Source organism: Helicobacter jaachi, assembly GCF_000763135.2.
Classification (GTDB): domain Bacteria; phylum Campylobacterota; class Campylobacteria; order Campylobacterales; family Helicobacteraceae; genus Helicobacter_C; species Helicobacter_C jaachi.
This window is the reverse complement of the sequence record NZ_JRPR02000001.1, coordinates 634,388-692,058: the sequence shown is the minus strand read 5'-3', so window position 1 is coordinate 692,058 and position 57,671 is coordinate 634,388. Positions and strand designations below refer to the sequence as shown.

Below are 57,671 nucleotides of genomic sequence, written 5' to 3'. Positions count from 1 at the left end.
GCCCAAATATAAAGGATTGCGGCATAGTGAATATAATCCTGTGTGATTAAGCACGCTTGCCTTTTGCTCCTTTGTATTACGCCCAGAAGTATCGCGCGGTGCAAAGCCTGCTACACAGATTCTCACCCCCCCCCCCCCCCCATTAGCCCTACAATGATAGCTGCGATGATTAAAGGAGTATTGTAGCCTGTTTTATCATCATAAAGAAAAGTCTGCGATGTGAGGACAACTAGCACAAAAACAGGCACCATGCACAAAGGCAAATAACTACGATAGCGAAATAAAAAATCACCCTGCTTTTTAAATTCTTCTTGAAGTGCCATATATCTCCCTCACTATGCTTAAATTTATAGAATCTGCTATTGACAATTGATGCATTCAGCACTTCTATCCATGATTTGCTCCTCTACCTCTGGGCTTTGAGAGCGCAAATAATAAGTGCTTTTTAGCCCTAATTTCCATGCGAGCGTGTAGATTTCATGCAGCATTTTACCGCTTGCTTTATCGATGCGCACAAAAATATTTGTGCTTTGCCCCTGGTCTATCCACTTTTGCCGAACGGCTGCTGCTTTAATAATAAGCGTCTGGTCAATATCATATGCTGATACATAGTAATTCCAAGTATCTAGGCTCAAATGCGGCACAACTACCGGAATAAGCCCGCTTAGATTCTCTTCATACCACTTTTTGCGATATATAGGCTCAATAGTTTGTGTCGTGCCAACCAAAATGCTGATAGAGCTTGTAGGAGCAATTGCCATAAGGTAGCCATTACGCATACCATGTGTTTTAACCCTTGCCCGTAAAGACTCCCAATCGCACTGCTGCGAGAATAATCCTCCCCTATCGACAAGCTTAAGCGCCTCTTTATTCGCCACATCAATGGGAAAAATGCCTTTGCTCCAGCTGCTTCCTTCAAATTGAGGATATTTACCCTTCTCCTCCGCAAGATGTGAGCTTGAGGAAATGGCATGAAAGCTAATAAGTTCTAACACTTCATCGATTTTTGCCAAATGTGCTTCACTCCCCCACTCTATGCCCGCACGCGCAAGCATCTCCGCTTCACCCATGACACCAAGCCCGATAGCACGATTTTGCGCATTTGTAACCTTTACCTTACGATTAGGATAGAAATTTAAATCAATCACATTGTCAAGCATTCTAATAGCAATAGGTAGCACGCGCTCGATATCCTCTTTAGTGTGGATTTTGCTCAAATTCACACTTGCAAGATTGCACACCGCAGTATCGCCGCCTTGAGCCACGCGCGTTGTGATAAAGACCTTTTTGCCATTTATAGAATCTATGCTTGTAATTTTATTTGCTTTTTTAGTAACGCCACTATCAAGCTTCACTAGCTCTTTTTCCTCATAAATAGTCTTTGAGCCATCGACAAACTCCACTTCCACCACATAGTGATTTGGGTTTGTATTTTGAAAAATCTCTGTGCAGAGGTTAGAGCTTCTAATAATGCCTGCATGCTTGTTTGGGTTTGCCCTATTGGCACTATCCTTAAAGCATAAAAAAGGCAAGCCAGATTCAAAGTAATTAGTCAAAATCTTTTTCCACAAATCTTTTGCCAAAACGCGCGATTTTAATACAGAATCTGAACGCTCATACTCGATGTATTTTGCCTCAAAAGCCTCTCCGTAAAGTTCAGTCAATTCAGGGCATTGATAGGGGTCAAAAAGCGTCCAAAACTCATTTGCCTCCACACGCTTCATAAACAAATCACAAATCCACACCGCTGGAAATAAATCATGCGCGCGCCTGCGCTCCTCGCCACTATTTTTACGCAAGTCAATAAAATCTTGGATATCATTATGCCATATCTCCAAATAAGTAGCAATCGCCCCTTTACGCGTGCCTAGCTGGTCTACTGCAATAGCCACATCATTAGCAATTTTTAAAAATGGCACAACGCCGCCCGCAGCATTTTTATGCCCATCAATGTAGCTTCCAAGCCCTCGAACACGGCTAAAATCCCAGCCTATACCGCCTCCATACTTGCTAAGTAGCGCCATTTCCTTATACGCATCAAAAATACCCTCTATATTATCAGGCGTGCTGCCCACAAAGCAAGAACTTAGTTGATGTCGCGTAGTGCGTGCATTTGCAAGCGTAGGCGTAGCGCAAATCACCTCAAATAAAGAAATCATATTATAAAATTTAATCGCCCAAGCATTGCAATCGCTTTCATTCTGCGCTAAAAACATCGCAATAGCCATAAACATATGCTGCGGTAGCTCTATAGGACGATTATCAGAATCTTTAAGCAAATAGCGGTCATAGAGCGTTTTAATCCCCAAATAATTAAACTGCAAATCGCGTTCAGGCTTGATGTGAGAATCTAAAAGAGCTAAATCATACTTTTCTTTAACACCACAAACTAGCTTACCCTCTTTCTCGCCGCGCACAAAGTATTCTTCAAGACTCTTATATCCCGTCCAACCTGTCACTTTATGATATAAATCATATAAAAACAAACGCGCTGCCACAAAGCTCCAATTAGGCGTATTTACATCAATCTTATTTGCGGCAGTTTTAATGAGGGTTTGCTGGATTTCCTCTGTGGTAATCCTATCCTTAAATAAAATCTTTGCATCTACTTCTAATTCACTTTGACTTACACCATCTAAGCCCTCTACCGCAGCAGATGTGTGCTTTTGTATCTTTGAAATATCAAGGGGCTCAAGGCGTCCATCTCTTTTGGTAACTGTGATAACATCTAACATAGCGCCCCCTTATTTGTATTCCACTAATTCATCAATACCTATCCTAAAACGTGGCTGCTGCGCTTTTGCACGATAGCCAAAGCACACAATAAGGCTCACTTGCTCTTTAAAAGTATCAAGCCCATAGAGTTGCTCTACCTTTCTTTTATCAAAGCCCTCAATAAAGCAAGTATCAATCTTAAGATAACTCGCATAGCCCACCATATATGTCGCCATAATATAAGCCTGCAGTGCGCTCCAATAAGCAATCTTATCATCTACAAACCCACGCGCCTTAAGATATCCACCATAGCGATTACAAAATACCTCATAAGTTGCCAAATCCATTTTTCGCCTGCGCGTGTTGTTTTTCACATATTCACTTGGAGGTATCAAATCACTTTGCAAACTCTTAAACACTACCACTTCGCTCGCAGTTGTGATTTGTGGCTGCTCCCAACACAAAGGATATAGCTCCTGCTTTGCCTTATCGCTGCGCACGACTATAAGCCTTGTAGGCTCCATTCCAAAAGAACTAGGGGCAAGCCTCCCTACTTCCAGTATTTCATCAAAAATCTCTCGCGGGATTTTCTTGCTTTTATCAAAAAGTTTGCAAGCGTGCCGAAAATAAATTGATTCTAGGAATGGATTCATATATTCTCCTTAAATTAATCTTAAGCCATTAGCTTAATAAAAAGGTGCGCCCACCCCTTTATAAACCAACCTAGATTCTATAAAATCTCACTCTCCTTAAACTCCTCAAATTTGCTATTTATCAATGACAACGAGTTAAATCCTACTTCCCCTTCGCCCTTTTCCTCATATTTGGCTCTAGAATCTTTTTGCGGATTCTAATGTTTAGTGGCGTGATTTCAAGGATTTCATCATCTTCTATCCACTCTAACGCGCGCTCTAGCGTCATCTCACGCGGCGGCACAAGCTTTATGGCATCATCACTGCCGCTTGCTCGCATATTCGTTAAATGCTTTGACTTAATAGGATTGACATCAAGGTCATTATCGCGGCTATGCTCGCCGATTATCATTCCCACATACACTTTAGTTTGCGGCGCGATAAATAGCACGCCTCTCTCTTGAATATTAAACAGCGAAAACCCAGTCGCCTCGCCACTCTCCATACTCACAAGCGCGCCATTTTTACGCGTCTCCACACTCCCGCTATATGCCCTAAACTCCAAAAAGCTATGATTCATCACGCCTTCGCCCTTCGTATCGGTCAAAAACTCGCTACGATAGCCAATTAGCCCCCTTGCAGGGATTTCAAACTCAAGTCGCGTATAGCCATCGCCCATAGGATTCATCGCTTTCATCTCAGCCTTTTTGCGTCCTAGCTTTTCGATTATCGTGCCACTAAAATCTTGCGGCGTATCAATCACTAAATGTTCAAACGGCTCGCATTTCACGCCATCTATCTCTTTTATTATCACTTCCGGACGCGAAATGCTAAACTCATACCCCTCACGTCGCAGATTCTCCGCTAAAATCGTAATCTGCAGCTCGCCGCGCCCACTTACCTTAAACTTGCCCTCGCCTAGCTCCTCGCACTTCATAGCGATATTTGTTTGCATTTCCTTTAATAGCCTATCTTTTAGCTTATTTGCCGTGACATGCTTGCCCTCTAGCCCAGCTAATGGGCTATCATTCACGGCGAAATTCACACTCATCGTTGGCTCCTCTAAGTGCATTGGGTCAAGCGGCATAGGATTATTAATATCCACGATAGAATCTCCCACATCAACGGCATTAAACCCCGCTATCGCCACGATGTCGCCAGCCTGTGCAGATTCTATCTCAGTGCGCGCAAGTCCCAAAAAGCCAATAAGCTTAGTGATTTTCCCGCTCTCTTTCTCGCCGTCACTCTTAGCCAAAAGCACATTCTCGCCCTTTTTCACGCGCCCATTAAACACACGCGCAATGCCGATTTTCCCCACATAGTTGTCATAATCAAGCGTGAAAACCTGCATTTGCAAGGGCTTATCACTACTGCCGCTAGGCTCTGGCACATGCGTAATTATGGCTTGAAAAAGTGGCTCTAAATTCTTTCGCTCATCTTCTAGCTCAGCAATAGCGTAGCCATCGCGCGCTGCGGCATATATCACAGGGAAGTCAAGCTGTGCGTCACTTGCCCCCATCGCTACGAATAAATCAAATACTTCATCGACCACTTTATCAGGCGTGGCAGCGGGTTTATCGATTTTATTTACCACTACAATTGGCTTTAGCCCTAGATTTAACGCCTTTTTTACGACAAATTTAGTTTGAGGCATCACGCCCTCTTGCGCATCGACTAGCAGCAGCACGCCATCTACCATTTTTAGCACGCGCTCGACCTCACCGCCAAAGTCAGCGTGCCCGGGCGTATCGATGATGTTGATTTTCGTGCCTTTGTAGTTTATGGCGGTATTTTTGCTTAAAATCGTGATGCCGCGCTCACGCTCTAGGTCGTTGCTATCCATTACGCGCTCACTTACCTGCTCTCGCTCGCTAAATGTGCCAGACTGCGTTAGCAGCCCATCTACAAGCGTAGTCTTACCATGGTCGACATGCGCAATCACTGCGATATTTCGTATGCTTTGCATTTGTGGATTCTCTGCTTTCGTTTTAGAAGTTTAAAACTTGGCATTGTAGTTAAAAAAAGTGAATTCTGCCTTAATTAAAAGCTAGCTAGATTCTATAAAAACTACAGAATCTAGCCCATATACGCTACTTCACCCTTTTGGCATAAATTGAATGCGCTAAGTTGCTTAGCATAAATTCCTCATTAAGCTCGATTTGCTCTAGCTTTAAGGGCTTATTATCTCTGCTTACCTGCACAAAGCCGCGATATGAAAGCAAAGCAGGATTAAGCGCGCCTAGATTCTCAACTAAATGCGCACAAAGCGCCTCATACTGCTTAAGCTTATACCCATAAAGCTGCACAAGCGATGTTTTTGCATAATCACACTGCGTATCCCTCTCTTGCAAAATACTGCCAAACGCGCTACGCATAAGCTGCCCTAAAGCCTCAATCTGCTCCTTTTTGCCCATATACTGCCGCTCAAAATTATATAAATTAAAATACTCTTTTACCTGTGCTAAAGCCTCGACTTTACGCACTATATGCTGCTGTAGCGTTTCATTAAAGCTATTTATCATCTCATCAATAACGCGCAGCCACTCAAATTTATCCGGCAGCAGTAATTCCATTGCCGCAGATGGCGTGGGAGCGCGCTTATCGGCTACAAAATCGCTAATAAATGTATCCACCTCATGCCCAACAGCCGAAATAATAGGCGTGCGCGCATGATAGATAGCATCTGCTACGCACTCTTCATTAAACGCCCACATATCCTCTATGCTGCCACCACCGCGCCCTAAAATAATCACATCAAAACCCTCTGGCGAGCCAAAAAAGCTATCTGCCAAAGCCACATTTTTTGTAATAGAATCCTTTGCATACTCGCCCTGCACGATAGTATTAAAAAGCGTGATATGCACTAGCTCCCAACGCTTTTTAGCAATTTTTAGCATATCCTCTTTTGCCGCGCCTGTGGCAGAAGTGATGAGCGCTATACGCTTAGGAAAGCGTGGCAATGGCTTTTTAGCACTAGATTCAAAATATCCTTTAGCCTGCAGCTTATTTTTTAGCGCCTCATAGGCTTGAGCTAGCTCGCCAATACCCGCTAGCGTAATGCTTTTGCACAAAATTTGATATTCTCCCTTAGGCGCATACACGCTTATTGAGCCAATGACCACCACACTTTGCCCAACCTCCAATTGCATTTTTAAAGCGCGCGCATTTCCTTTAAACATCACCGCACGCACGCTTGATTGCTCATCTTTAAGGCTAAGATAAACATGCCCACTAGTATGCACTTTAAGGCTGCTAATCTCGCCCTGCACGCATAAATCAATAAAAGTCTGCTCCATAATGCCCTTAATCTGTGCATTTAGCTCACTTACACTTATTGCTTTCATACTCACTCCATAGAATCTGCTAATTTTATAGAATCTGCTGCTATATTTGGGCTAGATTCTATCACACATATTTTAAAAACTTTTTTGCTACATTTTTGCTACAATGGCGCGCTTAAAAATAAATAAACTTTTTTAAACTCACCAAAAATATAAAGGCAAAATATGATTAATCGTGAAATTTTCCTCTGCTCTATTTGCAATGTAAGCTCTGGCGATTGCCCTGAAGACTGCAAATACTGCACGCAGAGTGCGCATTATGGCGCCCAAATTCAAAGATATAAATTTAAAAGTATTGATAAAATTCTAAAAGAAGCTAGGACTTTACGCGAATATGGCGCGCTGGGCTTTTGCTTAGTCACTGCTGGGCGAAGTTTAGAATCTGATAAGTGCGAATACATCGCCAAAGCCGCGCAGGCAATTAAAGAGGCGAATTTAAATTTACATATTATCGCGTGTTGCGGGAGTGCGGATTTAGATTCTCTAAAATATCTTAAAAAAAATGGCGTAGATAGCTACAATCATAATTTAGAGACATCAAAAGCATTTTTTTCACACATTTGCACGACACACACTTGGATAGAGCGATTTGAAACTTGTGAAAATACGCTAAAAGCAGAGCTTGGGCTATGCTCTGGAGGGATTTTTGGCTTAGGAGAGAGCTGGGGAGATAGGATTGAGCTTTTAAAACATTTGCAGATTCTATCCCCACATAGCTCGCCTATAAATTTCTACATCGCTAATGAAGCCCTCCCCCTGCCTATGCAAACGCTCTCACAAGAAGAAGCCTTAGAATGCGTGCAGCTGGCTAGAGAGTTTCTCCCAAACACGCGGCTAATGATTGCAGGCGGGCGCGAAGCAGTCTTTGGCAATTATCAAAAGCCGCTTTTTGAAGCGGGCATTAATGCTGTGGTGCTAGGCGATTATCTAACAACTGATGGCAAAGCGCCCAAAGATGATGTAGCCATGATAGAATCTTATGGCTACATCGCTGCTACAAATTGCCATTAAAGGATTAATATGCAAGAACAAGAGAGATTTATCCGCACAGCTTGGCTCAAAGGGCGCGAGGTGTGCCTCCTCATATCAGGGAAGCTTAAAAGCGTGTGGGACTTTGTAGCCGATAGAGAGCTAAGCTTTTATGCTGCGTCTTTAAGCTTTTATACGATTTTTGCTATCGTGCCACTTTTGCTCATTATTTTTTCTATTTTTGTTAATCTCCCCACTTTTCAATCACAAATTGAGCAATTCCGCGATTTAATCCTTACAAATATCATGCCCACGCACACAGATGTGATTTCTCAATACCTTGACACTTTTATGAAAAATAGCTCTTCACTAGGAATGATGGGGCTAGGATACACGCTTGTAGCCTCTATTTTATTCTTTCGTAACTACGAATACATCGCGGCTAAAATGTTTAACTCTACACCGCGCAAGTTTTTTGACTCGCTTGTGATGTATTGGACGATGATTACGCTTTTCCCTGTGGCGCTGGCATTTTCTATCTATTTTAGCGGCGAAGTGCAAAAAACGCTCAAAGGCACAGCAGATTTAAGCATCTTATTTGATTTATTGCCTTATTTGCTCACTTGGGCGATGTTTTTCTTACTTTTTAAGCTTTCAGCCAACAAACCCCTAAAGCTCCTCTCTCTTGTCGTTGCAAGCCTGCTCACCGCTGGCGTGTGGCTGCTCACAAAATGGGGTTTTGTGTATTATGTGTTTTACAACCAAACTTATAAGAGCGTCTATGGACCTATCTCTATTTTTTTATTTATGATGCTATGGATTTATGTATCGTGGTTTGTGCTGCTGTATGGAATGCGCTTTTGCGAGGGCTTTGCTACGAATTTTGGCAAAACGCTAGAAGAAAAATATGGCATTAGCACCACAGAAGTATAAAGCCTTTGTAATAGCGTGCAGCGCGTAGATTCTCATCTTACTAAAACGCCACCTCAATGCTCTGCTTTTGGCGAAAATAGCGCGCGCGCGTATAGCCCACACTTCTAGCCAACTCACACAACTCTTTATATTTAAAGCCAATATGCGCCACATCATGCGCGTCTGAACCAAAAGTGATAGGAATGCCCAACTCATAAGCCTTGCGTAAAATATCTATACTTGGATATGCCTCATTTACAGGCTTGCGCCACCCAGCGGGATTAAGCTCGATAGCCAAGTGATTATCAGCAATAGATTCTAAAGCGCGCTTTAAATGCGTTGATTGCATATCCATAAGCTTTGCGCCAAAAATTTTTAATAAATCCAAATGCCCTACAATTTGAAAATGCCCACTTTGAGCCATTTGCGCAATGGCGTGCAGATATTCACTCCAACACTGCTCCATATCGCGCGCCTTGTATTCGCCGATAAACGCAGGATTATCAAACCCCCAATTATCCAAAAAATGCACCGAGCCGATAAGATAATCAAAAGGATAATTAAGCACTGCAGATTCTATAAGATATGTTTTATCAAGGATATAATCCACCTCCAGCGCGCACAAAATCTCTATTTGCCCGCTAAATTGCGCCTGTAAATCCTGCACATCTTGGCAATACATAGGCATTTGCGCCAAACTCATACGATATTGCTCATCAAATGCCATAGGCGCATGGCAGGAAAACCCAAATACATCAATGCCACAGCACAACGCCTGCTCAATGTAGGCGCGCATAGTGCCTGTGGCGTGGTTACAGAGCGTGGTGTGATTATGTAGGTCAATATGCATATGCACCCCTTTGCTCGATTTTATAGAATCTAACCTTTAAAAACTAAGTTGATAGATGCTTAAAGCAGCTATAACTTTATACTTTAGGCGTTTGAGGGCAATTTACTTGCCAGCAAACAAGACCGCGCGGCTTTTGTGCTAGCAAAAGCAACAGCGCGGAATTTATAGAATCTAACCTTTAAATCTTACTTTTAATAAACTGCTCCATTTCGCTCACAATAGCTTCAATGCTGCGCTCGCCATTAATTTTATGCAAGACATTAAGCGAAGTATAAAAAGATTCTATCTCTTTTAGCGGCGTAAGATACACGCTCATACGATTATTAAACACCTCGACATTATCATCAGCCCCCCTTGCGCGCCCTAGCACACGCTCTCGCGCCACTGCCTCGCTCACCTCCACTTCTATTACGCTCACTAAGCGCACTTGAGTTTGGCTCTTTAGCTTTTCATCTAAAGCCTGCATTTGCTCCACACTGCGCGGATAGCCATCGATTATAATAATATCTTTTGGCGCATTGGCAATGGCATTGACAATCGTGCCAACCACAATATCAAGCGGCACGAGGTTGCCTTTACTAATAAAGCCATTAATGATTTTCCCCTGCTCGCTCCCGCTTGCCACCTCTGCGCGCAGTAAATCGCCTGTAGAGTAATGCACGATAGAATCTGCATTTGCCTTTGCAATAAGCTGCGCATCTGTAGTCTTACCAGAGCCGGGCGCACCGATAATAAGAAATAGTTTTTTCATCTTTGCCTCCTTGTGAAAATGGGTTTTTATAGAATCTAAAAGCACCGCACCAGATTCTATCTCCAATACAAAATTATATAATATTTTACAAAATGTTATCAAAACCTTTTAAGCATATTTAAAAGCGTATATTAAAGTAATAATTGCCTATAAAAGTTACACAAATAAGGATATTTTAATTTTTTAAGTAAGCTAAATGTTATCTTTTAGCAAAAATAAAGCAAAAACTTAAGATAATCCAAGCTTAACTTTAACTTTAAGGAGCTTTTATGATGCTAAAACACAAAGTGATGGCACTAGGTGGGGGATTGCTTTTACTTTCCTCTTTGGCAAATGCTGCGACAATTGAGGAGAGGCTCAAAGCCTTAGAATCTGATGTGAATGAAATTAATGACCGCGTCGATGCTAACGAAGTTGCCGCGACATTAAATAAAGTAAAGTTCGGTATGGAGTTTAACACTTCTGTGAATAACATCACGCACAGAGAGAAAACAGGTGGCGCAAATCTTAAGGAAAACTACAACAACCGCTGGATGATGGGGCTTTACCTCAATATGAATGCTGATATTAATAAATACACTAAATTCACAGGGCGATTGTCTATGACAAAGGCATTTGGGGATTTAGAATCTGGCTATCCACTTGTTGGAACTCTTGGCACGCTTGATGCTGGTCGTGGTGTAGCTGGTGGAAGTGCCGTATATGTAGAGCGCGCATATGTAGATATTTATATGGGTAAATGGGCAGCTTTGACTATTGGGCGACTTCCCGGCACAGATGGTCCGGGCTCAAATCTCCGCAATAGTTCTGCTCGTATGAGCACCTACCCTGCACTAGCGGTAAATGCACTAGGTGATGGCGCGGTATTTACACTTAAGCCCTACACTGATGCGGCTTTACGTGTAGGATATTCTAAAGTATATCAACCGCTCACTTTAAATAGCACAAGCGCTGGCGGAAATATCTGGGGTAATAAAGAGGCTTCAGACGCTAATTTGGTATTTGGTGCATTTGAAACGCCTTTCTTGCCTAAAAGCTTTGGGACAAATCTTTTTATGCTAACCTACATTAACCTCATGAACTACGCTACACCTCGTGTTCAAACTGCTACAGCCACCTTTCCAGCAAAAAATGTGGGCGATATGCAATATGTAAATGTGCATATAGAAAATGATAGATTGCTCGGTAGTGGCTTACATTGGTTTGCCTCATACAGCTACTACAAAGGCAGCAATGGAGAGCCTATCATGTTACCTTTTGCCAACGAGAATGGCTATGCTGTGCATGCGGGATTACGCTATGACTTAGGTTCTTATTTTAAGATAGGTTATGAATTCTTTAAGGGTAGCAAATATTGGTATGCGTTTTCGCGTGTAAGTCTTAATGACCCATTCAACTTCCGCAGCACTCGTGGGACAGTAAATGATGTGTATGCGATTTGGCAGCTAGACTTAAATCAGTTTTTCCGCCTAAGCTATACTCTCCAGCAACTAGATTATAACACTCCAACTGCACCTATTGCAACACCAAGTGTTGATGAAACTAACCAAAATATCGCTCTAGCCTATATTTTGAGATTCTAAAAAGGAGCATATAAATGAAAAAACTTATCCTTACAGCCCTCATCATAGGGCTTCCTAGCCTTATGCTAGCAGATTGCGCATCTTTAATGAAAAAGTATGACGCTCCAGACCCTGCTTCTAAAACAATGGCACAAATTAATCGCTGGCTTAAAAAAGTCGATAATGCCGCTGATGCTAAAGAGCTTGAAGGCTGCATGATTGCACAAGCTGCGGATAATCCAAACAAAGCACAAGTTGCAGGTAAATAAATCTCTGCCCATATTTAAATATGGGCAAATCCTTGCAAATCTTTATCTTTAAGGAGATAGAATGTCAGATTTTGGCTCGATTATACAACGATTTAGAAATCTTAAGCTTTCCACGCGGCTTAATGTAAGCTTTAACATACTTTCCGCGCTTATTATTATTACTGCATTGCTATTTTTTGTATTTAAATATTCATTTTCTAGCTTTGTTTCCACAGAGGAAAGCTCTATCCAAGTGGTGCAAAGTAATTCTAAGAATCTAGAATCTCTCTCAAACAAAGCCACAGAGCAGATTAATATTATGCAAAGCCATGTTAAAGATACAGAAGAGTCAATGAAAGATATTGAAGGCTTAATCGAGCAGTTTGAATTCATCGGCGCGCTTAATGCTAAACTCATTAAGCTAGTCATTAATCCAGAGGATAATGCAAATAAAAATCTTATTATCCAAATGACAAAAAGTTGGAATGAAAGCTTTATCCGCAATGATAGCGATTTGCAAGGATTTTATCCCAAAATTGCCCAAGTGCTAAATAGCGGCGATAGCAAGACCATTGCTTTACGCTTACAGGGGTATTTTGAGGAGATTTATGGTATTTTAATCGATAGAATCTCTGAAACTTCAAATGTGACAAATAAAAAGCTAGCCACCTCTACGAGCAATCTTGAGGGTATTGCCACAGGTATGAATGAAAGCTCTCATTCCCTTGTTAGCATGCTAAAAAATCTTGACTCACTTGCTGATATTCGCAATAGAGCCATTTGGCAGTCAAATCTCATTATGGGAATCCTCGTTCTTATTATGGCAATTACCATTGGCACGATGTTTGTTGTCTTTAGTATCCTGCGCAATTTCACGCGAGATTCTCAAAGTGTGGTTACTTATTTGCAAGAAGTCTCAAAAGGTGGAGAGAAGCTCACCGCCGGTGGCACGCTCAAACTTGAGCGCGGCAAAGATGATGAGCTACTTATCATTAGCGTGTTTATTAACTCTTTCATCGATAAGATGAAGCAGACTATTGAGATTGCTGGCGAAACGAGTGCTGAGATTGTCAAACTCAATGAATACATTGTGAATCTAAAAGATAATGTGTCCCATATCGGTGATAAAACTCAAGAAAACGCTCAGCATGGCAATAATATTGTCGCGGGCTTAGATAAAAATATAGAATCTGCTAGCACAGCCCAAGAGACAATCAATCAAAGCAAAGACTATCTTGACAGCACTAGCGGGCATATCACGCAACTTCTGCACGATATAGACCAAAGTATTGCTAGCCAAAATGAGCTAAACACGCGCCTAAATGATTTGAGCCAAAGTGTAATGTCTATCCAAAACGCGCTAGAGCTTATCTATAATGTTTCAGAGCAAACTAACCTACTAGCGCTCAACGCCGCTATTGAAGCCGCACGCGCGGGTGAGCATGGGCGAGGCTTTGCTGTGGTGGCAGATGAAGTGAGAAAGCTTGCGGAAAATACGCAAACTAGCTTAGGTGAGATTGAGACGACCATTAAAGGCGTAACAGAAAATCTCCATAGCATATCCCAAACCATTCAAAGTAACTCCGCTGTATTTGCCACATTGGCACAAAATGGGCAAACTTCAAAAGAAAGTTTAGGCAATATCCAAAATAATATTAATGAAGTGGTGGTTAATATTAACGCCCAAAGCAAAGATAGCATTACACTTGCTAGGCAAACAAAGGCGATTATAGATTCTATGAATATTATAAATTCGCTGCTTGGAGAATCTACGCAAGTCATTAGCACTGTGCTAGAGCGCTCACTCAAACTTAAAGAAAATGATGCCATTTTAAGCAAAGTTATACGCGGATTCTAAAATGCACCAACGCCTTTTTGCCAAATGGCGATGTGTGCTATTGCTTGCATTTTGCCCATTGCTAGCCTTTGGAGATTTGACACAAGAGCCAACGCTTACAAATCTTGCTCCTTTGGAAAATATGACAAAATCACCCTACATATATGAGCCCACGAGTAGGCTAGGATACTTAGCCTTAGGCTCTTCGCTTGTGCTTGGTGGCACGCTTGTAGGCGCTGGCGTGCTGTATCTTATGCCAGAGAGCGTAACAAATTGGAATAAAGAAGAGATAGTAAATCTTGATAGTCAATGGCGCGCTAAAACTGCGCGAGGACCGGTTGTCGATGGCGATGATTGGTTTTTAAATTGGATTACGCACCCCTACTGGGGCGCTGTATATTATATGCAACCGCGCATAGCCGGATATAGCTGGAGCGAATCTGTGCTGTATAGCATTTTTGCTTCTGCGCTTTTTTGGGAATATGGCGTGGAGGCATTTGCCGAAGTGCCTTCTTGGCAAGATTTAGTTATCACGCCTGCGATTGGCTCGATATTTGGGGAATTATTCTATCAAGCCACCTTGCATATTAATGCTAATCATAACACCCTGCTTGGCTCACGCTTTTTAGGGAAAACAGCCTTGCTACTTATGGACCCTGTGGGCTTTATCCTGCAGGATTTTGGACTAGCTAAAAGTGTAGGGATAACAAATAAAAATCAAATGCAAAGCCTTATCCTCCCCACAAGCTCGCAAAACGGCGCAGGCGTGCGACTTATGTTAAGCTATAGATTTTAGATTTCACTGCTAGAGTGCAATTTGAAGGTGTAGATTCTATAATGCAAAGTAATTTTGGTGGCATTTATAAAATTATATGGGAGCAAAAAGCGCATAATGTGGGCATTTATGGCACTAAGGATTATATCACGCGCATTGTGTGGAATGCAAAACCCACACATCTGCCACATACAAAAACGCCATTAAGCGATGAATGCGCCAAACAGCTGCAGGCTTATTTTCAAAAGCAGCTAAAAAATTTTGATGTGCCATATCTTGCGCAAGGGAGCGCCTTTAATGAAAGCGTGTGGGAGCATTTGGCGCGCATTCCTTATGGGCAAACAAGGACATATAAAGACATTGCCCATAGTATTCATAATCCCCGCTCTGCGCGTGCTGTAGGCAACGCCAACCGCTGCAATCCGCTTGTGATACTTATCCCCTGCCACCGCGTAGTGCGCTGCGGCGGAGTGCTTGGCGGATATGCCTATGGAATGGATATGAAGCTAAGGCTTTTAGCACTGGAGGGCGCGAGTATTTAGAAATTAAGGTCTTTACAAAACTAACCTCAAAAAAACAATAGCGCGGAATTTATAGAATCTAGATTCTATAAATTCCGCGCTATTGAGCTAAAGCTCCGCGCGGTCTTACAAATGTAAGCAAAGCTCACATTTGCGCCTAAAGTATAAAGTTATAGCTTAGCTAAAGCTAATCTATCAACTTGTTTTTTGAGGTTGGATTCTATAAATACTCCAAAATACGCGCAAAAATGCTAAAATAGCACACAAATTTAGCCACAAAGAGAGCAAAATGAATGAAAAATATTTAGATTCTATAAGCCTTAATACTAGCAAAGCCTTGCCGCTGCCTGTTTTATCTATCGTCGTGCCTTGCTATAATGAAAGCGAGATAATCACCTATACGCACGAAAAACTAAGCCAAAAGCTAGATTCTATGATGCAGCAGGGCGAAATAGATGCTAGAAGCTTTATATGCTACATCGATGATGGCAGCAGGGACAGCACTTGGGAGATGATAAAGGGCTTTGCGCAAGATTCTATGCACATTCAGGGTAATACCCCCCCCCCCCGCACACTAAAACTACGCAAACTCCGCATCAAATTCACACCAAAGCCCTTAAACTCTCACGCAATGTAGGACATCAAAATGCGCTGCTAGCTGGATTAAAATATGTAAGCGATAAGTGTGATTGCGCTATTAGCATTGATGCAGATTTGCAAGATGATATAAATGCCTTTGATGCGTTTATTGCGCACTTTAAGCAAGGCTGTGAAGTCGTGTATGGCGTACGTAAAAGCCGCGCAAAAGATAGTGTATTTAAGCGCAAAAGTGCGATTTTCTTTTATGATGTAATGCAGTTTCTGGGCGTGAAAATTGTGCATAATCACGCTGATTTTAGGCTGCTTTCACGCCGTGTGCTGCGCTCTTTGCTGGAGTTTAAGGAGGCAAATTTATTCTTGCGCGGCATTATTCCGCTGCTTGGTTTTAAAAGCGCACAAGTAGAGTATGATAGGCTGGAGCGGCTGGCTGGAGATTCTAAATATCCGCTTAGGAAAATGCTAAGTTTTGCGTGGGGTGGGATTACAAGCTTTTCTATTGCGCCGCTTAGGCTTGTGAGCGTGATTGGCTTTGTATTTTTCGTGCTTTCACTGCTGCTTGGGGTGTATGTGCTATGTGTGCGACTTTTTAGCGATGTGGTGGAGCAAGGCTGGGCTTCTACGCTTATCCCGCTTAGCTTTTTTAGCGGCGTGCAAATGTTAAGTTTGGGTGTGATTGGCGAATATATTGGCAAGATTTATGAGGAGTCTAAAAAGCGCCCGAAGTATTTTGTTGAGGAGGTTTGCTAGATTCTATCATTTCCGCGCCACTGCGTTGGCTTTTGGGTTAAAATCGAGGATTCTGCGCGCGCAACTTCGGTCATTTAGGCTTACTAAACTCCCTCGTTTTGCGCTTGAAAACCCCGATTTTATTCCCAAAATCCTGCCGCCACTATACACGCTAATTCAAATATAAAGTTATAGCTTGCTTTGCAATCTATCAACTTGTTTTTTTAAGGATTAGATTCTATCATGCATGTCCGCACTTATTGCGCTTACGCGCTGTGCGGTCTTACAAATGTAAGCAAAGCTCACATTTGCGCCTAAAGTATAAAGTTATAGCTTGCTTTGCAATCTATCAACTTGTTTTTTAAGGTTAGATTCTATCGCGCATTTCCACGCTGTTGTGGGTTAGCTTTGCCTTAAAGAAATCTTATAGCCAAATTTATAGAATCTAGAGTCTAAAATAGCTACTTTTGCGCATCTAAGATAGCAGAGCCTACGCCTCCGGTTACATTTCTATCAATCTGCTTTGCCTTATTCACAGCCTTTTGCTTAGCGGCATTTTTGGCATTTTCTTTCACTCCTTTTTTAACCTCATTCAAATCCTTGCCCTGTATTAAATCCACAGTAGCCTTAGTGGCAGCTTCATTAATCACATCTTGCCCTTCCGCTTGGATTTCTGCTTGTGCTTTGGCTGTATCAACCTCCGTGCAGCCTAACACCACAGCCCCCATAAAACCTGCTACACAAACCTTTACTAACGCATTTTGTAATCCCATAAGTCAATCCTTTCAATGTAAAATCTAAAGCATGATTATAGAATCTTTTGCTTAAAATTCCTCTATACATTTCCGCGCTGTTGCTTTTTTGACAAAAAGCCGCGCGGTCTTACAAATATGAGCAAAGCCCATATTTGCGCCTAAAGTATAAAGTTATAGCTTGCTTTGCAATCTATCAACTTGTTTTTTAAGGGTGAGATTCTATCGTGTCCACGCTTGTTGTTTTTTGACAAAAAGCCGCGCGGTCTTACAAAGCGCGTTCAAACTGCACTTTAGCCCTCAAAATATAAAGTTATAGCTTAGATTCTATAAATTAAAGCAGGACTTAAAGCGAGGTTTGCTACAATGCACGCTTTTTACTTTACCCACAAAGGATTGAGCGATGAAAAAAGGTATCCACCCAGAATATGTCCCCTGCAAGGTAACTTGCGTAACAAGCGGCAAGCAAATTGAAGTATTAAGCAATAAAAGCGAGTTGCGCATTGACATTTCAAGCTTTTGCCACCCATTCTACACAGGTAGCGATAAAATCACAGACATCACGGGACGCGTTGAGAAATTTAAGCAAAAATACAATATGAAATAAGCCCGTGCTAACGCTTGTGCCAACGCCTATTGGCAATCTTAGTGATATTACCCTGCGCGCACTGCAGACTATAAGCAAAGCAGATATTATCTTGTGCGAGGATACAAGAGTAGGCAAAAAACTTATAGAGCTGCTCATAGAGCGCGCACTGCTTGAACTGCCTGAAGATATGGACACGAGGCTTTTTATAGAATCTAAGCAGTTTTTATCTTTCCACTCTCACAATCAAGATGACTTTATTGCGCAAATCTCGCCAGATATGTTCCAATCAAATGTGGTGTATTTAAGCGACGCTGGCACGCCCTGCATTAGCGACCCGGGCGCTAAACTTGTATCATGGGCTATTGCGCATAATCTTGCCTTTGATGTCCTGCCCGGAGCGTGTGCGCTTAATGTCGCTTTTTGTGGCAGTGGTATAGAATCTACGCCTTTTATTTTTGTAGGATTCTTACCGCATAAAAGACTAGAGCGTCAATCTAAGCTTTTGCAACTCGCGCATTTGCATATGGGTGAGGCTTATAGTGCTATTTGCTATGAAAGTCCGCACAGAATCTTAGAAACGCTCCAAGATATTGCCTTGCTTCTGCCGCATACGCATATTATTGTGCAAAAAGAGCTTACCAAACTCCACGAGCAGCGCTACTATGGCAGTGCGGGAGAGATTTTAAGCCTGCTTGAAGGCTCTATCATTCGTGGAGAGTGGGTGATTGTGTTTGATTTTGCTTTTGATAAGACACAAAAAGAGCAGACCTTAAGCTATGAAGAAGCGCTAATGCTTGATATTCCACCCAAAGTCAAGGCAAAGATTTTAAGCAAAATGAGCGGCAAAAGCATTAAGCAATGCTATGAAGAAATGCTAAAGTAAATCTCGTGATTATCTATGGTAAGCAGCCTATCTTATACGCGCTAGAGACTTGTCCATGGCGCATTGAGGAGATTTATCTCTCAAAAGAGCTGCCTAAAAATATATTTAATCGCTTTTTGCGCTTAAATAAGCCCATTAAGCGCCTAGATTCTAAAAAGGCTCAAGCCCTAGCGCATGGAGGAAATCATCAAGGTATGCTAGTGCGTATCAATCCCCCGCAGGCAGCGGATTTTACAGATTTAAAAGATAAGCCCTCCTTGCTTATTTTGTGCAACATTAGCGATGTGGGCAATATCGGCTCTATTATGCGCACAGCTTATGCATTAGGCGTAGGCGGGGTAATTATCGCTCTGCCAAGCCTTAGCCAAAAGGCGCTAGAGGGCATTGCTCGTTCATCAAGTGGGGCATTTTTGCATATTCCCTATAGTGTGGAGGCGCATATTTTTGAGCTAGTCCATAAGCTTAAAGAGGCAGGATTTAGCCTTATTGGCGCGGATATGAATGGCGAAAACAATGTAAAAGTAGGAGCAAAATGGGCTTTATTTTTGGGGAGTGAATCTCAAGGTTTATCAGGTCGGTTGAAGTGCAAACTTGATACAATGCTTTCAATCAAAATGGAGCATCACTTTAATTCACTCAATGTGAGTGTGGCTGCAGGAATTTTAATAGATAGGATTAATTATGCAAAACATTAATACAAAACTACTTGATGAGGAGCTTGCAAAGCTCAAAGCCATTGGTTTAAAAGAAATTAGCAAAAGCACAAAGCTAGCTAGCTCAAAGATTGAAGATGTGCTTGAGAAGCGATTTGATAAAATTGATAAAGTGCGCGCAAAAGGCTTTATTGCAATACTTGAGCGTGAATATGGCGTGGATTTGCGTGATTGGATTTTATGTCAGCAGCAAATGCTATCAGGCAGTGTGAGCGATGTATCGCAAGTCATTAGCAAGCAAGATGAGGAACTAAGAAGCCAAAAACTCATAGAAAATGAAATAAAAATTAAAGAAAAGCAAAAAGCACAAGAAATAGCAAAAAAACAGGAGGAAAAAGACAGGGAGCATATCGCGCTTGATTTAGCACTTAAAAATAAGCCCAAAAGTAGCAGCGATACAGAATCTTACACTTGGCTTTATGTAATTTTGGTGCTAGTTTTGCTTGCTTTAATGGGATATTTTGCCTACAAAGCATTTGTAAAAGAAAATCTCACACCCATAGAATCTACCCACAGCGCAGACACACAAGCAAACGCGAGCGAGAGCGAAAATGCCTATGATGGTATGTTTTTTGACACTACAAAACCTCAAGCCATACAAGCCCAGCCGCTTGTTGAAACGCCAATAGATTCTGTAAAAAGCCAAGAATTAGAGTCTTCAAAGTCGCAGCAATCTACTCAAAGCACCACAGAGCAGGCAAATAACCACCCCGAGCAAAATTTCTTTTTTAATCCTACAAACGCGGAAGCTCAAGCCACACAGAATCCACAGCAGCAAAACACACAAAATGATAATGTGCTGCATATTAACGCAGATAGTGAATTGTGGCTAGGGGTGATTAATCTAAATGATGGCACAAAAGAGCAGTTTGCCTATCAAAAAGCATATGATATAAAACTAAATGGCAAAATGCTCTTTGTTATGGGACATAGCAACTTTACACTTACGCTTAATGGCGAGGAGATTGCCCATAGTCCAAAGCACCCTGTGAGAATGTATTATGATGGTTCAAGTTTGGTAGATGTGGGCTATACGCGCTTTAAGCAGCTTAGCGGTGATTTAGAATGGTAGGGCAGTTGCTTAGGCAGATTCTATGCGCGCTAATTATAACAAGCGCACTATTTGGCGATGCCTTTGATGATAAATTACGCAATCTTATGGGCGAGCAGAGCTACCAAGTCAATAGTAATTTTGTGCATAGAATCTTTGCTAATAAAAATATGTATTACACTAGTGGGCGGCTTGATATTGCCAAAATAGTCTATGCGCTTAAAAGTAATGGCTTGCTCTCCTCGCGCTTTGGGCAGCCAAGCGAGGTAAAGCTCACTTTTACTTCGCGCACAAGCCCTATTTTGCTCACTAAAATTGGAAATAATATCCTCACAACCATGGGCTATTCATATTTTGTGATAAGTAGAGCCGAGCTTAGCAATGGCTTATCAAGTATTGAATTTTCCTTTAATACAGAGCATACTCCCGATATGGGCATTATCATCGATGAGCTAGGCAAAAGGGGGTTTGTCTGCCTTGATATTAATCGCATAAATGCGCAAAGCTGGAATTATGTGCTTGAGGTAAATGACCCGCAATTGCCAAATACTAAGTTTCTTGCTAAGACTATGAGCCTAAATCTGCGTGAAACTTCAGGCGAATATTGGCTTAATCTTAGTGGGGGCGGGGATTTATACATTCAGGCTACAGATTTTTCCAAATGGAATCCGCGCGTGGTGCTGTATGATAAAAATTTAAGCATAGTGGATATGGTGAATAATAGCGGTGCGACCACTTCGCTCAAGGTGCGAGTGCCACAAGGAGTGAAGTTTGTGATGATTACAGATTATGACAATCAAGAAAGCCTAAAAGAGGGCATTTCAGTAAGGCTACAATGAGTTGGGCAAATAAAATATAAAAATGATAGAATCTAAGAAATTATAGAATCTAGCGCGCCTCTTAGACCTTAATAAAGGCAAGGAGGGCAAAACAAGGAGAAAGATATGTTTAGTGAAATTGAGTTTGATAAAATAAAGCGCCTGCCAAAGTATGTGTTTGCCGCTATTAATGAAATTAAGCTTGAAATGCGCCGCAATAATGAAGATGTGATTGATTTTTCTATGGGCAATCCCGATGGTCAGACACCTAAACATATTATCGATAAACTATGCGAGGCTGCAAGCAAAGGCAGAAATCAGGGCTATTCGGTTAGTCGCGGGATTTATAAACTGCGGCTAGCAGCGTGTAATTGGTATAAGCGCACTTATAATGTAGATTTAGACCCAGAGAGCGAAGCCTGCGTAACAATGGGGAGCAAAGAAGGCTATGTGCATTTGGTGCAAGCAATTGCTAATGTAGGGGATAATGCCATTGTGCCAGAGCCAGCCTATCCTATACACTACTACGCTTTTATCCTTAATGGCGCGAATGTCTCTACCTTTGGTCTAAAGTGGAATGAAAATATGGAGCTTGATGTGGAGGATTTCCTCTCTCAAGTAAAGCGCGTGCTAAAAGAAGTTATGCCTCGTCCAAAATTTATTGTGGTAAATTTCCCGCATAATCCCACAACTATCGTGGCTTATAAGGATTTTTATGAACGCTTAGTGGCTTTGGCAAAAAAGGAGCGATTTTATATTATTTCCGATATTGCCTATGCTGAATTATGCTTTGATGGCTTTAAAACGCCTAGTATCCTTGAAGTGGAGGGCGCAAAAGATGTGGCAGTAGAGAGCTATACATTATCAAAAACTTACAATATGGCGGGCTGGCGCGTGGGCTTTGTGGTGGGAAATAAAAAAATTATTCAAGCCTTGCAAAAGATAAAAAGCTGGATTGATTATGGAATCTACACACCTTTGCAAATTGCTGCAACTATCGCGCTTGATGGCGACCAATCGTGTGTGGAGGATATTAGGAATACATATGAAAAGCGTATGGAAGTGTTAATTAAAACCTTTAAGCAAGCGGGCTGGGAACTTAAAAAGCCAAAGGCAAGTATGTTTATTTGGGCAAAGCTGCCACCATGCGTTGGCAATATGGGCAGTTTAGAATTTTCTAAGCGGCTTTTAAAAGAAGCAAAAATTGCTGTTAGCCCCGGAGTTGGCTTTGGCGATTATGGTGAAGGGTATGTGCGCATAGCCCTTATTGAGAATGAAAAGCGAATCCGCCAAGCTGCGCGTAATTTGAAAATATTTTTAAAACAATTTATATAAAGGATTTTGCGTGAAAGTGAGTTATAAAAGTTTAATTAGCGACAAGCCTGCGCTATTTGATTGGATTATTGAGCATAAGGATACTCATGGCATATTGCATCAATCCCTGCCCGATGAGGCAAGCATTTCTCTAGCAGTGCCAGAGCTTAAAGATATGCATTTTGTCGATGGTATGATAGATGGGATTTTAGGGGGTGAGAGCGATGAGAAAAAGGCAAATGATTTATTTACGCTCTTTCAAGAATTTGCCGCTTTTAGTGAGCTAAGTGATGAGATTATTGATGAGTATTTGGGCAAAATTTATATGTTTGCTATTAGTAATATCACCACTACTTACATTGATAGCTTTTTATTGCTCTTTTTAGATTCTATAAAAGAAAAAAATGGCAAGGGGCTTATAAGAATAAGTGTAGCTTTGGCAAATCAATTTGTAAAAACTGCTGTGCATAGAGAGGCGGTGAAATTTGGCATAGCCCTGCTAGGTATTTTTAAATATGATGAAGCAGAATTAGAGATTTTTACCACACTTGGCTTAGCAGATGAGTTTGGGAAATTTGTAGCCATTGTATTAAGTTATGGTGAGCATAATGAAGCGCTATTTGATTTGGCGCAAAAGACGGAAGGTTGGGGGCGCATAGCCTATTTTCGATACCTTGAAATTGATAGCGAGCAAAAGCGCGAATGGCTTATTTTTGAGGGCTATAAATGCAAAATAGGGATTGATTATGTCGTGCTTGCTTGCTTGGAAAAAGGCAGAGTGCTAGAGTTTGCGCAAGAGCGCGGCATTGATAGCAAGCTCTATGATGCGCTTGGAGATATGATAGATTCTATACATGATAGTGCGCGCGTAGAATTTAGCGACTATGCGCATTCAAAAGAACTAGTTATGCTTTTTGTGCAAGCCACTCAAACACAAAAGATGAATTTAAAGCGATTTGCCATTTTGTGCAATCTGCTTGATTTTATACACACAGAGGTTTTTACGCTAGCAGAGCAAGAGGAGATGAAGGATATTCTTAAAGCCATTGCTTTTGAGAGTGGCATTGACTGGGAAGGGCTTGTGCGTGAAAATCCACTGGATTATTATGCGCGCATTATTGCTAAAACAATGGGCATTGATACATGGGAAGATATGTTTGCCATAGCTAAAAAGCAGAAGCATTTTGATGATTGGTTTGCCCTAAGCCTTACAGATGATAGGGTGCGATATGCAAAAATATGCGATTTAGCGCGCTCGCGCTATGATTTAGATGCTCTAAAAAGCGCACCACGCGATGAGCTAGGCTTGGGAGATGAGTTTAGCGCATATAGTGATTTAGAATTTATAGGGCAGGGTTTGGGACGATTTGAATTTAGTGTAGATGAGATTAAAAATGAGCAGATTCTGGGCTTAGATATTTTACAAACACTTTTGCAAAGCCCTGTAACACGCTCGCGCAATATTGCGCTAAATGTTATAGAATCTTGGCTCACTACACCGCAAAGTATCATCACACTTATTGAAAAAAATTACCACAAAGAGCCAAATGAAGATGTAAAAGCGCGTTATAGCGCACTTTTAAAGCGCCATAAGGAAAAGGCACATTATGTGATTAAGCCTCATGCTTTTAGAGGTGGGCTAGATGAAAACAGTGAGCAGCAAGAGGATAAGGATTAAAATGGACACTTTAAAGATTGGCATCATCGGTGCGGGTGTGGTTGGCAGCGCGGTTATTAGAATCTTAATGGAAAATAAAGATATTATCACCGCGCGGGCGCAAAAACATATTGAAGTGGCAAAAGTGATTGTGCGTGATAAGCTTAAGGCGCAAAATACGCTTAAAGGGCTTAATATCCCTATAAGCGATGATATAGAGGAGCTGTTTTTAGATGATAGCATTCAAGTGATTGTAGAGCTTATGGGCGGTGTGGAGCTTGCCTATGATATTGCTCGTAGGAGCTTTGAAAGTGGCAAAAGCTTTGTAACGGCAAATAAAGCCATGCTAGCCTATCATCGCTATGAGCTTTCTCAATATGGCTTGCCTATGGGCTTTGAAGCAAGCGTATGCGGGGGGATACCTATCATTTTGGCTTTAAAAAATGGCTTGAGCGCTAATCATATTTTAGCCATTTATGGCATTTTAAATGGCACGAGCAATTATATTCTAACGCAAATGCGCGAGTTTAAAGAAAGTTTTGAGACAGCACTCATCAAAGCTCAAGAGCTAGGCTATGCAGAATCTGACCCCACTTTAGACATAAGCGGGGGCGATGCGGGACATAAGCTTTTAATTTTGGCTTCCCTAGCCTATGGGATTAATGCCCTGCCTGAGCAGATTCTTATTGAAGGCATTGAGGGCATAACGCCTGATGATATGGAGTTTGCCCATGAGTTTGATTATGTCATTAAGCTTTTAGGCATTGCCAAAAAAGAGGGAGATTGCATTGAGCTGCGCATACACCCAGCAATGATTAATAAAGAATCTATGATTGGCAAAGTTGATGGCGTGATGAATGGCATTAGCGTGATTGGCGATTGCGTAGGAGAGAGTATGTATTATGGTGCGGGGGCTGGTGGGCGCGCAACTGCGAGTTCTGTCATTAGCGATATAATCGCTATTGCAAGGGGTGATAGTGCTGTGCAGTTAGGTTTTAGCAAGCCTTTGGAAGCCCCGCTTAAACTTAAGCGCGCAGAGGATATTTACTCACGCTATTATATCCGCCTCTACGCGCTTGATAAGCCCGGTGTGCTAGGACTTGTGAGCCAAATTTTAGGGCGGCATAATATCTCCATTGATGCGTTTTTGCAAAAAGAGACTAACAAAGAGCATATTGCCAAAATGCTTTTCTCCACACATCATTGCTTTGAGCGCGAGATAGAATCTGCTTTAAGCGAAATACATAAGCTAGATTCTATCACACAAAAGCCCTATAAAATTCGCATAGAGGCATAAGTTAGCTTTTAGGTTAATGATGGTTATTTGCGCTTGTGTTGTTTTCTTGCGCGCGTCGTCCTTGCATAAAACAAATAAAGCATCTTGTGCATAAAAGGGGCTAGATTCTATATTTTTATTTTGGAGTAGCGCATTGAGCAGACAAAAGGGTGCGAGGGCGGAGCATATGGCTTGTTTATTTTTAGAGCAAAATGGCTTTGAGATTATTGAGCGTAATTTTTTTGCGCGATTTGGGGAGATTGATATTATCGCTAAAAAGGGCAATATGCTGCATTTTATTGAGGTTAAAAGCGGCAAAAATTTTGAGCCAATTTATAACATCACGCCTACAAAGCTAAAAAAACTTATCCTAGCTATACGCTTTTATCTCTCTACGCATGATGTGAGAGAGGATTATTGCCTTGATGCGCTTATTATTAAAGATGATATATGCGAGCTTATAGAAAATATCACGCTTTAATGTCTCTCTCGCTCAATACCTAGCTTTTCTTGTAAGACTTTGATTTCCTTGCTCATCGCCGCTGTAGCGCTTATTTGATTAATCAGCACATAAATATTAATAAGGCTAAAAAGTAGTGTAATAAACACACAAAATAAAGCAATTTTTACGCCTCGCTTAGCGATTTTGCTTGCCTCATCGTCTTTTATAGAATCTTGCAGCGCATTTTTCATAGAATCCTCCTTTAATTTAATGGGTAAATTTATGAATCATAATACTTACAAACATACCAATTGCCAAAAGCACCACAATACACGCGCCCACACTTATATCACACCAATACGCCACAAAAAACCCAGCCCACATAAAAATAAGTGAAATGAGCCATGAAATAACCATCATCATACGCAAGGAATGTGAGCATAAATTAGCCATATATGCTGGGATAGATAGAATGGCTAGCACCAAAATAAGCCCCGCGACACTCATTGAAATCACCACACCTATGGCAATTAAGATAAAAATAACACTTGTCCATAATGGCACATTTAAGCCTTTGAGCCGACATAATTCACTATCATAAAATAAAGCCAATATATCATAATAATACATCGCCACAAAGATGATAATCACCACATCAAAAGCCGCCATAGCCAGCATTTCATCAATGCCAACAGACAAAATTGAGCCAAAGAGATAGCTTGAAATATCGCTATTATAGCCCGGCGTTATATCAATAAAAATAATGCCTATAGCCATACCAAATGCCCAGCTTGCGCCCACATACGCATCAAGCCGCTCTCTTTGATACAAAAACGCATAAGCCAAAAATAACGCCATAACTACAGCAAAAAGCATAGCCCCAAGCATAGTGCTAAAGGAGCAAAAAAGCGCTAAGCCAACGCCACCAAATGCGCTATGAGCCACGCCGCCAGCGACAAAGACATTTTTATTTGCCACAATCATTGAGCCAATAATTCCGCTGCAAATGCTCACCAAAAAAGACACCAAAAGTGCCACCCACACAAATTGATAGGAAAATAAATCATTCATTTTCTATCCCTTTTGGCGCGCTAGATTCTGTATGTGACGCAGCGTGTGGAGTAAGCGCGCTAGATTCTGTAGATTCTGTAGTAAATTGTGTGCGTGATTGCGCGGCAAAAAAATTAAGAATATCCACTTCACAAATATGCTGATTTAAATCTAAATTAAGCTTTGGAATATGATGTGTAAGCGCGTATTTATTGATATAAAACACCTCTTTGGCATAGCCTAAAGTAAGCGTAATATCATGGCTTATAACCATAATGCTCATACTCTCATTAAGCCTGCTAAGCAGCCTGTAAATATCCTCCTGCGCTTTGACATCGACATTGGCTGTAGGCTCATCAAGGATAAGCAATCGCGGCTTATCCACCAATGCGCGCGCGATAAACACTTTTTGACGCTCGCCACCTGATAGCGCACTAAGCGGCTTTGTGGCAAGATGAGTAATATTTAGCTTGTGAAAAATCTGCTCTATATTTTTACTATATTTTTTGGGCGAAAATCCACAGAATCTAGGCTTTAGCATACCTAGCGCGACTACATCGCGCACGCAGATAGGAAAATCCATATTGTAATTTGTAATCTGTGGCACATAGCCTATGTGGCGCACATTCATATCTGGCGCAAAGTGAATGCTCCCACTTTGCGCTTTAAGCAAACCTAAGATGAGTTTAATAAAAGTCGTTTTCCCCCCGCCATTTGGTCCAATAATAGCCCAAAAATCGCCCTCTTTAAGCCTAAAAGAGACATTTTCAAGCACATTGGTGCGCTCATACGCAAAGCTTAGATGTTTAACTTCTAAAAGCATATTCATTCTTTAAAATATGTTTGCATACATGCGCTAATGGCACTTAATGGAAGTGAAAATGCAATTTGGCAGGCATTTTCTTGCAAGGATAAAAGCCAATCTTCTCTTAATGGATTAAGCTCAATGATTGCTAGCCCTGCTTCTTTAGCAAAGCCCTCAACCCTAGCCTTAGCAAATTGAGGCTGGATAAACACTACTTTTATTTGCTTTGCTTTCACTTCATCTAACAGCGCACTTAATGCCCTGCCCTTTGCCTCTTTGCCATCAATTTCTAAGCTTAATTCTTGCACATTAAAATCACGCGCAAATCCCTCAAACGCCGGGTGATACACAAGAAAAGTCTTTTGCGCTTGTGGGAGGCTAAAAAGGCGCGTTGTGCGCTCTACAATATTTTGCAATTCTTGATTTAGCCTCAAGGCGCGTGCTTTAAAAATATCCGCATGTGCGCTATCTTGCTCGCTTAGGGCATTTGCTATAAGTGTAACTTGCTCTTGCATACCTTTGGGAGAAAGCCAAATATGCGGATTATGCGCGTGATTATGCTTATCGTGCGAATGCGCGCTATGCTCATGAGTATGCTCTGCTAGATTGTAATATAAAAGCGCAGGGCTGCTTTGTTTAAAGCGTTTAAACCACACAGATTCAAAGGGCATACCCACGCCAAAAAAGATTACAGAATCTGCAATATGCTTCATTTGCGCCACACTTGGCTCATAAATCTCTGGAGATTTGCTAGGAGGCACAAGCACTCTTACTTCCACAAATTCTCCGCCAATAGATTCTATAATCTCCTTTTGCGGCGGCACGCTCACAAGGACTTTAAGCGGCGCAGCATAAATATGAAGTGCAAAACATATAAACATCATATATGCTTTCATTTTATCTCCTTTATTTTATTTTGTGCATTGTCTAAATTATTACTTATGCGCATGGCAAGCTTTGATAAATCACTCATCGCCTCAATTTTATCAATAAGCAACTGCGAAGAGCCAAATATACTATTATGCTCTTCTCCCACATGCAGCGAAGTAATCACCACGCCACCTAAGAGATTTTCATAACGCTTGCCACTCACCACGCTCCACACACTATGAGCGATTATAGCGCGCCCATTTTGGCTGCCAAGATAGAGCATAATATGTCCATTTTGCCACAAAATCGTTTGATAAGGCGTAGCATGAGCGATGATGTAAGCCTCCTTTTGCACGCGATTAAGCGCACTTAAAGAAATGCTATTATTGCCATAAAAGACTTGTGCTTTTGAATTACGCGGCAAGTGAATGCCAAACTGCCCAAAAATATCGCGCACAAAAGCCGAGCAATCACGATTTGCCAAATACCCGCCCCAGCCATAGCGCTGCCCTAGCATGGCATTTATACTTTGAGCAATGGCTTTATTATCTAATGCTAGGGGAAAAGGCTTAAAGGCTGCCTTTGGCGCGTAAATAATCTCCTGCTTAGCGCTGCCATTAGGTAGGCGCGCATAGATAATAAGCGCGTAGTTATTAGCATTATCTTGCTTTGGAGATAGTGCAAAGATTTGCCCTATACGCGCCTGCATTATAAAGCGCCCTTGCGTATCCTTTAGGCTTATCTCATCAATTATAGGCGTTACATAATGGCTTGTAGATTCTATAGATTTCACCTGCTCTTTGGAGAGTGTGGCAATGTGTGCTGCCTCCACCCAACCATACACAAAGCCTGATTGAATATGTAACCATGCTTTATCCTTGCTTTCATGCGTGATAAGCACAGGCGTGCCTGCAAAGATGAGCGAATTTTGCCACCTATCAAAAGGATAGCCATCGGCTTTATTAAACATAGGCTTATTTGTCGGTACAGCGCGCACAGCCGCAGTCGTGGTGATGATAGCCTTCACAGAGCGGCTAGGGTAAATATCAAGCTGCATAGAATCTAAAATGCTTTGCGTGTAATCTTTGCTATTTGGCTGCAAATGCTCGCCAAAACCGGGCGTTTTAAGCAGTGCTGGCTTAATCCAAAATACCTCGCTTGCATTTGCATTAGGCGTTTGCTGCCAGGGTGAAAAATATTTTTTTAAATAATCTCTCTTTAGCGCATAGGTAGCCGCAGGGGATAAAGGCGCGCTTATTATAGAATCTAGCGCAGCATTTGGCGCATTTGTAACTTTAGGCAGGTAAAAAGTGCTATCTTGAGGCAGTGTGCGCAAGTCTTTGACTTCACTACTAGGGATTACCTTATGCGCGCACGCACTAAAAAATATAGCACAAAAACACAAAAATAGCACAAAGCGTGGCATTTAAAGCCTTTTATTTTGATAGTTATGAATAAGATGCAAAATCGCCTCCTCATCATAACCGATAATAAGCGATTTGCCGCAAGTGATAATAGGGCGTTTCAGCAAAAGTGGATTTTGCACAAGCAGGCTTGCTTGATTAGCGCTAGATTCTGTAAATATAGAATCTAGTATCTCCCCATGACTTTTAAGCGTTTTGTAAGTCGTGCCTTTGGTGTTTAGCACTACTTTTATGCCCTTTTTTTCTATCCAAGAAATAACTTGGTCTTGAGTTAATGTAATGGCTTTTAAATCCTTAAATGTAAATACCACGCCATGCTTTTCAAGCAGATTGATAGCCTTTCTCACGCTGCCACAAGTTTTAATGCCATAGAGTGTAATCATCATATATCCTTTTATTTAGATTCTATCACAGGATAGTGCGTTGATAATAAATTATACACGCAAAGTTCTATCATTTCATACACGCGCTCAAAGCCTGCTTTATCCTTATACGCGTAAGGGTCAGGCACATCTGCGCCCTTTAGCCCAAAATCGCCTAGCTTTTTTACCTTTTTCTTATCAAAGCCAAGTTTGAGCAAATCCGCGTAATTATGGCTGTCAAGGGCGATGAGCAAATCAAAGCTATCATCGGCATACACGCTTATGCGCCTGCCTTTTAAATCATCAATGCTAAATCCATGCTCCTTTGCCACCATACGCGAGCCCTCACATGGCGGCTCATCAATGTGCCAACCACTTGTGCCTGCAGAATCTACCCTTAGTGTAAGATTATGCTGCCTTATAATATGCCGCGCTAAGCCCTCCGCAAGCGGGGAGCGACAAATATTGCCTAAACATACAAATAAAATACTTTGAGGTATCATAACACCGCCTTTGCGTTGATATAAAGATGTGCGGGGCGTTTAGCATGCAGGATAAAATGCAGGGGTGATTGATTAGCATGCTGCTGTGTGGGAATAAAAAGTGGCTGCTCAAATTCAAATAGTGCAAAATCCACACTCCTCCCCGCCATAAGCACGCCATTATGCAGTCCTAAAGCTCTAGCTCCATGCGCAGTGGCGCGCAAAATAAGCCTTTTGGCTAGTGCTAAAATATCCTCTGTGGGGTAAGCCTGCAGGCTTGCGCGCAGCTCATCAAGCAAATTTAGATTATTATTTGAGCTTTTGCCATCTGTGCCAATGGCGATATTTATATGCTCTATGTTGAGGGGCAAAAAGGTATTATTAAGCAGGCGATTGCTGCGTGGGCAAGTAATGATTGAGGCATTAAGCGCGCGCATTTGTGTATACTCCTCCTCCTTTGCATACAGGCAATGCGTGAGAGACAAAGGATTATGAGCAAGGGGGGATAGCATATCTAAAAAGCTTTGGGGGGAATAGAGCGCTTTTGGATTTTCTATGTGGGCAAGTTTTTGGAAAAATCCCCTAAAATAGCCGCTACTATGCAGCAGCCACTCTCTTTCATGGTGAGATTCTAAAAAATGCGCCGATAGGGCTAAATGCTCGCTTGCGGCTATGTCTATAAATTTTTGCGCAAGCAGTGGGTGAAGTGAATAGGGCGAATGCAGCGCAAGGGCTGGCGTGAATGTGCTTGAACGCAATGCTTTAGAGGCTTCAAATCGCTCAAAAGTGTGCGCATAGAGCGCATCGAGCGCACCTGCATTGCTGCCTATGGCTTCATTAAAATACACCACACGCAGAGGACTTTGCACAAGCAAAGCCATATCATACCCATAACTACTCACCGCGCCTACACTACCCACACCGCACGCTATCTGCTCTTGCACACTTTCATGAATTATAGAATCTAAATGTGCGATGTTTAAAATATGCTCGCGATTTGCCATAAGGCTATCAAGCCACTTGCCAAAATCCCCATAGCAAAATTGCGCTAAATGCGCGCCAAACTCAAAATGCACATGCGCATTAATGAGTGCGGGCAGCAAAACACCTTGTGGAAAAAAATGCATTTGTGCGTGCGGGTAGCGTGCGCATAAAGCCTTATACTCCCCTACTTCTAAGATTCTATCCGCGCCCTTTTCAAAGGCAATACCACCATTGTGGATAATGCTAAATGCTTCATCGCATATAAATACCTGCCCAGCGCCCCAAATCTCTATCACCTTTGCGCTCCTAAGCCTTTATGAGACTTACATCAAGCCTATTGTATGGAATCTCGATATGATGCTCATCAAAGCTTTTTTTAATAGATTCTAACACCTTACTTTGCGCGTTTATAGTGCCATATTCTAGTTTTATCCAAAAGCGCAGAGTAAAATTAAGCGAGCTAGCGCCAAGTTCGGTAAGCCCGATAAAATAAGGCTGGCTCAAATCCACTTCGGGCGTGCTTTTCAAAATATCAGCAATAATTTGCTTAACAGATTCTATATCGCTCTCATACCCCACGCCGATAATAAGCTCTATGCGCTGCTGGTCGTTATATGTGGTATTAATGATATTAGCAGTTGCCATATTGCTATTTGGGATAATGGCAAACTTCCCATCTCTTAAGCGGATATTAGTTGTAAAGAGATTGATGCCCTCCACCTGCCCAATAAGCCCACTGACTTCGATTAAATCCCCCTGCTTAAAAGGACGACGCACGATTAAGATAATCCCACTTGCCACTGATGAGAGCGAATCTTTAAGCCCAAGCGCGATAGCCACACCTGCGGTGCTTAAAACAGCAATAATAGAATTTGTCTGCACGCCAATAGTGCCAAGCGCGGCAATAATCACCACAATAATAGCCACCACAAAAATGACTTGAGAAATAAAGCGCGCAAGAATCTCATCTTTTTTCCCCACAGCCACACACACCTTTTTACTCACAAAGCGCGCCACATAATAGCCCAAAACAATAATGAGCAAGGCTTTTAAAATCGCTACGCCTAAAGCCTCAAAATGCGGCAAATACCCCAAAATATAACTCTTAATATCTTGCATTTTACTCCTTTTGCGCTAAGTGGATTCTATCGCAGCTAAAAAATGCCTCAATTTTAGCGTGCAATATCTGCTGATTATAGGGTGAAAAATTATCTTGCAGCACAAATGATATGTCAGGATTTACGATAATAAACTCCGCGATTTTGCCCTCATCTAGCGCGCCTTTATTGAGATTTAGAATCTGTGCGGGATTGTAGCTTGTTAGGCGTGAGATAAACTCTAGCGGGATATTATGAGCCTTGTGCAAATAAGTGTAGAGCAGTGAAAAATACACCTCAAGCGCATCTATGCCAAAGCTTGCTAGCTCAAAAACTTGGTCTTTTTTGGCATTAAAATCCGCGCACTGCAGGCTTGTGAGCGTGTGAATGCTGCCATTTTGTAATAAATTTATGAGTGTGTTTTGAGAAGCTTTATCTACAAGCGGGGGATTAAGCTTAGCAGCGGTGTTGTAGTTATCACACAAGCTCTCATCAAGGGCTAAATGGTGGATAGAAGTTTGGGTAAAAAATTGTGCTTTAAAAGATGGCGGCAAGCGGTTATAGTCATTATGCGCATTTGTGGCAAATTTTGTGCTAGATTCTGTATGTGTAGCGTTTGCAGATTCTATATTTTTTGCAGATTCTGTATTTATAGAATCTGGCGCGTTAATGCTCCACGCATTTATAGAATCTAGCCCATAAGCGCGCGATAAAATCTCAAAACTACGCGGATACACTAGCGTGTCAAAAACAAGCTTAATAGGCAGTGGGAAAAGCATTTCAGCAACTTTTGCCACTTCTTTGGTTTGGCTATATGCCGGGATTGAGGGAAGCCCAAGAGAGGCACTTAGAAGCCCCTCATTCATTACACCATCGCTCACATCTCTATCTTGACAAAAGCAAATAAGCGGAATATCAAGCATTTGCGCATATTGCGCAATCCGCATAAGCGTGTGCGCGGGCGTATCGCTAAAGGCAAAAATCGCCCTAGCCCCGCTTGCGTGCAGTGTGCTAATATCACTTAGCTTGCCCTGCGCATTTAGCGGGCTAATGGCGGGTAGCAGGTGAATGGGCGATTGCGCATTGAGGCTTTTAATCAACTCAATGGAGCCATTTTCACTACAAGAGGGCGAAGTGTGCGGATAGAGCAGCATACTCCCTACGCCACCTTTGAGGGCTTTGCCTGCTAGAGAGAGCAGCGATTTGCGTGAGAGAGAGAGGCTTTTTGGCGCGATATTTAAATCAATCATAGCAGGCAGCAGCACTCTCCCACCCACCTCAAAGACTTGCTCATTTGGATACGCACTCAAATGCCCAATATGCGTAATAATCCCATCTTGCACGCGCACATCACCCATTTTTGTGCCACGATAATCGCAAAGCGCGGCATTTTTAAACAGCATATTGCCCTCCTTTTTTCATATTTTATAGAATCTACATAAGCAAAAAATCAGTTTTTTGCATCATAATAAGCACGCCAATAACGATTAAAAGCACCCCAGCAATCATTTCTATAAGCCTTAGGAAAGGCGTGAGTTTTTTTAACCACCGCAAGCTTACATCAATAAATATAGCCACTAGTAAAAACGCCAGCCCAAGCCCCGCACAATAGCACAGCATAAGCCACAGCGCATTTGTGGGATTAAAAACAGAGAGTGTAAGGATTGAGGCTAGAATGGGTCCCACGCATGGACTCCAGCCAATGCTAAAGCTAATGCCTAGCACAAATGGCGCTAGAGCGCCAAAACGTGTGTGATTAAGCCTAAATTGCGCGTGTTTATATAAAAATTGCCATTGAAAGTGAAATAAAAAATGTAGCCCAAAAATAATCACTATTCCCCCTGCAACATAGCGCACCCATGCTAATGAAAATAGCTCCCCAAGCATAGAGGAAGCAAAAATCCCAAGCGTGATAAATACTAGACAAAATCCAGCGATAAAAAGCAGTGAAGTGCCTATAATGCGATATTTGTGGCGATGGTGCAATTCATTAATACCCACACCTGAAATATAAGAGATATAAGGGGGAATGAGCGGCAAAATACAAGGGCTTAAAAATGTGAGAATCCCCGCTAAAAAGCTTGCCGCAAAGGGCATAGTGGCGTAAAGTTGCAAAAGCCTATCCAAAATTTTACCTTAGAATTTAAGTTTGAAGTCTAAATATTATACCTAAGTGCCATTATATTTTTATAAATTTTAATGAGCAAAAAATGCAAATTTTGTTATAATCGCGCCTTTAACTTCGCTTAAACTTAAGCATAACAAAGGTAATTTATTATGGATAATCAATCACAATCCCCAGATTCTCACCAAAACACACATAAGACAGATTCAGAATCTACACAACTAAAACCCCAAAAAGAGCTAGCAGATTCTAAAAAGCCAGATTCTAAGCAAGAGGGCTTTGAGGTATTTAAACTTAAAGACTTTGTGCTAAAGGGCATTAAAGAGGCAGGATTTACCACGCCTAGCCCTGTGCAAGCCCAAAGCATTCCAGCTATTTTGCAAGGCAAAGATTTAATCGCGCAAGCCCAAACAGGCACAGGCAAGACAGCGGCATTTGTCATTCCTATCCTTAATGGGCTAAGCCGCAATAAAGATATTGAAGCGCTTATCATTACGCCCACGCGCGAGCTTACTATGCAAATTAGTGAAGAGATTTTAAAACTTGGGCGATATGGGCGTATCAAAACGATTTGTATGTATGGTGGGCAGAGTATCAAACGCCAATGCGATTTATTAGAAAAAAAGCCAAAAATTATGGTAGCTACGCCGGGCAGACTCCTAGACCATTTACAAAATGGGCGACTTGAGCATTTCTCACCGCGCGTAGTGGTGCTTGATGAGAGCGATGAAATGCTTGATATGGGCTTTTTAGATGATATTGAAGAGATTTTTAAATTCTTGCCAAACACGCGTCAAACGCTGCTTTTTTCCGCCACCATGCCAGAGCCTATTAAGCAGCTTGCTATGCGTATTTTAGACAAACCCACATTTGTGAAAATCACGCCCACAGATGTAACCAACAAAGACATAGAGCAGCAGTATTACATCATCAATGAGGGCGAGCGTGATGAAGCCATTGTGCGCCTCATTGAGACGCAAAACCCCACAAAGAGCATTATTTTTACGCGTATGAAAAAAGAAGCCGATGCGCTAGCTACGCGCCTTGTTAATCGCGGCTTTAAGGCTATGGCGCTGCATGGGGATATGGAGCAGTGGGATAGGCGAGAGGCGATTAAGGCTTTTAAAGAAAAAAGGATAGAAATTTTAGTGGCTACTGATGTGGCATCGCGCGGGCTAGACATTAGCGATGTAAGCCATGTATTTAATTACCACATACCGCTTAATCCTGAAAGCTATGTGCATCGTATCGGTAGAACAGGGCGCGCGGGCAAAAAGGGCGTGGCTATCACGCTGGCTACGCCGCTTGAGTATAAGGATTTAAGTAAAATTAAGCAAATCACGCAGGCTAAGCTCACTCTTTGTGAAATTGCACAAGAATATAGCGGCGATTTATTCTCTCAAGAGCTTTCCCGCACGAAAGTAAGCGATAAATCTGTAGCAATTTACGAAAAGCTTAAAGATAAAATTGATACCACGCAGCTTTGCTTAAAACTCATTTCACTCTATCTGGAGAAAAATAATAATTTTAAGATTGGATTAAGCAAAGAACAAATCGCCAAGCTCGAAGAAGAACATCAAAGCGATAAATCAAATAAAAAACCCGCTAAAACCTCAAGCAAAAATGCAAGCAGACACGATAAACACGATAGAAATGCTAGGTATGACAAAAATGACAGAGCTAAACACAACAAGAAAAAGCGGTATGATGATATCGATAGAAGCCAGCCATACACGGGGAGTATTTGGGGTTAATGAGATTTCTAAGAGGGATTTTGTATAGCGGGCTTATAAGCCTTGTAAGCTATGGATTTGATTTTGCTCCAGCAGGTGTAGCTCCTAGCAATAATAGCTTTGGCAGCTTTAGCATTGGTGGCGTGCATACTACTATCACTAATGCAAAAATGCAGCATTATAAAAATGAGCGCAGTGCGGTGTTATTTGGGCTAAAACGGGGCGTGATGTTTGGAGAGAGCCAAAATGTGCTATTAAATGCTTATATCGATGGCAGGGCAGGCTCAGAGCATAAAAATGGGCTATATGGCATATCTTTTGGCGCGCAAGTGGGTTATCGGCTCTTTAATGGGCGCATTATTGCCCTTGTAGGAGGTGGGCTAGAGATGAATAATCTTGCAATGCCTCAAAGTAGCGAGCAGTATAATATATATGGCGGCACTGCGCGCGTGGAATTGTTTTTTGACATCGCGCAAGGCTATGGCATAAGCGTGGGCTATATGCGCGGCTTTAGGGAGAAAAGCAAGAAAATACATGCACAAAGATTTGAGAGTGAAAGCATTATGATTACATTGAGTTTTTATGATTTTAGCATTTAGATTCTATCATGTCCGCACTTGTTGCGTTTATGCGCCGTGCGGTCTTACAATTTCACGGCAGAGCCGCGAATTTGCGCCCTCAAAGTATAAAGTTATAGCTTAGGCTAAAGCTAATCTATCAACTTAGTTTTTGAGGTGAGATTCTATAATTTTCTCACAAAATACAGCTATGATAGAATCTGTCTTGTTTGCTTTAAAGCCAATGGGGCTTTGCTCATAAGGCTGCCTGCGCGGACAAGTTTAGCACCATAATCATACACATAAAGTCCGGCATTAAGTGCATTTGTGCGTATGGCTTTGCTTTGTGAATAAGTAGTGATAATGCCCTGTGTATGCAGCAAGCGCGCAAGAGAGCAAAAATATGCCTCACTCCACAGCGTGGGATTTTTCTTGGGACTAAATGCATCTTGATACACGATATGAAACGCTCCCTGCGGCAAATGCGCCAAAAGCTTAAGCGCATCTGCTTTATAAATGTGCAGCCTAAACTCCATATTCTTCGCCCTGCTTTCATACGCGCTTAGCTCCCCATAGGGTGCAGATTCTAAAAAATGCAAAATCTTATCTTTGTCTTTAAAATCCTCTATTAGCGCAGGGTAGGAAAATGTGCGTAGTCTTGTAAAGATACTCTCATCAAGCTCAGGCGAGTAGATTTCTACCCTACCACTAAAGCCATTTTGTGCGAGTGTTGCCAAAAGTGCTAGGCTGTTGTAGCCCAAGCCAAAGCAAATATCAAGCACATAAAGGGGAGTGCTAAGATTTAGAGCATTTATAGAATCTAATGCGCCACAATCAAGTGCGCGCAGAGAATCTCCACACATAGAATCTGCCCTGCTAGATTCTGTAGCAGATTCTGTATTTATAGAATCTAGCGCACAAATATGCTCCAATGAGGGATATATATGCTTATGGAGTGTTTCGCTAAGCGCGCCATCTTTAAGACTATGGTAGCATTCATCAAATGCGCTATTATACGCGCTTAGGCTTCCATCGCTACTCTCGCGTAACCAGTTGCGCGACACTATGGCGTATCCCTCACTTCATAGCCATTTTTGAGAATCCACCAACTAAGCGCTGTAGCCTGCTGTAGCCTTTTATACAGTGATTTAGCAAGCTCTTTATCATTATGCTGCGCTGTGCCTTCATGAAAATACTCAATCACGCCCTCTCCGTCATACACAAATCTATCTGTAGCCACACTAAAGTAGCCTAGCGCGCTATTTTTTTCATTAAGCGCCATATTATCATTGCTCACTAAAGGTTCGCCAAAGCTATGATACACATAATCATGGGGCGCGATAAGCTCAATTACACTAGGCGCAATATCAATATGCGAGCCGATATTGGCAATTTTTTTAAGCTCAAGCACAGGTGAATACAAAATGAAAGGCACGCTATTGCGCGTTTTTAGCGAAGCGTTAGGATACTCTCTATCATAATGGTCGCCAGTAATCACAAAAAGCGAGTTTGGCAGCACGCGCGAGACATCTTGAATAAAGCGCGTGATAACCTTATCGGCATACCAAATATGCCCCATAAGTCGCTCGCCTTTTTCACCATAGCGTGGATTATGCGCTAGAAAATCCCTAATCTGCTCTAATGGCACGCCAAATTGCTCTAATGGCACATCATAAGGTGGGTGATTAGAAGTAGTGAGAATCATATTAAAACTTGGCGCGTTGCGCTCTTTGAAGACATTATCTCGCACCAGGGCAAAAAGATGATGGTCATACGCTCCCCATAATCCTTCATAGGGCGAGGGATAGCCATTAAATTTAGCATTATTAATAATGTGCGTGCTGTAGTAAATCTGCTCAAAGCCCTGTGAGGCAGTGTATTGGTCAAGCTTTTGCCAAATACCGCTGCCGCCATAGTAAAAATTAGTCCTATAGCCTAGATTTTGCATAATTGCGCCTGTGGAAGTGATGAAAGGCTCTAACGTGCCGATGACTGAATTCACAGGGATTTCTGTTTGAAAAAGCCCGGTGAGATGAATATCCATACTTTTAATCGTAGAGCCAGCATTTTCTAAAAACACGCCAATTTTTGCGCCATGATTATCCTGCAAAAGCGATTTAAGTCCAGCACTTAAGCCAATACCATCAAACTCCTCATCAAAATACCATTCACTTAAACTCTCTGCTACGATATAAAACACATAATCAATGCGCTTGCCTGCGGTATTGCTCACCTTTTTGGCAAGCAAATCTTTAAGATTATAACTCTGCGCTTTAGAATCTAGCCCAAAATACTCCTCCACCACTTCGGTGGGACGCTGCTCAATATAGTCACTAAAGTGGGAATTTGAGATTTTCGCATAGCCGCGATACACCAAATATAAGTCACGAAATGCCCCGGGTGAAGCCTTGCGTAAAAAGTTATTTTCAACAGGCTTAATGACTTGGTCTAAACTCACGCCCTTAAAACTAAAAGCAGAATTAATACATATCATCATAAAAAGTGCAAAAATCACAAACAAAATAATAGAGGACAGCGGAGATTCCCTATGTGTGCGGCGGATTGAATGAAAACTATTGCGCTCATACTCGCGCGATATGGCATTAAATGTTTTTGTATAAAGCCACATAAATACAAAACTAAGTAGTAGCCACGCTATGATTTTAAAGCTAATGCCATACTGCCCGCTTATACCTGTGTGGAAAATCGCCCTTTGGTCATCAAAAATAAGCCCCAGCAAATTGGCATTAAACACATCATCAAAGATTTCATAAAAAACCATTTCAGCAATGCCTATAAAAAGGCTCAAAACCACCACTAAAAGCGCATAAATCCACAGCACAAACCAACGAAATTTTGTCCAAAAGAATATAAGTCCTAGCACAAAATATGTAATGCTTAAACCTGCGATATAGCGGCAATCATAGCGCAAGCCATTAAAAAATGCGCCAAAATACTCGCTCCACCTTGCCTCACCTATGGCGCCATTATACACGCCACTATAAAGCACAAAGCAAAGTTTTAATACAAAAAAAAGTAAAAATAAAAATAGGGCAAAAATAATTGATTTAATTAAGAGCTTCTCAAGCCACTTTCTCTCCATTCTTTCCTCCGTAGTAAAATCTCACAAGCACCCCACCAAACCTTAGTATTGCTGCGATAATGCACCCTATCCACAAAAATGGGTCAATGCAATAGTTAAAAATATTCATATCACCTAGAATCTTAAGCCCATACGCGAGCATACAAATAAGCAGCAAAAAGCCACTGCGCGCGCATAGAATATAGGAGAAAATGGATAAAATAGACAAAACAAAAAGCTGCATTTTAAACCCTAAATGGTAAATATCGACAAAATAGCCTAAAAATCCCATATAAAGCACTAGCCCAAAGCCAATCCACACATACTGCACACGCGGAGGGAAAAATGGCGTATATAGCGCGGAATATAGCCAAGCAGGGTGCGTGGCGCTAGATTCTATAATGTTAGATTCTATAACGCTAGATGTTATTGCGCGAGATTTTGGATTATAAGATTTTATCGTGCTAGATTCTGTGTGTTTAGATTCTATTATGCAATTTTGTGAGCTACTTACGCGCACTATGGACATTGCACATACAAAACGCGCAAGATAAATGCCACTTAAAAGTATGAGTATAAAACTTGGCGTATCAAACAAAGCATACATATAGCCACACAAACTTACATAAAAACTACTAGATGTAGCAAATATGCCAGATATAGGCGCATTAAATAAAATAAGCCACGCTAACATACCTCCTAGAACATAGCGTAATTTACACCTTAAAAGCCACTTATGTAAGCACCACACTATACCAGCTAGCACCGCTAGATTAATCCCCATACACACTATGAAGCTCATTTATTATCCTTGCTAGATTCTATATTTTTAGAATCTATATGCGCTATAAGCTTACTTTTTGGCACAAACGCCACGCGGATAAATTTGCGCCCATAAGTATAAGCAATACTCACAAACTCCCCTCCTATGGTCTCTCCCATACTTTCCATTCCTACGGCTACGCTTGGATAAGACACCTCACTATATGGCAAATTATCAAGCATAAAAAGTGCTTTAAAATGCACTATAGAATCTGATAGGCTTACTTTATCTAACCTATACAACCAGAGCTCTTCGCGTTTATTGCCTTGCGCGCTAGAGGGTTTATTATGCAATAAAAATATAGAATCTTGCATACTAAAAAGCACTGATGAGCTGTCATAATTTTTAAGATTACTAGGCTTTGTAACGCACTCGCTCCCGCATATACTTACAAAAAGTGTGTTGTCATACATTTTATAAGTGCGATAAATGCCAATACTTGTATGCGCGCTAAGTGGAACAAAGCTAGGCTGCAAAAGGGCAGTCATTTGAGTAGGGCGCATGATAGAATCTAGCTTTAATTGTGGGCTAAACGTAAGCAAAAGCGGATATTTGCGCGCTAGCTCATGGTAAATAGGCAAAATAAAGCCTCCCTCATTTGTGAGCATAGCAGGCGTGCGCACAAGGTGGGAGATATTTAAAAATGGGCTTATATGCAATGCTTTCACATAGTGCAAAGTGTGCAAATCTTTTCTATCCAGCATAAGCCAATAAATCCTGCTAGTCGCCCAGCCACCCATACTCACGCCTACGACAAATATATGCGCCCTGCCTTGCGTATCCATAAAGGTAATGGGATTACCTAATTTTTTAATAAATACTCCGCTCATTTGTGAGAGACTATCTGCGTCTAAAAGGCGGTGTGGCTCACTCCAAGTGCCAAAATTGCGCCCATCTTGCTTAGATGGCGTAAAAAAACTTTGATAAATACCCACATCTCTAGCCCCCTCCTTGCTACCGCCAAAATATAAAAGCATAAAGCTTGCTGCACTTATGCTTGAAATATCCACTATTGCGCTTGCATGCGCAGAGGCTTGCGTATTTTTAATATCAAAATAAATGATATTTTCTATGCTTTTAGAATCTAGATTCTGTGTAGGATTATGCGGGGGGGGGGGTGAAGTGAGAATTATAGGAATCTAGCGGGATTAGAGTGAGTTTATTAAAGTCAAGCTCTGCTTTTGGTGCAGTGTTACTCAAATAAAGATAGCCTATACACAAACAAAGCGCTAGGGCAAAAACTCCATGTCCTCTCATAAAATCTAGCACTTGTTTATCTTACTTTTACAACTTCTCTTAAATCCCACAAAAAGCAAACTCTCACAAAAGCGTTTTGACAAATTGTGAAATACGCGCCACACCCTCTTCTAGCTGCTCCAAAGAGCAAGCAAATGATAAGCGCACAAAGCCCTCCATTCCAAACGCACAACCGGGCACGAGCGCTACGCCTTGCGATGTGAGCAAGTCTTTGCATAATTTCATAGAATCTGCGCCATATTGAGGAAGCTGGGAGATATTAATAAATAAATAAAACGCGCCTTGTGGCTGGCGCACATTCAAAAATTGTATATTATTAATCGCATCACTTGCAAAGCGCATACGCTCTTCAAACGCGCTGCGCATATCCTCAATATCACTATCTGCCTCACCCTTTAGGGCTACAATAGAGGCTTTTTGCGTGATAGAATTGATATTTGAGGTGCATTGACTTTGCAAATTATCCATAAATTTGACAAGCTTTTTATCCTTACAAGCAAGATAGCCCATACGCCAACCTGTCATCGCCACTGCCTTGCTTAAACCATTGATTGTAATAGTGCGCTGTAGCATATCCTCGCTAATAGCGCCCGCTGATGTGAATTTCACACCATAGATGAGCTTTTCATACATTTCATCGCTTATCACCCAAATATCTGTATCTTTAAGCACATCTGCAAGAGCCTGCAGCTCTTCTTTAGTATAAACCATACCTGTGGGATTTGAGGGAGTGTTTAGCACAAATATTTTTGTTTTATTGCTGATAGCATCTTTAAGCTGCTTTGGTGTGATTTTAAAATCACTCATCTCCGTTGTTTGCACTATTACAGGCTTCCCACCGCTAAAAGTTACAAGCTCTGGGTAAGTAACCCAATATGGAGCTGGGATAATCACCTCATCGCCCTTATTCACAAGCGCTTGAAAGGTGTTGAAAAGGCTATGTTTTGCTCCATTGCTCACTAGAATTTCATTTCTTTCATAATGCAAGGCATTTTCGCGAGATAATTTATCCTTTATAGAATCAAGCAGCTCTGGGATACCTGCCACAGGCGTATATTTAGTAAATCCACTCTTTAATGCCCTAATAGCTTCATCTTTAATCACTTCTGGCGTGTCAAAATCAGGCTCGCCCGCAGAAAAATTAAGCACATCTTGCCCTTTAGCTTTTAGCTCCTTAGCTAGCGTGCTAATAGCGATAGTTGTAGATTCTTGTAGTAGCTCAACCCTTTTTGCATAAACTCTCCTCATACCCTCTCCTTAAGTTGATTTATGTATTGATTGCGCATATCATAGCTATGTGCTGCAAACTATTCTTTAATATCTGCAAGTTTAAGCGTGAATTCAATCTCGCCTTTGCTTAAGCGCATTTCTTTAGCAATGGCATCAATGCTCCACCCATCGCGAAACATACTAATGATGCGCTTTTCATCAATATTAGTGCTTGAAGTGGGGAAATAGCCAAATTCGCGGATTTTTTCTTCTAGGCTCACTAGCTTTTCCTCCACATAATCGCGCTCTTTATTCATATTTGCCTCTAAAATCTCCACTTGCCGATACACGCCAACTAGCGCATTATTTACCGCGTCTATGCTTTCTGTTTTGATTTTGGTATTAAGGGCGGTGGAGCTAAGCTGATTTTCAAGCTCACTATCCTTTATCCATTTATGAATCTTAAAAATCTCGCTGTTAATATCCTCTACACCCTTTTCAAAACGCCTAATACGCTTTAATAAATCCAAATTGCGCGTATAGCTAAAAAAGGCAATCAAGCACACAATACCTATGGAAATAAGCGAAAATATCATACCCATGCTGCTCATTGAAATACCAAACATATCTACTCCTTTGGCAAACTTTTAGAATCTAAAATCATTGAACGCTCCATTTGTGCCACAAAACTATCAAAATCCTCCATATCGCTTTGATGAATATGCTCAAAAACCACTATTTGCGCATCAATAGCGCGCGCAAAAATACCAATATAGCGCTGCGGAAACACAGGCAAAAATACGCGCAAATAATATTTCTGCCCCTCTGTAAAAGCCGTGCTTGGCACACAAATCACACTATGCCCTATAGAATCTGCGATACATTCATGCTCTAGCGGCACATACTGCTTAGCGCGATTATAGAGGATTTGCTCGATATTTTCTACCTTTTGATACAGCTCTACAAGCAATTCTAGCAGCACTTCATCGGTATCTTCTGTGCGATTTTTGGATTTATTTTTATTAAGCCATTGCGTGATTGAGCCATAGCGGTGCTGGGAGAGTGAGACATATTCTTTTTTAAATACAGGCTCATTGGCTGCAGTAAGCATAGAAAAGCTCACTTGCAATTCTGCTGGCACAATGCGTGTATGAATATTATGCGCTTGCAAAATCTGTTTAATATCCATACATCGCCTTTATAGAATCTAGCAAAACGCACGCAAAAAACATAATGCCCAAATAGCCATTAGTTACAAAAAATGCTTTGGGGATATGTTTAAGATGTATTTTTACTAAATATTGCTCATAGCAGAGCATAAAGGCTGATAATATAACGCCTAGCCATGCAAGGAAGCCTAAATTTGCCACATCTACAAAAGCTACCCAAAATCCCACCGCCGCAATATGGCACAAACGCGAAATCCACAATGTCGCATTTACCCCAAAATACGCCGGGATAGAGTGCAAATTATTGCGCTTATCAAACTCCATATCCTGCAATGAGTAAAGTAAATCAAAGCCCGCTACCCAAAATAGCACTCCAATAGATAAAAGCACACTCCATAGCGTAATCTCTCCCATAATGGCAATCACTCCAGCCAATGGAGCTAGCCCCAAACACACGCCAAGCACCCAATGCGCAAGTGCGCTAAAGCGCTTCATATAAGAATATAGTGCTAAAATCAATAAAAATGGCACGCTCAAATAAAATGCAAGGCTATTAATAAGATAGGACACAAGCACAAAGGCTAGCGCGTTACACACATTAAACATAACTAAAGCCGCAAGGCTAATGCGCCCATCAACGCTTGGGCGAGTATTTGTGCGTGCATTAGCCTTGTCAATGTCCCTATCTTTCAAGCGATTAAAGCCCATAGCAAAATTTCTAGCACTCACCAAAGCCAACGCGCAAAGCGCTAATGTCTCCCAGCCGCACCACACGCTGCCTTGCTTTTGCATACTAGCTACCACCATGGCAATAAGAATAAAACTGCTTGAAAAAATCGTATGTTCAAACGCGACAAGCTCGCTAAAATTTTTAATCTGTCTGCTTAATGCGTGTAAAAAATTCATTTTCACCCCATTTTTATCAATCCCTAAGCCTGCTATCAACCCCGTTAATGAAAATAATAAATTTTTAAGGCTAAAAACGCGTGATTGTAAAATACCTTACCAAAAAATAAGCTAAAACTATTGTAAAATAACGCAAAATCGTTTAATATATCGACTTTTAAAAGCTTGCATTTTTACCACATATCTTAAAAGGATACAAATGGACAAACTAAGCTATATTGATATTGGTATTTTAGTCTTACTACTTTTACTTTCCATAAAAGGCATTTGGCAGGGCATTATACGCGGCTTGGCAAGTTTTTTAGGCATTTTGCTAGGTATATTTTTTGCCTCTAGATTCTATAATAATGTCGGTGAGTGGTTTGCGCGCAGCATTTATGATTTAGGCTCTTTGGAGCTTAATGCGCTGGTGGGCTTTCTTATTCTCATCACACTCATTTGGGCTTTGTGTCTGTTTATTGGAGAGATTGTTTTTCGTATGGTGAAATTCACGCCTTTAGCAGTGGTTGATAGTGCTTTGGGCTTACTTTTTGGATTCTGTAAATCATTTTTGCTCATTTCTATTATCGTTTTTGGTATCTCACAAATTGGCTGGCTTAAAAATTTCTCGCAAAATATCGAGCAAAATAGCTCCATATTTCCTTTGATGAAAAGCCTTGCTGTGCGCATTATGAACCTGCAGCAAGTCCAAGAAGCGCAAGAAAATCTAAACACGCTAGGCACGCAGATTCTAAATAATAATGAGCTACAAGATGGGCTTAATAACACTTTAGGTGAGCCAACACAGAATCTAGCTCCAGATTCTCACACTTCACAATCTCCACAATAGAGGTAGGCTAATGTTTTCAAACTTTTATATCCAGCAACGCATTAAAAAAATGGAGCTTATGCGCCAAGAGGGGCTTAATCCCTACACGAACGCCATAAAACGCACCATAAGCAATAAAAATTTTTTGCATAAATATGAGCATCTAAAATCCCTCCCGCAAGAAAGTGAGCCTGCGCAAAATGAGCGAGTTATAGAATCTATCACCGGGCGCGTGCGCTTTATCCGCCTTATGGGCAAAGCGTGCTTTATTAAAATCCAAGATGAGAGCGCCACACTCCAAGCATATATTTCCAAAAATGATGTAAGCGAGGATTTTGCATACATTAAAAAAATCCTTGAAGTGGGGGATATTGTTAATGTAAGCGGATATGCCTTTGTGACTAAAACGGGCGAGTTAAGCATTCACGCACTACATTTTAGCATTCTTACTAAATCCATTGTGCCACTGCCTGAAAAATTTCATGGGCTAAGTGATGTTGAACTGCGCTATCGCCAACGCTATGTGGATTTAATCGTAAATGAAAAAGTCAAAGAAACCTTTAAACTCCGCTCTCAAATTATTGCCTGTGTGCGCCGTTTTTTTGAGCAAAAGGGCTTTTTGGAGGTGGAGACGCCTATGCTGCACCCCATTCCGGGTGGAGCAAATGCGCGCCCATTTATCACACACCATAATGCGCTTAATGTACAGCGGTATTTGCGCATTGCTCCAGAGCTGTATCTTAAGCGGCTGATTGTGGGTGGATTTGAGGCTATTTTTGAGCTTAATCGCAATTTTCGCAATGAGGGCATGGACCACTCGCATAATCCTGAATTTAGTATGATTGAATTTTATTGGGCGTATAAGACTTATGAAGATTTAATCACACTCACCAAAGAACTTTTTGCTTATCTACTTGAAAGCTTGCATTTACCGCAGATTCTAAACTTTAATGATATGCAAATTGATTTTAGCAAATGGCAGATTCTAAGCTTTACAGATGCGCTTGTGCAAATTGGCGGATTAGATAAAGACATTGTAAAAGATAAGGATAAACTCCTTGCATTCCTTGAAAGTAAGCACATAAAAGTAGAAAATGCCCTAAGCTATGGCAAGCTTTTAGCACAAGCCTTTGATGAATTTGTAGAGAGTAAGCTTATTAATCCCACCTTTATCACACAATATCCCATTGAGATTAGCCCATTAGCTAGGCGCAATGATGAGAATCCAGACATTGCAGATAGATTTGAGCTTTTTATCGGAGGGAAAGAAATTGCTAATGGCTTTAGCGAACTAAATGACCCGCTAGACCAGCTAGAGCGATTTAAAGCCCAAGTAGCGGAGAAAGAAAAGGGCGATTTAGAAGCACAATATATGGACGAAGATTATGTATGGGCATTAGCGTATGGAATGCCGCCCACTGCGGGGGAAGGCATAGGGATTGACCGCTTAATTATGCTCTTAAGTGATGCAAAAACGATTAAAGATGTAATTTTATTCCCTGCATTAAAGCCAACTAAGCCAAATTTTGATATAATGGCCGCTCAAGACTCACCACAAACACACAAGGAGAAGTAATGGATTACGCGATGAAAGAGCGAGATTATGAAATATTTGAGCTTATAGTAAAAGAGCTTGAGCGACAAAATGACCATTTGGAGATGATTGCTAGCGAAAACTTTACTTTTCCAAGCGTGATGGAAGCTATGGGCAGCATTTTGACAAATAAATATGCGGAGGGCTATCCATTCAGGCGCTATTATGGCGGCTGTGAATTTGTGGATAAAATAGAGGAGATTGCTATTAATCGCGCCAAAAAGCTCTTTGGTGCGCAGTTTGCCAATGTGCAGCCGCATTCAGGCTCACAAGCTAATGCAGCAGTGTATGCGGCTATCTTAAAGCCTTATGATAAAATTTTAGGTATGGATTTAAGCCATGGCGGGCATCTCACACATGGGGCAAAGGTAAGCACATCAGGGCAGTTGTATCAAAGCTTTTTCTATGGCGTGGAGCTTGATGGGCGCATTGATTATGATAAACTTGCCCTCCAAGCCCAAGTTGTAAAGCCAAATGTGCTAGTGTGCGGCTTTTCAGCCTATACGCGTGAGCTTGATTTTAAGAGATTGCGCGAGATTGCAGATTCTGTAGGGGCTTATCTTATGGGTGATATCGCTCATGTGGCAGGACTTGTAGTCGCAGGCGAGTATCCTAATCCTTTCCCACATTGCCATATTGTTACCACCACTACACACAAGACTTTGAGAGGGCCTAGAGGGGGTATTATTCTTAGTAACGATGAGGAGCTTGCTACTAAAATCAATAAGGCTGTGTTCCCCGGCATTCAAGGCGGTCCGCTTATGCATGTTATCGCAGGCAAGGCGATTGGTTTTAAAGAAAATCTTAAACCAGAGTGGAAAGATTATGCCAAACAAATTAAAGCTAATATCCAAACCCTTGCCAAAGTGCTTGTAAAGCGAGGCTACAACCTTGTGAGCGGTGGGAGTGATAATCACCTTGTGCTTATGAGCTTTCTGCATAATGATTTTAGCGGCAAAGATGCGGATTTAGCACTTGGGAATGCAGGCATTACGGTAAATAAAAATACCGTTCCAGGTGAGACACGCTCGCCCTTTGTTACAAGCGGGATTCGCATTGGCTCGCCTGCGCTTACTTCGCGCGGTATGAAAGAAAAGGAGTTTGAGTGGATTGGGGGACGCATAGCGGATATACTTGATGATATTAACAATACTGACTTGCAAGCCAAAATTAAATCACAAATTAAAGATTTTGCTAAAGATTTTAGAATCTATGAGCGACCAATATATTAGGGGGTAAGTCGTGACAGAAATGGACCTCAAGCTGATTAAGATGGATACATCGCACTACTATCAGCGTATTAGCGGGCTGGGGACAAAAGTAAATCATATGGGGAGGATTCTCTATGATAAATATGAGAGAGTTGATGCAATGCTTACTTCTACCCTTATCAATAAGCACTTTCGCAAGGAAATAGCCATCGCGCATTCTTTGCTACTTAGCAAAGGCACAAAGGTAGAAAATATTGTCTTTGATTACAATGGACGAAATCCTGAAAGATTCTATCACCGCGCGCAGTTACTTCTGCGCGATGAGGGGTTTTTAAACTTCACAGCGTTTTGCTCTAAAACGCCCGGACATCTGCATTTGTATGTGCATAAAGGGCATACGGAGATAAATGAGGGCAAGCGCTTAGTCAAAATGCTCTCCATGAAGTTAGCCCAGCATTGCCCAAAAGAATGGAGAGTATTCCCAAATGATGAGCTTCCAGCCAATTTTAATATACTAGCCTTGCCCTACGATGTGTATGCAAAAGAGCGCGGCGCGTCGTGGGCAAGATATATGTAACCAAATATAAAGGAGTAAGATATGGATACAAAGCGAGAACTCAACGATATTTTGATTAATGATGATGACTTGCAAAAACAAAACCGCACCAAAAAGCTTATGATGATGGTGGCTATGGCGTTGGTGTTTTTGTGCATTCTTATTGCTGTGGTGTTTGTTATCACGCGCGATGAAGAAGAGTTAGGAGAGCGCCAAGCAGCGGCAAATAATGGCTTAACACCTATAGAATCTAATAAACAAAATAATGATTTTGTCAATGTGCCACTTAGCGGCAATGAAACTAGTGAAGACCCATTCCAGCGCATTCTTGATGATATTCGCAGCCGCGACCCTCAAAATCAAGCGCAAAATCAATCTTCACAGAATCTAGCGCAAAATACCCAGCCTACACAGCCTATCCAGCCAGCACAACCTGCACAAAGCGCGCAGAATCCAAAGCCAGATTCTAAAGAGGCTAAAAAAGCAGAGCCAAAGCCAGCTAGCCAGCCAAATCAGCCAGTTTTACCCGCAAAGCCCAAAACTGAAGCAAAGCCAGATTCTAAAGAGGCTAAAAAAGCAGAGCCAAAACAAAGTGCGCAAGCAACACAGAGCGCACAGAATCCAAAGCCAGCTCAAAATGCCCAAACTCCAAATAAGCCCGCTCAAGTAGCACAAAATAATACAAACAATATAAGCGATATTTTTGAGAATGTCCCCGCTCCTCGTATGGATACTTCTAAAAATGGGCAGGTGGCAGAGAAAGGATTCTATGTGCAGGTAGGCTCATTTGCTAATAAGCCAAGTGAAGAGTTTTTGAAAAAAATAAGCAACTATAGCTACCGCGTGTATGCAGGCACATCAAATGGGCAACCTACGACTAAGTATCTCATCGGTCCTTACAATTCTCGCACAGAAGCTAGTAGAGATTTACCAAATTTTAAAACCATAGTATCCGACCCTGTGCATTTTGAGGTAAAATGATTTTTATATGGAAGTTTTGCATAAAACTTTTGGATTAATCGGTGTGGGCGGCTTTGTCGCCCCTAGACATCTCCAGGCCATCAAGCAAAATAATGGCGATTTACTCTGCGCCATTGATGTGCATGATTCAGTTGGGATTTTGGATAGCTATTTTCCACAAGCGCATTTTTTTACAGAATCTGAACGCTTTGAGCGCTATCTTGATAAACGCAAGCGCCATAAAGCTCCTCTTGATTTTATAAGCATTTGTTCGCCAAACTACCTGCATGACACGCATATCCGCTTAGCACTACGCAATCAATCTTGTGCCATTTGTGAAAAGCCAATCGTGCTTAATCCTTGGAATCTAGACGCACTCATAGAGGCGCAAAAAGAAAGCGGATACACTATCTATACGATTTTGCAATTACGCCTGCACAGCAGTATCATTGCGCTCAAAAATCACATCGATGCCCTTTTGCGGCAAGATTCTCAAAAAGTATTTAATGTTGATTTAAGCTACATCACATCGCGCGGGAGGTGGTATTTTCAATCATGGAAAGGCGATGAGAGCAAAAGCGGAGGTGTGGCAACTAATATTGGCGTGCATTTTTTTGATATGCTCTTGTGGATTTTTGGCAAGCCAAAAGAAAGTATCGTGCATATTCGTAATGAACACACAGCAAGCGGCTTATTATGCTTAGAGCATGCTAGAGTGCGCTGGTTTTTATCCATTAATGAAGCCTTTTTGCCACACTTTTGCAAAAGTGAGCAAAAAAAAGTCTATCGCGCCTTGAGCTTAGAGGGAGAAGAATTTGCATTTAGTGAGGGTTTTAATGACTTGCACACAAAAAGTTATGAGCAGATTCTATGTGGCAAGGGCTTTAATTGCACAGAATCTAAAGACGCTATTAGGCTTATACACAATATCCGCCATAGCGAGCCTATTGGGCTTAAGGGCGATTATCACCCGCTCAATATAGAGGCATAAATGTCATATTTTATCCACCCCACAAGCATTATTGATGAAAATGTAAGCATTGGAGCGGGGAGCAAGATATGGCATTTTTGTCATATCTTAAGCGGCAGTGTGATTGGGCAGAACTGCTCCTTTGGTCAAAATTGTATGATTGGCGCAAATGTTAGCATTGGCAATAATGTAAAGGCACAAAATAATATTAGCATTTATGAGGGTGTGAGAATCTATGATGATGTGTTTTTGGGACCAAGCGTTGTTTTTACTAATGTGCTAAATCCGCGCGCATTTATCTCGCGCAAAGATGAATTTCGCCCAACTATCATCAAAAATGGCGCCTCCATTGGTGCAAATGCGACCATTGTATGCGGCGTAGAGATTGGAGAATACGCGCTTATAGGTGCTGGCAGCGTGGTAACTAAAGACATTCCTAGCTTTGCGCTCTATGTGGGTAATCCCGCGCGCCAAATTGGCTGGGTAGATAAAGCAGGAGAGAGGCTTATTTTTGATGAAAATAATTTAGCCCATGATAGCTATGATAAAAGTATTTACCGCCTATGCGGCGATACATTGCAGAAAGTATCAATATGAATGTGCCACTTCCTACTTTAGAATCTACGCGCGTGGCGGTTATTGGCTTGGGCTATGTGGGCTTGCCGCTTGCTCTAGCTTTTAGCAAGCGCTACCCTACTTTTGGCTTTGATACAAACACAAAGCGCTTAGAGCAATTGCAACAAGGCATTGACACCACCGCGCAGGTAGAAACAAAGCAAATTATAGAATCTAGCGTGCAATTTTGCGCCAATCTCAATCAAATCGCGCAAGCTAATGTATATATCATTTGCGTGCCCACACCCATTGATGCGTATAAGGTGCCTGATTTATCACCACTACTTTATGCAAGCGAGCTAGTGGGCAAAGTGCTGCAAAAAGGCAATGTAGTGATTTATGAATCAACCACCTACCCCACCTGCACAGAAAATGAATGCAAACATATGCTTGAATGCACCTCATCGCTGCAGCTTAATGCAGATTTTTACCTTGGCTACTCACCTGAACGCATAAATCCTAGCGATAAAATACACACGCTTGAAAATATTTGCAAAATCACCTCTGCTTCTACGCCGGAGGCTGCTGGCTTTGTAGATTCTCTATATGCCTCTATTATCCCCGCTGGCACGCATTGCGTCTCATCAATCAAAACTGCTGAAATGGTAAAAATTATAGAAAATGCCCAACGCGATTTAAATATCGCCTTTGTGAATGAGATGTGCATTATTTGCGATTATTTAGAAATTGACGCGCTAGAGGTGCTTGAGGCGGCAAAAACAAAATGGAATTTTCTCCCTTTTACGCCCGGCTTGGTGGGAGGGCATTGCATAAGCATAGACCCCTATTATCTCACGCATAAAATGAATAGTATTGGTTACTATCCGCAGGTTATAAGCTCTGGGCGGCTTATCAATGATACTATGCCTCATTTCATCGCACAAAAAATCATTAAGCTTATGATTAAAGCGCAAATTGAGATTCTATCAAGCCGCATTCTCATACTTGGCATTACTTTTAAGCAAGATTGCCCTGATATTCGTAATTCCAAAGTCCCACTTGTAAAAAATGAGCTTGAAGAATATGGCGCAAAAGTGTGCATTTATGACCCCATAGCAGAGAAGCAAAATGTGCAAGAAACCTATGGCATTTCACTGCTTGAAAGCCTGCCGGATAGCGCATTTGATGCGATTTTTTTAGCCGTTGGGCATAGCGCGTTTTTAAATCTTTCACATCATCAACTAGGCAAACAAAAGCATATTTATTTTAGCCTTACTCACCATAAATTAGACGCATAAAATCGCCATGATAAAAAGCCAAATAAGCCAAATCCCACACAATGCAGCGCATAATATGCTACTTTATAACGCATAGAGAGCGCACATAGCACAAGAAATATACCCAAAAGCCACCAAGGCGTGTAAAAATCAATAGAGACAATATGCAATTGCATAGCCCACGCTAAAAATTTATCGCACAAAAATCCCACACCAACGCTATGAGCGACAAGCATCGTAGGGAAAAATACCACAAAAAGCAGACTTAAAGGAATGCACAGCACGCACAAAGGCGTAAAATAAGGGAAAAACCAATGCACCAGCGGCAAAATATCAATAAAAATAAGCACATTAAAAAGTATAGGGATACCCACAAACTTAGCAAAAGCACTTTTTACCGCATGAAAATAGCGCATAAAAAGATAGATGAAAAACACGCCGCTTACAGACAAAATAAAACCCACGCTAAAAATAAGGCGCGGAAAAAATGCTATGCACACGCACACCACGACAAAAAGTAACCTAAAAGATAGAAGCTTAACCCCACTATACACGATAAAAAACCCGCACATCGCCATAACAAAAGAGCGCAAAAACGAGGGCGAAAAATCAAGCACAAGCAAATACATAAACATACACACAAGCACTATAATGCCAATGTCAAAATATTTATTGCGATAGCTCACATAAGGGTGGCAGATTCTATACACAAGGCTTAAAAAGCCGCCTATGACAAAGCTTAAAATCCCTAAATGAAATCCGCTAATAGCAATTAAATGCGCAATCCCTAGTTTATTGCTTAAATCGCGCCATACCTGCGGAAGAAAATCTGCTATAAAAAGCGTTTTATAAAGTGAAGCAATCAGAGGCTCTGTATGCTGCATATCTATCCACGCCCTTATATTATCACGATAATCGCGCTTTGCATCTAGCGCTACATAATAAGCCATAAAAAAGCAGCTTTGCAAATACTGCACAAAGCTACATTCAAGCCTTTTGCCATACACTCTAACAAAGCGATATAATATATTTTGAATATCCTCTCTACTCGTTGTGTAGAGCATTTGCCCATCTTTAGTTTTTAGCTTTAAGACTTCATAATGTTTGCCATTTTTTGCCTTTGTGTATTGCGCGATGACTTGTGCATAAATCTCTTGTGTCTCTTGCGGGGCGGTGTAGATTCTATATTGCCTATACTCTTGCCACATATTCCATACAAAAAGCAAAATACACACGCATAAAAAGATGAGCCATTGCTTTTTTGTGCTAAAAAGCTCCACTTCAAAGGGCGATTGAGTAATCTTTATAGAATCTTGCACTGATATTAAAAAATAGGCACATCAACTTGAGGCTTATCTATCTCTTGTAGCTCTTGCATAAATACCTCTCCATCAATGCGCGTTTCGCTCATATCGCGGCTTTGCTCATCTGGCTTATCCTCAAAGCGCGTGTAACGCTTATTAAACTGCACATCAACGCTGCCAATCTCGCCATTACGATTTTTAGCAATAATAATCTCTGCTGGCTCAATCTCGCGCTCTTGATGCTCTGGCTTAAAGTCTTTCTCCTTCCCCTCTTTTTTAAGCCTTGCATATCGCTCTTTGTCCGCACGCCGCGCATACACATCATCGCGATATAAAAATAAAATCACATCAGCATCTTGCTCAATCGCTCCAGAATCTCGCAAATCCGACAAAATAGGACGCTTATCATCGCGCGTTTCTACAAGGCGATTAAGTTGAGAGAGCGCAACTATTGGCATTTCTAATTCACGCGCTAACATCTTAAGCCCGCGCGAAATTTCAGAAATCTCTGCTTGCTTGCCTATTTCATTTTTTCCCCCGCTCATAAGCTGCAAATAATCAATAATTGCCATACTAATCTGTGGATGCTGCCTTTTTAGGCGTCTTAGCCGCCCTTTTAGCTGCGCAATGCTTAATGTTGAAGTATCCACAATGTGCAAATCCCACGCCTGCATTTGATTAGTTATCGCACTTAAATCGGTTAGCTCATTGTTGGTCAAATTCCCTGTGCGTAGATTCTGTAATGGGATAGAAGCCTTAGCGCTTAGCATTCTCATACCTAGCTGCAAATAGGGCATCTCAAGGCTAAAGATAACCACACCTTGCTTAGAATCTAAAATCGTTTGGGCAAGGTTTAGCACAAAGGTAGTTTTGCCCATCGATGGGCGCGCACCCACAATAATTAAATCTCCTTTATTAAATCCTGTAGTGAGGCGATTAAGCTTTCTAAATCCTGTATCAAGCCCAACTACAACGCGATTGCCACGATTTTTTAACTCCTGCAAATGCTCTAAGACGCCAACAATCACTTCTTGCGCATCATAAATATTATCTTGAGCCTTGCCTAGTGCTACATCATTGAGCCTGCGCCCCACATCATCGATAATCTCCTCTACATTTTGATTATTATCAAGCGATTTTTCACGCAAAAAATTTGCCAAAGAGCACAGCTCGCGCTTAATGCTCGCCTCCTTAATCTCGCTCATATATGCCTCAATATTGGCAATAGGATTAATGGCTAAAATCTCTAGCAACTCTTCTTGCGTGATTTTCTTATTTGGCGGCTTTTTAGCCAGCAGCAATTCAGAATCTAGTGGCAAATTATTTTTGCTTAAAAATATGCACATTTCAAAAATATCCCTATGCGCGGGATAGATAAAATCATCAGGCTTTAATTCCGCAGAAATTTCCTCAAACTTTTCAGGAGAGAAAAAAATAGATGAAAGCACAATTTTTTCAATCATAATAATAGGCTCTTGCATAAACGCTCCTTGATACTGCTTTAAAAACGCGTAAAATTACATGCAAGCTTACTTTGTTTTTATTTAAAATGTGATTTGACTATGATTTTTTATGCGTATCCCATAAAAGTGTGAATATGCTGCCCTGCCCTGGCGTGCTTTGGACAATAATTTTTATATGATACTCATCGCAAATGCGCTTAATAAGCGTTAGCCCTATGCCAAAGCCACCTTGAAACTCATTGCAGCGCACATATCGCTCAAAGATTCTATCTATCTCCTCTTTGCTCATACCGCAGCCGCTATCGCCCACTACGAGCCTGCCCTCTGCTAATATCACTTCTATTTTGCCACCTTTTTTATTATATTTAATGGCATTATTTAAAAGATTATCCACCACACAGCTCATTTTTTCAACGCTTGCTACAATGCTACTTGGCTGAATGTCACTATGTATTTGGATAGATTTTTGCTCAAAAAATGGCGCAAAATACTCTAAACGCTCTTTTAATAGCACATCAAGGGCTAGATTCTCATCTTTATTGCTAATACTATGCGGAAAATTATACGCCACTAAATCCTTATATAAATGGCTTAAACTCTTTGAGGCAAGCTTAATGCGCTCTATTTTTTGAATCTGCACAGAACTTAAATTTTTTACACTCAATGTCTCAATGCTCATAAGAATAATGCTAAGGGGCGTATTAATCTCATGCGTAGAATCTTTAATAAACGCATTAAGCGAATTAATCTTTTCTTGCAATGGTTTTAAAAAAAGTCGCACTAAAAAATACGCCACAATCGTAGCAAGGGCTAGTGAAAGGATAAAATACGCTATCATTTTTAAACGCACAAGTACAATCTTACCATCTAGCGAATCATCTTGGATAAAAATTTTATGGCGCATTTTGCGATATTTGTAGGGATTTATCTCAAGGATAACCTTATTGCCCCTTTTAGCAAAGCCCTCTTTATACTCCTTAGGCGTAAGCGGCGTGTGCAGGGTATCAAAAAAAATTTGTCCCTTTTTGTCATAAATAGCCACAGGCATGGTAATGTATTCCTCAAGCTGTTTATGTATAAGCTTAGAATCTGTCTCATCGCCAT

59 protein-coding genes (2 of these 59 running past the window's edge) are annotated in these 57,671 nt (G+C 41.4%); 28 read left to right on the top strand and 31 right to left on the bottom strand.

Annotation, left to right across the window (positions count from 1 at the left end; all coding sequences use genetic code 11):
- From LS71_RS03540 to xseA, 6 genes are all read right to left on the bottom strand, one after another.
- Positions 1-126 carry the 5' portion of a methyltransferase family protein gene (locus tag LS71_RS03540; protein WP_238700300.1) on the bottom strand. The gene continues 444 nt to the left of window position 1, outside the view, so the window shows 126 of its 570 coding nt (coding positions 1-126); its start codon is at positions 124-126; its stop codon lies beyond the left edge, outside the window.
- Entirely contained in the window at positions 123-323 is a 201-nt protein-coding gene (locus LS71_RS09645; protein ID WP_238700299.1) for a hypothetical protein, read from the bottom strand. Before LS71_RS09645 ends, LS71_RS03540 begins: the two co-directional genes overlap by 4 nt.
- Positions 324-359: 36 nt before the next feature.
- The gene (locus LS71_RS03535; RefSeq protein WP_034354940.1) at positions 360-2,735 is read right to left on the bottom strand and encodes a ribonucleoside-diphosphate reductase subunit alpha; all 2,376 of its coding nucleotides are present in this window, start codon (positions 2,733-2,735) and stop codon (positions 360-362) included.
- A gap of 9 nt (positions 2,736-2,744) precedes the next feature.
- Complete coding sequence (locus LS71_RS03530; protein ID WP_034354942.1) at positions 2,745-3,368, bottom strand: NAD(P)H-dependent oxidoreductase; 624 nt, start codon at positions 3,366-3,368, stop codon at positions 2,745-2,747.
- A 142-nt stretch (positions 3,369-3,510) separates the two neighbouring features.
- Positions 3,511-5,313 (bottom strand): translational GTPase TypA, encoded by a 1,803-nt coding sequence (gene typA / locus LS71_RS03525; RefSeq protein ID WP_034354945.1) that lies wholly within the window; start codon positions 5,311-5,313, stop codon positions 3,511-3,513.
- A gap of 124 nt (positions 5,314-5,437) precedes the next feature.
- Positions 5,438-6,691: an exodeoxyribonuclease VII large subunit gene (xseA, locus tag LS71_RS03520; protein WP_034354948.1), complete on the bottom strand. Its 1,254-nt coding sequence runs from the start codon at positions 6,689-6,691 to the stop codon at positions 5,438-5,440.
- Between the two features lie 162 nt (positions 6,692-6,853).
- Here xseA and LS71_RS03515 point away from each other — a divergent pair, with 162 nt between their 5' ends.
- Together LS71_RS03515 and LS71_RS03510 are read left to right on the top strand one after the other, a co-directional pair.
- Positions 6,854-7,699 carry a biotin synthase gene (locus tag LS71_RS03515; protein WP_034354951.1) on the top strand — a complete coding sequence of 282 codons (846 nt, stop codon included), beginning with the start codon at positions 6,854-6,856 and terminating at the stop codon, positions 7,697-7,699.
- Between the two features lie 3 nt (positions 7,700-7,702).
- On the top strand, positions 7,703-8,590 hold the full coding sequence (locus tag LS71_RS03510; protein WP_034354953.1) for a YihY family inner membrane protein: 888 nt from the start codon (positions 7,703-7,705) through the stop codon (positions 8,588-8,590).
- A gap of 40 nt (positions 8,591-8,630) precedes the next feature.
- On the opposite strand, the gene LS71_RS03505 is transcribed toward LS71_RS03510, so the two are convergent.
- Together LS71_RS03505 and LS71_RS03500 are read right to left on the bottom strand one after the other, a co-directional pair.
- Positions 8,631-9,419, bottom strand: coding sequence for a histidinol-phosphatase (locus LS71_RS03505; protein ID WP_034354956.1), 789 nt, complete (start codon positions 9,417-9,419; stop codon positions 8,631-8,633).
- Between the two features lie 178 nt (positions 9,420-9,597).
- Positions 9,598-10,170 carry an adenylate kinase gene (locus LS71_RS03500; protein WP_034355047.1) on the bottom strand — a complete coding sequence of 191 codons (573 nt, stop codon included), beginning with the start codon at positions 10,168-10,170 and terminating at the stop codon, positions 9,598-9,600.
- A gap of 269 nt (positions 10,171-10,439) precedes the next feature.
- Between LS71_RS03500 and LS71_RS03495 the strand changes: the two genes are divergently transcribed.
- The 7 genes from LS71_RS03495 (at position 10,440) to LS71_RS03470 (ending at position 16,460) form a co-directional block, all read left to right on the top strand.
- A complete protein-coding gene (locus LS71_RS03495) occupies positions 10,440-11,753 on the top strand; it encodes a DUF3373 family protein (protein WP_238700297.1) in 1,314 nt (437 codons plus the stop codon).
- A 14-nt stretch (positions 11,754-11,767) separates the two neighbouring features.
- A complete protein-coding gene (locus LS71_RS03490; RefSeq protein ID WP_034355044.1) occupies positions 11,768-12,001 on the top strand; it encodes a hypothetical protein in 234 nt (77 codons plus the stop codon).
- 61 nt (positions 12,002-12,062) lie between these two features.
- A complete protein-coding gene (locus LS71_RS03485; RefSeq protein ID WP_034355041.1) occupies positions 12,063-13,838 on the top strand; it encodes a methyl-accepting chemotaxis protein in 1,776 nt (591 codons plus the stop codon).
- A 1-nt stretch (position 13,839) separates the two neighbouring features.
- Positions 13,840-14,613, top strand: coding sequence for a DUF3943 domain-containing protein (locus LS71_RS03480; protein ID WP_081946272.1), 774 nt, complete (start codon positions 13,840-13,842; stop codon positions 14,611-14,613).
- Positions 14,614-14,654: 41 nt separating this feature from the next.
- The gene (locus LS71_RS03475) at positions 14,655-15,134 is read left to right on the top strand and encodes a methylated-DNA--[protein]-cysteine S-methyltransferase (RefSeq protein WP_034355036.1); all 480 of its coding nucleotides are present in this window, start codon (positions 14,655-14,657) and stop codon (positions 15,132-15,134) included.
- Between the two features lie 268 nt (positions 15,135-15,402).
- Complete coding sequence (locus LS71_RS09795; protein WP_275050981.1) at positions 15,403-15,750, top strand: glycosyltransferase; 348 nt, start codon at positions 15,403-15,405, stop codon at positions 15,748-15,750.
- Complete coding sequence (locus LS71_RS03470; protein WP_420810248.1) at positions 15,714-16,460, top strand: glycosyltransferase; 747 nt, start codon at positions 15,714-15,716, stop codon at positions 16,458-16,460. The genes LS71_RS09795 and LS71_RS03470 overlap by 37 nt, the downstream gene beginning before the upstream one ends.
- 440 nt (positions 16,461-16,900) lie before the next feature.
- Here the strand turns inward: LS71_RS03470 and LS71_RS03465 are convergent, their stop codons facing one another.
- Positions 16,901-17,212 carry a hypothetical protein gene (locus tag LS71_RS03465; RefSeq protein WP_034355033.1) on the bottom strand — a complete coding sequence of 104 codons (312 nt, stop codon included), beginning with the start codon at positions 17,210-17,212 and terminating at the stop codon, positions 16,901-16,903.
- 382 nt (positions 17,213-17,594) lie between these two features.
- Here LS71_RS03465 and rpmE point away from each other — a divergent pair, with 382 nt between their 5' ends.
- The 9 genes from rpmE (at position 17,595) to LS71_RS03420 (ending at position 25,973) form a co-directional block, all read left to right on the top strand.
- On the top strand, positions 17,595-17,798 hold the full coding sequence (gene rpmE, locus LS71_RS03460; protein ID WP_034355030.1) for a 50S ribosomal protein L31: 204 nt from the start codon (positions 17,595-17,597) through the stop codon (positions 17,796-17,798).
- Positions 17,799-17,802: 4 nt separating this feature from the next.
- Positions 17,803-18,663, top strand: coding sequence for a 16S rRNA (cytidine(1402)-2'-O)-methyltransferase (rsmI, locus tag LS71_RS03455; protein WP_034355027.1), 861 nt, complete (start codon positions 17,803-17,805; stop codon positions 18,661-18,663).
- A gap of 5 nt (positions 18,664-18,668) precedes the next feature.
- Complete coding sequence (rlmB, locus tag LS71_RS03450) at positions 18,669-19,358, top strand: 23S rRNA (guanosine(2251)-2'-O)-methyltransferase RlmB (protein ID WP_034355025.1); 690 nt, start codon at positions 18,669-18,671, stop codon at positions 19,356-19,358.
- Positions 19,345-20,448, top strand: a complete 1,104-nt coding sequence (locus LS71_RS03445; RefSeq protein ID WP_034355021.1) for a hypothetical protein — start codon at positions 19,345-19,347, stop codon at positions 20,446-20,448. The genes rlmB and LS71_RS03445 overlap by 14 nt, the downstream gene beginning before the upstream one ends.
- The gene (locus LS71_RS03440) at positions 20,442-21,266 is read left to right on the top strand and encodes a hypothetical protein (protein ID WP_238700296.1); all 825 of its coding nucleotides are present in this window, start codon (positions 20,442-20,444) and stop codon (positions 21,264-21,266) included. Before LS71_RS03445 ends, LS71_RS03440 begins: the two co-directional genes overlap by 7 nt.
- A 105-nt stretch (positions 21,267-21,371) precedes the next feature.
- A complete protein-coding gene (locus tag LS71_RS03435; RefSeq protein WP_034355017.1) occupies positions 21,372-22,580 on the top strand; it encodes an LL-diaminopimelate aminotransferase in 1,209 nt (402 codons plus the stop codon).
- 10 nt (positions 22,581-22,590) lie between these two features.
- Complete coding sequence (locus tag LS71_RS03430; protein ID WP_034355013.1) at positions 22,591-24,237, top strand: hypothetical protein; 1,647 nt, start codon at positions 22,591-22,593, stop codon at positions 24,235-24,237.
- A 1-nt stretch (position 24,238) separates the two neighbouring features.
- Positions 24,239-25,513, top strand: a complete 1,275-nt coding sequence (locus LS71_RS03425) for a homoserine dehydrogenase (protein ID WP_034355010.1) — start codon at positions 24,239-24,241, stop codon at positions 25,511-25,513.
- Between the two features lie 133 nt (positions 25,514-25,646).
- On the top strand, positions 25,647-25,973 hold the full coding sequence (locus LS71_RS03420; protein WP_034355007.1) for a YraN family protein: 327 nt from the start codon (positions 25,647-25,649) through the stop codon (positions 25,971-25,973).
- Here the strand turns inward: LS71_RS03420 and LS71_RS03415 are convergent.
- From LS71_RS03415 to LS71_RS03365, 11 genes are read right to left on the bottom strand one after another with little or no spacing between them, the layout of a single operon-like run.
- Positions 25,970-26,185, bottom strand: coding sequence for a DUF5408 family protein (locus tag LS71_RS03415; protein ID WP_238700295.1), 216 nt, complete (start codon positions 26,183-26,185; stop codon positions 25,970-25,972). The genes LS71_RS03420 and LS71_RS03415 overlap by 4 nt on opposite strands.
- Positions 26,186-26,201: 16 nt before the next feature.
- Entirely contained in the window at positions 26,202-27,005 is an 804-nt protein-coding gene (locus LS71_RS03410; protein WP_034355005.1) for a metal ABC transporter permease, read from the bottom strand.
- On the bottom strand, positions 26,998-27,807 hold the full coding sequence (locus LS71_RS03405; RefSeq protein ID WP_238700293.1) for a metal ABC transporter ATP-binding protein: 810 nt from the start codon (positions 27,805-27,807) through the stop codon (positions 26,998-27,000). Before LS71_RS03405 ends, LS71_RS03410 begins: the two co-directional genes overlap by 8 nt.
- A gap of 2 nt (positions 27,808-27,809) precedes the next feature.
- On the bottom strand, positions 27,810-28,685 hold the full coding sequence (locus tag LS71_RS03400; protein ID WP_034355002.1) for a metal ABC transporter solute-binding protein, Zn/Mn family: 876 nt from the start codon (positions 28,683-28,685) through the stop codon (positions 27,810-27,812).
- Positions 28,682-30,085 carry an NlpC/P60 family N-terminal domain-containing protein gene (locus LS71_RS03395; protein ID WP_034354999.1) on the bottom strand — a complete coding sequence of 468 codons (1,404 nt, stop codon included), beginning with the start codon at positions 30,083-30,085 and terminating at the stop codon, positions 28,682-28,684. Before LS71_RS03395 ends, LS71_RS03400 begins: the two co-directional genes overlap by 4 nt.
- Positions 30,086-30,466, bottom strand: coding sequence for an arsenate reductase family protein (locus LS71_RS03390; RefSeq protein WP_238700292.1), 381 nt, complete (start codon positions 30,464-30,466; stop codon positions 30,086-30,088). It lies immediately after the preceding gene.
- An 11-nt stretch (positions 30,467-30,477) separates the two neighbouring features.
- The gene (locus LS71_RS03385) at positions 30,478-30,948 is read right to left on the bottom strand and encodes a low molecular weight protein-tyrosine-phosphatase (RefSeq protein WP_034354992.1); all 471 of its coding nucleotides are present in this window, start codon (positions 30,946-30,948) and stop codon (positions 30,478-30,480) included.
- Entirely contained in the window at positions 30,945-32,207 is a 1,263-nt protein-coding gene (gene mqnF, locus LS71_RS03380; RefSeq protein WP_034354989.1) for an aminofutalosine deaminase family hydrolase, read from the bottom strand. The genes LS71_RS03385 and mqnF overlap by 4 nt, the downstream gene beginning before the upstream one ends.
- A gap of 10 nt (positions 32,208-32,217) precedes the next feature.
- Complete coding sequence (gene mscS / locus LS71_RS03375; RefSeq protein ID WP_034354986.1) at positions 32,218-33,030, bottom strand: small-conductance mechanosensitive channel MscS; 813 nt, start codon at positions 33,028-33,030, stop codon at positions 32,218-32,220.
- A 1-nt stretch (position 33,031) separates the two neighbouring features.
- A complete protein-coding gene (locus LS71_RS03370) occupies positions 33,032-34,411 on the bottom strand; it encodes a metal-dependent hydrolase (RefSeq protein WP_034354983.1) in 1,380 nt (459 codons plus the stop codon).
- Positions 34,412-34,442: 31 nt separating this feature from the next.
- Positions 34,443-35,135, bottom strand: a complete 693-nt coding sequence (locus LS71_RS03365; protein WP_238700290.1) for a cytochrome c biogenesis CcdA family protein — start codon at positions 35,133-35,135, stop codon at positions 34,443-34,445.
- Between the two features lie 150 nt (positions 35,136-35,285).
- On the opposite strand from LS71_RS03365, the gene LS71_RS03360 reads away from it, so the two are divergent.
- Complete coding sequence (locus LS71_RS03360; RefSeq protein ID WP_052058039.1) at positions 35,286-36,887, top strand: DEAD/DEAH box helicase; 1,602 nt, start codon at positions 35,286-35,288, stop codon at positions 36,885-36,887.
- Positions 36,887-37,465: a hypothetical protein gene (locus LS71_RS03355; RefSeq protein ID WP_238700288.1), complete on the top strand. Its 579-nt coding sequence runs from the start codon at positions 36,887-36,889 to the stop codon at positions 37,463-37,465. Before LS71_RS03360 ends, LS71_RS03355 begins: the two co-directional genes overlap by 1 nt.
- A gap of 167 nt (positions 37,466-37,632) precedes the next feature.
- On the opposite strand, the gene LS71_RS03350 is transcribed toward LS71_RS03355, so the two are convergent.
- The 8 genes from LS71_RS03350 to mqnP form a co-directional block, all read right to left on the bottom strand.
- Positions 37,633-38,487: an MnmC family methyltransferase gene (locus LS71_RS03350; protein ID WP_052058037.1), complete on the bottom strand. Its 855-nt coding sequence runs from the start codon at positions 38,485-38,487 to the stop codon at positions 37,633-37,635.
- On the bottom strand, positions 38,487-40,526 hold the full coding sequence (locus LS71_RS03345; RefSeq protein WP_238700287.1) for an LTA synthase family protein: 2,040 nt from the start codon (positions 40,524-40,526) through the stop codon (positions 38,487-38,489). Before LS71_RS03345 ends, LS71_RS03350 begins: the two co-directional genes overlap by 1 nt.
- Complete coding sequence (locus tag LS71_RS03340) at positions 40,507-41,307, bottom strand: hypothetical protein (RefSeq protein ID WP_034356971.1); 801 nt, start codon at positions 41,305-41,307, stop codon at positions 40,507-40,509. The genes LS71_RS03345 and LS71_RS03340 overlap by 20 nt, the downstream gene beginning before the upstream one ends.
- The gene (locus LS71_RS03335; protein WP_238700286.1) at positions 41,304-42,338 is read right to left on the bottom strand and encodes a sialidase family protein; all 1,035 of its coding nucleotides are present in this window, start codon (positions 42,336-42,338) and stop codon (positions 41,304-41,306) included. Before LS71_RS03335 ends, LS71_RS03340 begins: the two co-directional genes overlap by 4 nt.
- Before the next feature lie 310 nt (positions 42,339-42,648).
- A complete protein-coding gene (locus LS71_RS03330) occupies positions 42,649-43,833 on the bottom strand; it encodes a pyridoxal phosphate-dependent aminotransferase (protein ID WP_034354300.1) in 1,185 nt (394 codons plus the stop codon).
- 59 nt (positions 43,834-43,892) lie between these two features.
- Positions 43,893-44,420, bottom strand: coding sequence for a hypothetical protein (locus LS71_RS03325; RefSeq protein ID WP_034354303.1), 528 nt, complete (start codon positions 44,418-44,420; stop codon positions 43,893-43,895).
- 2 nt (positions 44,421-44,422) lie between these two features.
- Positions 44,423-44,983, bottom strand: coding sequence for a hypothetical protein (locus LS71_RS03320; protein WP_034354306.1), 561 nt, complete (start codon positions 44,981-44,983; stop codon positions 44,423-44,425).
- A complete protein-coding gene (gene mqnP, locus LS71_RS03315; RefSeq protein WP_034354307.1) occupies positions 44,973-45,869 on the bottom strand; it encodes a menaquinone biosynthesis prenyltransferase MqnP in 897 nt (298 codons plus the stop codon). Before mqnP ends, LS71_RS03320 begins: the two co-directional genes overlap by 11 nt.
- A 199-nt stretch (positions 45,870-46,068) precedes the next feature.
- Between mqnP and LS71_RS03310 the strand changes: the two genes are divergently transcribed.
- From LS71_RS03310 to LS71_RS03275, 8 genes are read left to right on the top strand one after another with little or no spacing between them, the layout of a single operon-like run.
- On the top strand, positions 46,069-46,698 hold the full coding sequence (locus tag LS71_RS03310; RefSeq protein ID WP_052057981.1) for a CvpA family protein: 630 nt from the start codon (positions 46,069-46,071) through the stop codon (positions 46,696-46,698).
- Positions 46,699-46,708: 10 nt separating this feature from the next.
- Entirely contained in the window at positions 46,709-48,253 is a 1,545-nt protein-coding gene (gene lysS, locus LS71_RS03305) for a lysine--tRNA ligase (protein ID WP_034354310.1), read from the top strand.
- The gene (locus tag LS71_RS03300; RefSeq protein WP_034354313.1) at positions 48,253-49,503 is read left to right on the top strand and encodes a serine hydroxymethyltransferase; all 1,251 of its coding nucleotides are present in this window, start codon (positions 48,253-48,255) and stop codon (positions 49,501-49,503) included. The genes lysS and LS71_RS03300 overlap by 1 nt, the downstream gene beginning before the upstream one ends.
- A gap of 10 nt (positions 49,504-49,513) precedes the next feature.
- Positions 49,514-50,059: a DUF1882 domain-containing protein gene (locus LS71_RS03295; protein WP_034354316.1), complete on the top strand. Its 546-nt coding sequence runs from the start codon at positions 49,514-49,516 to the stop codon at positions 50,057-50,059.
- 21 nt (positions 50,060-50,080) lie between these two features.
- On the top strand, positions 50,081-51,019 hold the full coding sequence (locus LS71_RS03290) for an SPOR domain-containing protein (protein WP_034354319.1): 939 nt from the start codon (positions 50,081-50,083) through the stop codon (positions 51,017-51,019).
- Positions 51,020-51,026: 7 nt separating this feature from the next.
- Complete coding sequence (locus LS71_RS03285; protein ID WP_034354324.1) at positions 51,027-51,989, top strand: Gfo/Idh/MocA family oxidoreductase; 963 nt, start codon at positions 51,027-51,029, stop codon at positions 51,987-51,989.
- Positions 51,990-52,565 (top strand): acyltransferase, encoded by a 576-nt coding sequence (locus LS71_RS03280; RefSeq protein ID WP_034354326.1) that lies wholly within the window; start codon positions 51,990-51,992, stop codon positions 52,563-52,565.
- Positions 52,532-53,821, top strand: a complete 1,290-nt coding sequence (locus tag LS71_RS03275) for a nucleotide sugar dehydrogenase (protein WP_238700285.1) — start codon at positions 52,532-52,534, stop codon at positions 53,819-53,821. Before LS71_RS03280 ends, LS71_RS03275 begins: the two co-directional genes overlap by 34 nt.
- Here LS71_RS03275 and LS71_RS03270 read toward each other — a convergent pair.
- From LS71_RS03270 to LS71_RS03260, 3 genes are all read right to left on the bottom strand, one after another.
- Positions 53,800-55,119 carry a ComEC/Rec2 family competence protein gene (locus LS71_RS03270; protein ID WP_069723506.1) on the bottom strand — a complete coding sequence of 440 codons (1,320 nt, stop codon included), beginning with the start codon at positions 55,117-55,119 and terminating at the stop codon, positions 53,800-53,802. The genes LS71_RS03275 and LS71_RS03270 overlap by 22 nt on opposite strands.
- 5 nt (positions 55,120-55,124) lie before the next feature.
- Positions 55,125-56,585 (bottom strand): replicative DNA helicase, encoded by a 1,461-nt coding sequence (locus LS71_RS03265; protein ID WP_034354329.1) that lies wholly within the window; start codon positions 56,583-56,585, stop codon positions 55,125-55,127.
- Positions 56,586-56,664: 79 nt separating this feature from the next.
- A protein-coding gene (locus LS71_RS03260) for a sensor histidine kinase (protein ID WP_034354333.1) crosses the window boundary here: on the bottom strand, positions 56,665-57,671 show its 3' portion. The gene runs 175 nt beyond the window's last position; the window shows 1,007 of its 1,182 coding nt (coding positions 176-1,182); its start codon lies off the right edge, out of view; the stop codon is at positions 56,665-56,667.

Coding starts and splice junctions, on each gene's coding strand:
- LS71_RS09645 (WP_238700299.1), bottom strand. CDS start 323: ATGGCACTTCAAGAAGAATTTAAAAAGCAGGGTGATTTTTTATTTCGC.
- LS71_RS03535 (WP_034354940.1), bottom strand. CDS start 2,735: ATGTTAGATGTTATCACAGTTACCAAAAGAGATGGACGCCTTGAGCCC.
- LS71_RS03530 (WP_034354942.1), bottom strand. CDS start 3,368: ATGAATCCATTCCTAGAATCAATTTATTTTCGGCACGCTTGCAAACTT.
- typA (WP_034354945.1), bottom strand. CDS start 5,313: ATGCAAAGCATACGAAATATCGCAGTGATTGCGCATGTCGACCATGGT.
- xseA (WP_034354948.1), bottom strand. CDS start 6,691: ATGAAAGCAATAAGTGTAAGTGAGCTAAATGCACAGATTAAGGGCATT.
- LS71_RS03515 (WP_034354951.1), top strand. CDS start 6,854: ATGATTAATCGTGAAATTTTCCTCTGCTCTATTTGCAATGTAAGCTCT.
- LS71_RS03505 (WP_034354956.1), bottom strand. CDS start 9,419: ATGCATATTGACCTACATAATCACACCACGCTCTGTAACCACGCCACA.
- LS71_RS03500 (WP_034355047.1), bottom strand. CDS start 10,170: ATGAAAAAACTATTTCTTATTATCGGTGCGCCCGGCTCTGGTAAGACT.
- LS71_RS03495 (WP_238700297.1), top strand. CDS start 10,440: ATGATGCTAAAACACAAAGTGATGGCACTAGGTGGGGGATTGCTTTTA.
- LS71_RS03490 (WP_034355044.1), top strand. CDS start 11,768: ATGAAAAAACTTATCCTTACAGCCCTCATCATAGGGCTTCCTAGCCTT.
- LS71_RS03485 (WP_034355041.1), top strand. CDS start 12,063: ATGTCAGATTTTGGCTCGATTATACAACGATTTAGAAATCTTAAGCTT.
- LS71_RS03480 (WP_081946272.1), top strand. CDS start 13,840: ATGCACCAACGCCTTTTTGCCAAATGGCGATGTGTGCTATTGCTTGCA.
- LS71_RS03475 (WP_034355036.1), top strand. CDS start 14,655: ATGCAAAGTAATTTTGGTGGCATTTATAAAATTATATGGGAGCAAAAA.
- LS71_RS09795 (WP_275050981.1), top strand. CDS start 15,403: ATGAATGAAAAATATTTAGATTCTATAAGCCTTAATACTAGCAAAGCC.
- LS71_RS03465 (WP_034355033.1), bottom strand. CDS start 17,212: ATGGGATTACAAAATGCGTTAGTAAAGGTTTGTGTAGCAGGTTTTATG.
- rpmE (WP_034355030.1), top strand. CDS start 17,595: ATGAAAAAAGGTATCCACCCAGAATATGTCCCCTGCAAGGTAACTTGC.
- LS71_RS03445 (WP_034355021.1), top strand. CDS start 19,345: ATGCAAAACATTAATACAAAACTACTTGATGAGGAGCTTGCAAAGCTC.
- LS71_RS03440 (WP_238700296.1), top strand. CDS start 20,442: ATGGTAGGGCAGTTGCTTAGGCAGATTCTATGCGCGCTAATTATAACA.
- LS71_RS03435 (WP_034355017.1), top strand. CDS start 21,372: ATGTTTAGTGAAATTGAGTTTGATAAAATAAAGCGCCTGCCAAAGTAT.
- LS71_RS03425 (WP_034355010.1), top strand. CDS start 24,239: ATGGACACTTTAAAGATTGGCATCATCGGTGCGGGTGTGGTTGGCAGC.
- LS71_RS03415 (WP_238700295.1), bottom strand. CDS start 26,185: ATGAAAAATGCGCTGCAAGATTCTATAAAAGACGATGAGGCAAGCAAA.
- LS71_RS03410 (WP_034355005.1), bottom strand. CDS start 27,005: ATGAATGATTTATTTTCCTATCAATTTGTGTGGGTGGCACTTTTGGTG.
- LS71_RS03405 (WP_238700293.1), bottom strand. CDS start 27,807: ATGCTTTTAGAAGTTAAACATCTAAGCTTTGCGTATGAGCGCACCAAT.
- LS71_RS03400 (WP_034355002.1), bottom strand. CDS start 28,685: ATGAAAGCATATATGATGTTTATATGTTTTGCACTTCATATTTATGCT.
- LS71_RS03395 (WP_034354999.1), bottom strand. CDS start 30,085: ATGCCACGCTTTGTGCTATTTTTGTGTTTTTGTGCTATATTTTTTAGT.
- LS71_RS03390 (WP_238700292.1), bottom strand. CDS start 30,466: ATGATTACACTCTATGGCATTAAAACTTGTGGCAGCGTGAGAAAGGCT.
- LS71_RS03385 (WP_034354992.1), bottom strand. CDS start 30,948: ATGATACCTCAAAGTATTTTATTTGTATGTTTAGGCAATATTTGTCGC.
- mscS (WP_034354986.1), bottom strand. CDS start 33,030: ATGCAAGATATTAAGAGTTATATTTTGGGGTATTTGCCGCATTTTGAG.
- LS71_RS03370 (WP_034354983.1), bottom strand. CDS start 34,411: ATGCTGTTTAAAAATGCCGCGCTTTGCGATTATCGTGGCACAAAAATG.
- LS71_RS03360 (WP_052058039.1), top strand. CDS start 35,286: ATGGATAATCAATCACAATCCCCAGATTCTCACCAAAACACACATAAG.
- LS71_RS03355 (WP_238700288.1), top strand. CDS start 36,887: ATGAGATTTCTAAGAGGGATTTTGTATAGCGGGCTTATAAGCCTTGTA.
- LS71_RS03345 (WP_238700287.1), bottom strand. CDS start 40,526: ATGGAGAGAAAGTGGCTTGAGAAGCTCTTAATTAAATCAATTATTTTT.
- LS71_RS03340 (WP_034356971.1), bottom strand. CDS start 41,307: ATGAGCTTCATAGTGTGTATGGGGATTAATCTAGCGGTGCTAGCTGGT.
- LS71_RS03330 (WP_034354300.1), bottom strand. CDS start 43,833: ATGAGGAGAGTTTATGCAAAAAGGGTTGAGCTACTACAAGAATCTACA.
- LS71_RS03325 (WP_034354303.1), bottom strand. CDS start 44,420: ATGTTTGGTATTTCAATGAGCAGCATGGGTATGATATTTTCGCTTATT.
- LS71_RS03320 (WP_034354306.1), bottom strand. CDS start 44,983: ATGGATATTAAACAGATTTTGCAAGCGCATAATATTCATACACGCATT.
- mqnP (WP_034354307.1), bottom strand. CDS start 45,869: ATGAATTTTTTACACGCATTAAGCAGACAGATTAAAAATTTTAGCGAG.
- LS71_RS03310 (WP_052057981.1), top strand. CDS start 46,069: ATGGACAAACTAAGCTATATTGATATTGGTATTTTAGTCTTACTACTT.
- lysS (WP_034354310.1), top strand. CDS start 46,709: ATGTTTTCAAACTTTTATATCCAGCAACGCATTAAAAAAATGGAGCTT.
- LS71_RS03300 (WP_034354313.1), top strand. CDS start 48,253: ATGGATTACGCGATGAAAGAGCGAGATTATGAAATATTTGAGCTTATA.
- LS71_RS03290 (WP_034354319.1), top strand. CDS start 50,081: ATGGATACAAAGCGAGAACTCAACGATATTTTGATTAATGATGATGAC.
- LS71_RS03285 (WP_034354324.1), top strand. CDS start 51,027: ATGGAAGTTTTGCATAAAACTTTTGGATTAATCGGTGTGGGCGGCTTT.
- LS71_RS03280 (WP_034354326.1), top strand. CDS start 51,990: ATGTCATATTTTATCCACCCCACAAGCATTATTGATGAAAATGTAAGC.
- LS71_RS03275 (WP_238700285.1), top strand. CDS start 52,532: ATGCGGCGATACATTGCAGAAAGTATCAATATGAATGTGCCACTTCCT.
- LS71_RS03265 (WP_034354329.1), bottom strand. CDS start 56,585: ATGCAAGAGCCTATTATTATGATTGAAAAAATTGTGCTTTCATCTATT.